Source organism: Amycolatopsis albidoflavus (genome assembly GCF_039525725.1).
Lineage (GTDB): Bacteria > Actinomycetota > Actinomycetes > Mycobacteriales > Pseudonocardiaceae > Amycolatopsis > Amycolatopsis albidoflava.
On record NZ_BAAAHV010000033.1, the window covers coordinates 1 to 57,671 of the forward strand.

At 69.0% G+C, this 57,671-nt stretch carries 44 protein-coding genes, 1 rRNA gene and 1 other RNA gene (1 of these 46 running past the window's edge); 16 read left to right on the forward strand and 30 right to left on the reverse strand.

Annotated elements, in window-relative coordinates:
- The 4 genes from ABD156_RS46370 to ABD156_RS46385 form a co-directional block, all read right to left on the reverse strand.
- Window positions 1-60, reverse strand: a 16S ribosomal RNA gene (locus ABD156_RS46370); the annotation flags it as partial.
- Between the two features lie 683 nt (window positions 61-743).
- Complete coding sequence (locus tag ABD156_RS46375) at window positions 744-2,330, reverse strand: amidase (RefSeq protein WP_344288386.1); 1,587 nt, start codon at window positions 2,328-2,330, stop codon at window positions 744-746.
- A gap of 43 nt (window positions 2,331-2,373) precedes the next feature.
- The gene (glnA, locus tag ABD156_RS46380; protein ID WP_344288388.1) at window positions 2,374-3,717 is read right to left on the reverse strand and encodes a type I glutamate--ammonia ligase; all 1,344 of its coding nucleotides are present in this window, start codon (window positions 3,715-3,717) and stop codon (window positions 2,374-2,376) included.
- 64 nt (window positions 3,718-3,781) lie between these two features.
- Window positions 3,782-5,071 (reverse strand): MFS transporter, encoded by a 1,290-nt coding sequence (locus ABD156_RS46385; RefSeq protein ID WP_344288391.1) that lies wholly within the window; start codon window positions 5,069-5,071, stop codon window positions 3,782-3,784.
- A 92-nt stretch (window positions 5,072-5,163) separates the two neighbouring features.
- On the opposite strand from ABD156_RS46385, the gene ABD156_RS46390 reads away from it, so the two are divergent.
- Complete coding sequence (locus ABD156_RS46390; protein WP_344288393.1) at window positions 5,164-5,799, forward strand: LppX_LprAFG lipoprotein; 636 nt, start codon at window positions 5,164-5,166, stop codon at window positions 5,797-5,799.
- 51 nt (window positions 5,800-5,850) lie between these two features.
- Here ABD156_RS46390 and ABD156_RS46395 read toward each other — a convergent pair whose 3' ends face one another.
- Window positions 5,851-7,473, reverse strand: a complete 1,623-nt coding sequence (locus ABD156_RS46395; protein WP_344288395.1) for an alpha/beta hydrolase — start codon at window positions 7,471-7,473, stop codon at window positions 5,851-5,853.
- A 100-nt stretch (window positions 7,474-7,573) separates the two neighbouring features.
- On the opposite strand from ABD156_RS46395, the gene secA2 reads away from it, so the two are divergent.
- From secA2 to ABD156_RS46410, 3 genes are all read left to right on the forward strand, one after another.
- On the forward strand, window positions 7,574-9,913 hold the full coding sequence (gene secA2, locus ABD156_RS46400; protein ID WP_344288397.1) for an accessory Sec system translocase SecA2: 2,340 nt from the start codon (window positions 7,574-7,576) through the stop codon (window positions 9,911-9,913).
- Between the two features lie 103 nt (window positions 9,914-10,016).
- Complete coding sequence (locus tag ABD156_RS46405; protein ID WP_344288399.1) at window positions 10,017-11,738, forward strand: NAD+ synthase; 1,722 nt, start codon at window positions 10,017-10,019, stop codon at window positions 11,736-11,738.
- 705 nt (window positions 11,739-12,443) lie between these two features.
- Window positions 12,444-12,977: a methylated-DNA--[protein]-cysteine S-methyltransferase gene (locus ABD156_RS46410; RefSeq protein WP_344288401.1), complete on the forward strand. Its 534-nt coding sequence runs from the start codon at window positions 12,444-12,446 to the stop codon at window positions 12,975-12,977.
- A gap of 853 nt (window positions 12,978-13,830) precedes the next feature.
- Here ABD156_RS46410 and ABD156_RS46415 read toward each other — a convergent pair.
- The 3 genes from ABD156_RS46415 to lysX all read right to left on the reverse strand — a co-directional run bounded on the left by ABD156_RS46415 (window position 13,831) and on the right by lysX (window position 18,995).
- Window positions 13,831-14,412, reverse strand: a complete 582-nt coding sequence (locus ABD156_RS46415) for a DinB family protein (protein ID WP_344288403.1) — start codon at window positions 14,410-14,412, stop codon at window positions 13,831-13,833.
- A 7-nt stretch (window positions 14,413-14,419) separates the two neighbouring features.
- Window positions 14,420-15,028, reverse strand: a complete 609-nt coding sequence (locus ABD156_RS46420) for a hypothetical protein (protein WP_344288405.1) — start codon at window positions 15,026-15,028, stop codon at window positions 14,420-14,422.
- 643 nt (window positions 15,029-15,671) lie between these two features.
- Window positions 15,672-18,995 carry a bifunctional lysylphosphatidylglycerol synthetase/lysine--tRNA ligase LysX gene (lysX, locus tag ABD156_RS46425; protein ID WP_344288407.1) on the reverse strand — a complete coding sequence of 1,108 codons (3,324 nt, stop codon included), beginning with the start codon at window positions 18,993-18,995 and terminating at the stop codon, window positions 15,672-15,674.
- Window positions 18,996-19,290: 295 nt separating this feature from the next.
- Here lysX and panB point away from each other — a divergent pair, with 295 nt between their 5' ends.
- The gene (gene panB / locus ABD156_RS46430; RefSeq protein ID WP_344288409.1) at window positions 19,291-20,181 is read left to right on the forward strand and encodes a 3-methyl-2-oxobutanoate hydroxymethyltransferase; all 891 of its coding nucleotides are present in this window, start codon (window positions 19,291-19,293) and stop codon (window positions 20,179-20,181) included.
- Window positions 20,182-20,213: 32 nt separating this feature from the next.
- Here the strand turns inward: panB and ABD156_RS46435 are convergent, their stop codons facing one another.
- Together ABD156_RS46435 and ABD156_RS46440 are read right to left on the reverse strand one after the other, a co-directional pair.
- Entirely contained in the window at window positions 20,214-21,152 is a 939-nt protein-coding gene (locus ABD156_RS46435) for a cytochrome c oxidase assembly protein (RefSeq protein WP_344288411.1), read from the reverse strand.
- Between the two features lie 16 nt (window positions 21,153-21,168).
- Window positions 21,169-22,116 (reverse strand): undecaprenyl-diphosphate phosphatase, encoded by a 948-nt coding sequence (locus ABD156_RS46440; RefSeq protein ID WP_344288413.1) that lies wholly within the window; start codon window positions 22,114-22,116, stop codon window positions 21,169-21,171.
- A 233-nt stretch (window positions 22,117-22,349) separates the two neighbouring features.
- On the opposite strand from ABD156_RS46440, the gene ABD156_RS46445 reads away from it, so the two are divergent.
- Window positions 22,350-23,324 (forward strand): right-handed parallel beta-helix repeat-containing protein, encoded by a 975-nt coding sequence (locus ABD156_RS46445; protein WP_344288415.1) that lies wholly within the window; start codon window positions 22,350-22,352, stop codon window positions 23,322-23,324.
- A 96-nt stretch (window positions 23,325-23,420) separates the two neighbouring features.
- Window positions 23,421-24,359 carry a prolyl aminopeptidase gene (pip, locus tag ABD156_RS46450; protein ID WP_344288417.1) on the forward strand — a complete coding sequence of 313 codons (939 nt, stop codon included), beginning with the start codon at window positions 23,421-23,423 and terminating at the stop codon, window positions 24,357-24,359.
- On the opposite strand, the gene ABD156_RS46455 is transcribed toward pip, so the two are convergent.
- From ABD156_RS46455 to ABD156_RS46480, 6 genes are all read right to left on the reverse strand, one after another.
- Window positions 24,304-25,008: an alpha/beta fold hydrolase gene (locus tag ABD156_RS46455; protein ID WP_344288419.1), complete on the reverse strand. Its 705-nt coding sequence runs from the start codon at window positions 25,006-25,008 to the stop codon at window positions 24,304-24,306. The two genes, pip and ABD156_RS46455, sit on opposite strands and share 56 nt — an antisense overlap.
- A gap of 108 nt (window positions 25,009-25,116) precedes the next feature.
- On the reverse strand, window positions 25,117-25,920 hold the full coding sequence (locus ABD156_RS46460) for an ABC transporter permease (RefSeq protein WP_370940174.1): 804 nt from the start codon (window positions 25,918-25,920) through the stop codon (window positions 25,117-25,119).
- 15 nt (window positions 25,921-25,935) lie between these two features.
- Entirely contained in the window at window positions 25,936-26,817 is an 882-nt protein-coding gene (locus tag ABD156_RS46465; RefSeq protein WP_037815731.1) for an ABC transporter permease, read from the reverse strand.
- Window positions 26,818-26,943: 126 nt separating this feature from the next.
- Window positions 26,944-28,152 carry an ABC transporter substrate-binding protein gene (locus ABD156_RS46470; RefSeq protein ID WP_344288425.1) on the reverse strand — a complete coding sequence of 403 codons (1,209 nt, stop codon included), beginning with the start codon at window positions 28,150-28,152 and terminating at the stop codon, window positions 26,944-26,946.
- Window positions 28,153-28,178: 26 nt separating this feature from the next.
- On the reverse strand, window positions 28,179-29,255 hold the full coding sequence (locus ABD156_RS46475; protein WP_344288427.1) for an ABC transporter ATP-binding protein: 1,077 nt from the start codon (window positions 29,253-29,255) through the stop codon (window positions 28,179-28,181).
- 32 nt (window positions 29,256-29,287) lie between these two features.
- Window positions 29,288-30,703: a gamma-aminobutyraldehyde dehydrogenase gene (locus ABD156_RS46480; protein ID WP_344288429.1), complete on the reverse strand. Its 1,416-nt coding sequence runs from the start codon at window positions 30,701-30,703 to the stop codon at window positions 29,288-29,290.
- 113 nt (window positions 30,704-30,816) lie between these two features.
- Here ABD156_RS46480 and ABD156_RS46485 point away from each other — a divergent pair, with 113 nt between their 5' ends.
- Window positions 30,817-31,560 carry a FadR/GntR family transcriptional regulator gene (locus ABD156_RS46485; RefSeq protein ID WP_344288431.1) on the forward strand — a complete coding sequence of 248 codons (744 nt, stop codon included), beginning with the start codon at window positions 30,817-30,819 and terminating at the stop codon, window positions 31,558-31,560.
- Between the two features lie 32 nt (window positions 31,561-31,592).
- Window positions 31,593-32,333, forward strand: coding sequence for a cache domain-containing protein (locus ABD156_RS46490; RefSeq protein ID WP_344288433.1), 741 nt, complete (start codon window positions 31,593-31,595; stop codon window positions 32,331-32,333).
- On the opposite strand, the gene ABD156_RS46495 is transcribed toward ABD156_RS46490, so the two are convergent.
- Window positions 32,323-33,741, reverse strand: a complete 1,419-nt coding sequence (locus ABD156_RS46495; protein WP_344288435.1) for a PucR family transcriptional regulator — start codon at window positions 33,739-33,741, stop codon at window positions 32,323-32,325. The genes ABD156_RS46490 and ABD156_RS46495 overlap by 11 nt on opposite strands.
- A gap of 153 nt (window positions 33,742-33,894) precedes the next feature.
- Between ABD156_RS46495 and gabT the strand changes: the two genes are divergently transcribed.
- Window positions 33,895-35,250, forward strand: coding sequence for a 4-aminobutyrate--2-oxoglutarate transaminase (gabT, locus tag ABD156_RS46500; RefSeq protein WP_344288437.1), 1,356 nt, complete (start codon window positions 33,895-33,897; stop codon window positions 35,248-35,250).
- Window positions 35,247-36,674: an aldehyde dehydrogenase family protein gene (locus ABD156_RS46505; protein ID WP_344288439.1), complete on the forward strand. Its 1,428-nt coding sequence runs from the start codon at window positions 35,247-35,249 to the stop codon at window positions 36,672-36,674. The genes gabT and ABD156_RS46505 overlap by 4 nt, the downstream gene beginning before the upstream one ends.
- Here the strand turns inward: ABD156_RS46505 and ABD156_RS46510 are convergent.
- A complete protein-coding gene (locus ABD156_RS46510; RefSeq protein ID WP_344288441.1) occupies window positions 36,655-37,419 on the reverse strand; it encodes a helical backbone metal receptor in 765 nt (254 codons plus the stop codon). The genes ABD156_RS46505 and ABD156_RS46510 overlap by 20 nt on opposite strands.
- The gene (locus ABD156_RS46515; RefSeq protein WP_377926003.1) at window positions 37,416-38,834 is read right to left on the reverse strand and encodes an RNB domain-containing ribonuclease; all 1,419 of its coding nucleotides are present in this window, start codon (window positions 38,832-38,834) and stop codon (window positions 37,416-37,418) included. The genes ABD156_RS46510 and ABD156_RS46515 overlap by 4 nt, the downstream gene beginning before the upstream one ends.
- Before the next feature lie 113 nt (window positions 38,835-38,947).
- Here ABD156_RS46515 and ABD156_RS46520 point away from each other — a divergent pair, with 113 nt between their 5' ends.
- From ABD156_RS46520 to ABD156_RS46530, 3 genes are read left to right on the forward strand one after another with little or no spacing between them, the layout of a single operon-like run.
- Entirely contained in the window at window positions 38,948-39,907 is a 960-nt protein-coding gene (locus ABD156_RS46520; protein ID WP_344288443.1) for an ATP-binding protein, read from the forward strand.
- Window positions 39,908-39,965: 58 nt separating this feature from the next.
- Window positions 39,966-41,129 carry an SMI1/KNR4 family protein gene (locus ABD156_RS46525; protein ID WP_344288445.1) on the forward strand — a complete coding sequence of 388 codons (1,164 nt, stop codon included), beginning with the start codon at window positions 39,966-39,968 and terminating at the stop codon, window positions 41,127-41,129.
- 29 nt (window positions 41,130-41,158) lie between these two features.
- Window positions 41,159-41,929 carry a hypothetical protein gene (locus tag ABD156_RS46530; protein WP_344288447.1) on the forward strand — a complete coding sequence of 257 codons (771 nt, stop codon included), beginning with the start codon at window positions 41,159-41,161 and terminating at the stop codon, window positions 41,927-41,929.
- Window positions 41,930-41,939: 10 nt separating this feature from the next.
- Here ABD156_RS46530 and ABD156_RS46535 read toward each other — a convergent pair whose 3' ends face one another.
- The 10 genes from ABD156_RS46535 to rnpB form a co-directional block, all read right to left on the reverse strand.
- Entirely contained in the window at window positions 41,940-42,137 is a 198-nt protein-coding gene (locus ABD156_RS46535) for a hypothetical protein (protein WP_037815747.1), read from the reverse strand.
- A gap of 24 nt (window positions 42,138-42,161) precedes the next feature.
- Complete coding sequence (locus ABD156_RS46540; protein WP_344288448.1) at window positions 42,162-44,099, reverse strand: hypothetical protein; 1,938 nt, start codon at window positions 44,097-44,099, stop codon at window positions 42,162-42,164.
- 121 nt (window positions 44,100-44,220) lie between these two features.
- Complete coding sequence (locus tag ABD156_RS46545; RefSeq protein WP_344288885.1) at window positions 44,221-45,219, reverse strand: C40 family peptidase; 999 nt, start codon at window positions 45,217-45,219, stop codon at window positions 44,221-44,223.
- Between the two features lie 2 nt (window positions 45,220-45,221).
- Entirely contained in the window at window positions 45,222-45,821 is a 600-nt protein-coding gene (locus ABD156_RS46550; protein WP_344288450.1) for a hypothetical protein, read from the reverse strand.
- Window positions 45,822-45,824: 3 nt separating this feature from the next.
- Window positions 45,825-47,903, reverse strand: a complete 2,079-nt coding sequence (locus tag ABD156_RS46555; RefSeq protein WP_344288452.1) for a magnesium transporter — start codon at window positions 47,901-47,903, stop codon at window positions 45,825-45,827.
- Between the two features lie 46 nt (window positions 47,904-47,949).
- Window positions 47,950-50,907 carry an ATP-binding protein gene (locus ABD156_RS46560; protein ID WP_344288454.1) on the reverse strand — a complete coding sequence of 986 codons (2,958 nt, stop codon included), beginning with the start codon at window positions 50,905-50,907 and terminating at the stop codon, window positions 47,950-47,952.
- A gap of 3 nt (window positions 50,908-50,910) precedes the next feature.
- Complete coding sequence (locus ABD156_RS46565; RefSeq protein ID WP_344288456.1) at window positions 50,911-51,399, reverse strand: hypothetical protein; 489 nt, start codon at window positions 51,397-51,399, stop codon at window positions 50,911-50,913.
- Between the two features lie 12 nt (window positions 51,400-51,411).
- Window positions 51,412-51,678, reverse strand: coding sequence for a hypothetical protein (locus tag ABD156_RS46570; RefSeq protein WP_344288458.1), 267 nt, complete (start codon window positions 51,676-51,678; stop codon window positions 51,412-51,414).
- A 470-nt stretch (window positions 51,679-52,148) separates the two neighbouring features.
- The gene (locus ABD156_RS46575; protein ID WP_344288460.1) at window positions 52,149-53,006 is read right to left on the reverse strand and encodes an SCO6745 family protein; all 858 of its coding nucleotides are present in this window, start codon (window positions 53,004-53,006) and stop codon (window positions 52,149-52,151) included.
- A 22-nt stretch (window positions 53,007-53,028) separates the two neighbouring features.
- Window positions 53,029-53,422, reverse strand: an RNA gene (rnpB, locus tag ABD156_RS46580) — RNase P RNA component class A.
- A 109-nt stretch (window positions 53,423-53,531) separates the two neighbouring features.
- Here rnpB and sfnG point away from each other — a divergent pair.
- Together sfnG and ABD156_RS46590 are read left to right on the forward strand one after the other, a co-directional pair.
- Window positions 53,532-54,662 (forward strand): dimethylsulfone monooxygenase SfnG, encoded by a 1,131-nt coding sequence (gene sfnG / locus ABD156_RS46585; protein ID WP_344288462.1) that lies wholly within the window; start codon window positions 53,532-53,534, stop codon window positions 54,660-54,662.
- Between the two features lie 77 nt (window positions 54,663-54,739).
- Window positions 54,740-55,918, forward strand: a complete 1,179-nt coding sequence (locus ABD156_RS46590; RefSeq protein WP_344288887.1) for an SLC13 family permease — start codon at window positions 54,740-54,742, stop codon at window positions 55,916-55,918.
- A gap of 227 nt (window positions 55,919-56,145) precedes the next feature.
- Here the strand turns inward: ABD156_RS46590 and ABD156_RS46595 are convergent, their stop codons facing one another.
- Window positions 56,146-57,671, reverse strand: partial view of a hypothetical protein gene (locus ABD156_RS46595; RefSeq protein WP_344288464.1) — the 3' portion only. It continues 220 nt past the right edge of the window; 1,526 of the gene's 1,746 nt are visible here — the last part of the coding sequence; its start codon lies off the right edge, out of view; its stop codon occupies window positions 56,146-56,148.

Below are 57,671 nucleotides of genomic sequence, written 5' to 3' on the forward strand. Positions count from 1 at the left end.
TTGCATGTGTTAAGCACGCCGCCAGCGTTCGTCCTGAGCCAGGATCAAACTCTCCAACAATGCTGTACGAGTTCGATCGAGACTACTCTCAATCAATCATTCTCAAAGGAAACCCCGACGAGGGGGTTTCATATAAGCTCTACTGGCTTAGTTCACTAGCACACTGTTGAGTTCTCAAGCAACACACCCCGAACCAAACCCGGAATCAACCAGGCCAAGCTCGATGCGTTATTTCAAGCTTTTGGTCGAGCATGCCGGTACCTACAAGCTAGTCGTAGGGAGTCGGCGGCCGCTCGTGGGCCGACGCTGAACATTACCTGGTCCGTTTCGCGGTGTCAACCCGCTCGGCCCTGGCTCCTGGTCGGTGAGGCTTTCGGCCCCGCCGGCCCGGTGTTCCTGGCGACGAAGAGAAGATTACATGCCTTCCAACCACCCGAAAACAGGGGGGTCACTTAACGGCATCGACGCTGGTCAGAGCCTTGACAGCGGGTCGATTCGACCGGTTCGCGGGTGCCCGGGAGCGCTCGGACGGGCTCCGGAGAGCCCTTGAGTGACCCAGGTCTCCGCCCAGACGCCCTCGAACCAGCCCAAGTCCACCCCTTCGCGGACACCCGCGCAACCCGATTACGCAGGTCAGCCAGCTGCGCAGGCCCACCGATCCGCAGCGGCACCTGCCGAAAACGAAAGCGGCCGGCCAGTGCAGTGCACTGACCGGCGGCCGACAAGCCATCACCCCGAAAGGCTTACCCAGGCAACCGGGGCAGGTACCGAGGCGGAACCCGAGCCGGTGCGACCCGCGTGTAGTCCGCGGCCAGCGCGAGCATCTTCCCGTCGCTCCACTGTCCGCCCATGAACGAAATCCCCACCGGCAGCGGTCCGACCGAACCGGCCGGGACGGTGACGGCCGGGTACCCCGCCACCGCGGCCGGGGTCGAGGACGGGATCACGTCGTTGTCGCCGACCTTGCAGTCCGTCTTCCAGGCCGGCGGGTTGGTCGGCGACGCGATGGCGTCCAGGTCGTACTTCGCGAGGGTCTCGTCCACCGACCGGCGCGACAGGTCCTGCAGCTCGGCCCGGTTCTTCAGGTAGGTCGGATCCTGCGGGCCGGGCGCGGCGAGCGCCTGCTCGAACAGTTCCTGACCAGCGAAGCAAGTGCGTTCCAGCGGGTCAGCGCGGTTGTACGCGATGAGGTCCGCCAGGTTCCGCGGGCCGGTGGGGCGCGTGGCGAGATAGGCGTCGATGTCGCGGTGGAACTCGGTCAGCAGCGCCGGGAACTCCAGCGCCGAGAGCCGGTCCTGGTACGGCAGGGTCACCTCGACGACTGTCGCACCGGCGCGTTCCAGCGAGGCTTTCGTCTTGCTGACCACGGCGTCCGTGTCCGGGCCGAGCACCGGCAGCCGCCACAGGCCGATCCGGGCGCCCCGCAGGACGCCGGGGCGGAGAAGTTTCGCGTAGTCGGTCGGCTGGGTCGACGGGTAGCGCAGGGTGGCCGGGTCGGACGGGTCGCGACCCTGCAGCACCGAGAGCGTCAGCGCGGTGTCGACGACGTTGCGCGCGATGGGTCCCGCCGTGTCCTGTTCCGCGGAGATCGGCACGACGCCGGTGCGGCTGACGAGCCCCAGACTCGGTTTGTGGCCGACGGTCGCGGTCATCCCGGCCGGGCACACGATCGACCCGTCGGTCTCGCTGCCGATCGCCACCTGCGCGAGCGACGCGGCGACGCCCGCCGCGGAGCCGGCGGAGGACCCGCACGGGTTGTGGTCCAGGACGTACGGGTTGTTGGTCTGCCCGCCAACGCCGGACCAGCCGGAAGTCGGCTTCGCGGCGCGGAAGTTGGCCCATTCGGACAGGTTCGCCTTGCCGAGGATCACCGCTCCCGCATCGCGCAGCCGGGTGATCAGCGTGGCGTCCTTCGCCGGGCGGCTCCGCAGCGCGCGCGAACCGGCGGTGGTCTGCTGGTCGTGGGTGTCGACGTTGTCCTTGACCAGCACCGGGATCCCGTCGAGCGGACCGCGGGTGCGACCGGTCCGGTGCCGGACGTCGCTGGCCGCGGCCTGCGCGAGCGCGGCCGGGTTGAGCGCGAGGACGGCGTTGACCTTCGGGTCCAGCACCCGGATCCGGGCGAGGTACGCGCTGGTCAGCCGGGTCGGAGTGAGCTGACCGGTCGCCATCCGGTGCTGCAGGAACGGGATGTCGGCGCGATCGAGGTCGAAGTGCAGGCCCGCCGCGTCGACCGCGGGTTCATCCTGCATCGCGACCGCCGGCGGCGCGGTGGCCAAGCCCGCCGCCGCGACCAGTGCGGCGAGTACGGCGGGCAGTCTTTTTCCCATGTTCCGATGCCTCCCCAACGTCGGAGCACGGCCCGGGGGCCCGTCAGAGCATCGGCAACAGGGTCCGGAGCTCGTACGGAGTGACCGCGCTCCGGTAGTTGTCCCACTCGACCCGCTTGTTGCGCAAGAAGAAGTCGTAAACGTGCTCGCCGAGCGCTTCCGGCAGCAGTTCCGACTTCTCCATCTCGGCAAGCGCCTCGCCGAGGTTCTGCGGCAACTGCGAGTAACCGGCGGCACGGCGTTCGGAGTCCGACAGCTGCCAGATGTTGTCCTCGGCGGGCGGCGGCAGCTCGTAGCCCTTTTCGATGCCCTTCAGCCCCGCGGCCAGTATGACCGAGTAGGCCAAGTACGGGTTGCACGCCGAATCGAGCGTCCGGATCTCCACGCGCCGCGACGAGGCCTTGCCCGGCGAGTACATCGGCACGCGCACGAGCGCCGAGCGGTTCGCCCTGCCCCACGACACCGTCGTCGGAGCCTCGCTGCCGCTGATCAGCCGTTTGTAGGAATTGACCCACTGATTGGTGACGGCGGAGATTTCCTTGGCGTAGTGCAGGACGCCGGCGACGAACGCCTTGCCGGTCTCGGAAAGCTCGTGCGGGTCCTCCGCGTCGTAGAACGCGTTGCGGTCGCCTTCGAACAGGCTGACGTGGGTGTGCATGCCGGAGCCGGGCTGGTCGGTGAACGGCTTCGGCATGAAGGTCGCGCGCACGCCCTGGGTCAGCGCGACCTCCTTGACGACGTAACGGAACGTCATCACGTTGTCGGCCATGGTCAGCGCGTCGGCGTAGCGAAGGTCAATTTCCTGCTGACCCGGCGCGCCCTCGTGGTGGCTGAACTCGACCGAGATGCCCATCGCCTCGAGGGTCTCGATCGCGTGCCGGCGGAAGTGCGTCGCGGTGGCGTGGCTGGCCTGGTCGAAGTAGCCGCCGTTGTCGGCGGGCTCGGGCTCGCTGCCGTCGTCGGGGAGGTTGGCGAGCAGGAAGAACTCGATCTCCGGGTGCACATAGCAGGTGAACCCGGCCTCGCTGGCCTTCGACAGCTGGCGGCGCAGCACGTGCCGCGGGTCGGCCCAGGACGGCGAACCGTCGGGCATCGCGATGTCGCAGAACATCCGCGCGGAGTACGGGCCGCCCTCCGGGGTCTCCCACGGCAGCACCTGGAACGTAGATGGGTCGGGCTTGGCGACCATGTCCGACTCGTAGACGCGCGCGAAGCCTTCGATGGCCGAGCCGTCGAACCCGATGCCCTCGCTGAACGCGCCCTCCAGTTCGGCGGGCGCGACCGCGACGGACTTCAGAAATCCCAGCACGTCGGTGAACCACAGGCGAACGAAACGGATGTCGCGCTCTTCCAAAGTGCGGAGCACGAATTCCTGCTGGCGATCCATGGCCGAACCCTAACCAGCACGTGTTAACGCCATGTTTCACGGGTCACCCACATCGGAGACGGGTTCACGCGAGGTGGGCGAGCTGGGGTTTCTGAGTTTTGCTTGACCGGGTGATCGACAGCGACGCGACCGAGGCGATGACCGCGAGCCCGGCGGCGACGTACCAGGCGACCGCGTAATCGCCGAGCTGGTCGCGCACCGCGCCGGCGGCGGAAGCGGCGAACGCCGCGCCCAGCTGGTGGCAGGCGAAAACCCAGCCGAACACGATCGGCCCGGCTTCGCCGAAGGAGCGGATGCAGAGCGCGACCGTCGGCGGAACGGTCGCCACCCAGTCGAGGCCGTAGAAGAGGATGAACGCCCACATGCTCGGCTGGACCGAATTCGTGAACAGCTGCGGCAACAGGGCGAGCGAAACTCCCCGCAACGCGTAGTAGACGCCGAGCAGGATCCGTGGGTCGACACGGTCGGTGAGCCATCCCGACGCGATCGTTCCCACCACGTCGAAGACGCCGACCAGCGCGAGCAGGCTCGCCGCGGTCGTCTGCGGCATGCCGTGGTCGTGCGCGGCCGGGACGAAGTGTGTGCTGACCAACCCGTTCGTGGTCGCCCCGCAGATGGCGAACCCGATAGCGAGCAGCCAGAACGTACGGGTGCGCGCGGCCTGGAACAGCACCGTCAACCCTCGGCGGACAGTGCCGACCTTCGGGGCCGGGCGCTCCACTTCGGTGCCTTCGGGCGCTCCGTACGCGACAGTGCCGACGTCGGCAGGATGATCGCGTACGGCCAACAGCACGACCGGGACCACCGCGAGAGCCGCGATGGCAATGACCATGGACGCAGTCCGCCAGCCGTCGTCCACCGCGAGCGACGCGATCAACGGCAGGAAGATCAGCTGACCGGTCGCTCCGGCGGCGGTCAGTACGCCAGTTACGACACCGCGGTGGCGGACGAACCAACGCGTCGCGACCATCGCGGCGAAGCTCATCGCCATCGAGCCGGTACCGAGGCCGACGAGCACGCCCCAGCAGAGGATCAGCTGCCAGCTGGCGCTCATGAAGACCGTGCCGCCCGCGCCGAGCGCGACGACGCACAGCGCGGTAGCCGCGACCCGGCGGATACCGAACCGTTCCATCAGCGCCGCGGCGAAGGGCGCGAAGAGGCCGTATAGGACGAGGTTGACCGAGACGGCGGAGCCGATCGTGGCGCGGGACCAACCGAACTCTTCGTGCAGCGGATCGATCAGGACACCCGGCGCGGCGCGGAAGCCGGCGGCGGCGAGGAGGGCGACGAACGCGGCCGCCGCGACGAACCAGGCGCGGTGCAGGCGGCGGGCAGGACGAGTCTCAACGGTCACGAGCAGTCAGTCTGGTGCGCTCGGACCTCTGTCGACAGTGGCCGGAAGGACACCATCCGAAAGGATCGGGCCAACCAAGTAGGCTCTCGGCCATGCTCAGCCGACGTGTCCTGCCGGCGCTGCTGCTCCTCGGGCTGGTCGGCGGTTGCACCGCGGCACCCCCCTTGCCCGCGGCGGACGGATTGCTCTCCGCCGCCAAGGAGAACTTCTCCAAGGTCCGCAGCCTGCACTTCTCGGTCGGCGTCAATGGCGTACTGCCCGGCCTGCCGATGACGAAGCTCGTCGGCAACGCGACGCTCAAGAACGGCGGGCAGGCGAGCGGCAGCGCGGAATTCACCGATCGGTCGTTCTCGTTCACCGTCTCCGGGCACACCGCGACCGCCAAGGACACGAAGGGTGGCGAAACGAGCGGTCCCACGACTTTCCCGGTCAGCCGGTTCCTCGGTCCGCACGGCGGTCTGATCCGTCTGCTCGGCTCGCTCCAGCAGCCGAAAACCGAAATCCGCGAGACGATCCAGCACGTCGACGGCTACCGCGTCGGCGGAACTGTGCCCCAGGCTGTCGCGGCGGCGCTGGTACCGCAGATCCACGCGGACGTGAACGTGAAGATCTGGGTGACGGCGGCGGAACCGCGCCGCTTCGCGCGGATGTGGCTGCAGGTGCCACCGGCGACAATGCGCGACAGCCCGGTGATGTACGAGGTGCTGCTGACGGATCAGCAGCCCTAGCGGTCTCCGGCTCGGGCGTCGCCGCCACAACCGTCGCGAGCCAGCGCGACCTCAGCTGGACTTACAGCGAGTGCCGTCCGGCGGCGTCGTGCCGTCGATCAGGTACGCCGACCCCGCCTTGTCGACGCACGCGTTGCCCTGCAGGAACACCGTGTGCTGCGTCCCCTCGAAGGTCAACAGCGAACCCTTCAACGCTTTCGCGAGATTCACGCCCGCCTGGTACGGCGTCGCCGGGTCATTCGTGGTCGAGATCGTCAGAGTCTTCGGCAGGCCCTCGACGTTCGGCTCATGCGGCTTCGACGTGTTCGGCACCGGCCAGAACGCGCACGCGTCGCGAGCGGAGCTGGCTTTGCGGCCGTCGTCGAGGAACGGCGCGGCCTTTACGTATTTCTCCTGGCCTTCGAGGATCTGCTTCGGATCGGTGACTCGAGGATCATCGACGCAGCGGATCGCGATGAAGGCGTCCTGCGTGGTGCCGTAGGTGCCGTCCGGGTTGCGCTCGTTGTAGATGTCGGCCAGTTTCTCCAGCGTCGTGCCGCGCTGCAGCCTCAGCTCGTTCAGCCCCGTGTTCAGGTACTCCCAGAGATTCTGCTGGTAGAGGGCCTGTATGGCGCCAGTGGTCGCATCGTCGTACGACAGCTTGCGGCCGTCGCCCACCGGAACGGGGAAGTCGATCAACCGGCGCGCGAGGTCCTGAAACTGCTTCGTCGCGTCGGCGGGGTCGTGGCCGAGCGCGCAGTCCTGACGCGCCGCGCACCACTTCGCGAATTCGTTGAACGCTCCGCCGAAGCCCTGGCCCTGCGCGACGAGCGAGTCTTCCGGGCTCTGCGTCGGGTCGACAGCGCCGTCGAGAACGAGCGCACGCACGTTCTTCGGGAAGGTCTCCGCGTACGTGGACCCGATGCGCGTGCCGTACGAGTAACCGAGGTACGTGAGCTTCTCGTCGCCTAGGACGCTTCGCAGCACGTCCATGTCCTTAACGACGTCGCGCGTGCCGACGTGCGCGAGCATGTCGTCGCCGTACTTCGTCCGCTGTGTGCACTTCGCGGCGAAGTCCTTCTGTTCCGTCTCCTGCTTCGCGACGCCGGCAGGCGAACCGTCGGTCTCGCTGTCGTCGGCGCGGTCCGCGTCGCGCTCGGGTCCGGTCAGGCATTTGATCTGCGGTTCGCTGGCCCCGATCCCGCGCGGGTCGAAGCCGACAAGATCGAACCGGTCGCCCAGATCGGACTTCGACACCTGGTCCATCAGGCCCGCCGCGGCGACCATGCCCGAAGCGCCCGGTCCGCCCGGGTTCACCACGAGCGAACCGATTTTCTCGCCCGGATCGCTCGCGCGGTGCCGCAGCACGCCGATGGTGATCGCCTGCCCGTCCGGTTTGTCGTAGTTCAACGGAACCGTGAGCCGTCCGCACTCGATTCCCTGGGTCTTGAAGGCGGATCGCGCGTCGTCCGAGGTCGCGTAGGGTGCACACGCGGACCAGGACACGCTCTGCCCGTAGAACCGCTCCAGTCCGGCGGGCACCGGGCCCACCGGCGCGTGCGATTCGACCGTCGGCGCGAGCGCGGCCTGGTCGGGCTTCGACGAGCACGCCGCGAGCGTGGTCGCAAGCAGGCCGGCAGCCGCTAACGCGACGAACGGATGGACTTTCGGGCTGGCGCTGGGATGACGTGGCACGGTTTGATCGTGCCATCCGGGCGCGGAACTCGAACGCACCGTCGGCGCGTTGGGCAGTGCGGGGTGCGACCGGAGACACATCGACACGAGGAGACCAGGGGTGGCACTGATCAGCCGGGTGGGCAAGCGGCTCCGCCGGATCATCCAGCGGCCGGGCAGCGTCGAGCTGACCCGTTACGAAGCGCTGCTGCCCGCCGTCGAGAAGCTCGAACCGGAGCTGGAGAAGCTCGAGGACGCCGAGCTCACCGAGCGCGCGGGCAAGCTGCGGGACGCCATCGGCGGGGCCGCCTCGTTCACCGACAGCCAGCTGATCGAGATCTGCGCGCTCGGCCGCGAGGCCGCCCGGCGCAAGCTCGGCGAGCGGGCCTTCGACGTGCAGCTGCTCGGCACCATGGGCCTGCTCACCGGGCATGTCGTGCAGATGGAGACCGGTGAAGGCAAGACGCTCGCCGGCGCGCTCGCCGGAGCCGGGTACGCGCTGCGCGGCCGCCGGGTGCACGTGGTCACGGTCAACGACTACCTCGCCCGCCGCGACGCGGAGTGGATGGGCCCGGTGTACGACCTGCTCGGCGTCACCGTCGGCTGGGTCGAACCGGCACATTCGAAGGAGGAGCGCAAGGAGGCCTACGGCAAGGAGGTCACCTACGGCGCGGTCGCCGAAATCGGCTTCGACGTGCTGCGCGACCGCCTGGTGACCAGCGCCGACGACCTGGTGCAGAAGGCCCCCGAGGTGGCGATCGTCGACGAGGCCGACTCGGTGCTGGTCGACGAGGCGCGCGTGCCGCTGGTCATGGCCGGCTCGATCGACCACAACGACGCCGACGAGGAGGTCGCCAAGATCGTCCGGCGGCTGCGGCTCGGCCTGCATTACGAGACCGACTCCGAAGGCCGCAACGCGTGGCTGACCAGCGCCGGCGCGTCGGTCGTGGAGAAGTCGCTAGGCGGCGTCGACCTGTACGACGAGTCCGGTTCGGACCGGCTCGCCGCGGTGAACGTCGCCCTGCACGCGCACGCCCTGCTCACCCGCGACGTCGACTACCTGGTCCGCGACGGCAAGGTGCAGCTGATCAACGCCGCCCGCGGCCGCGTCGCCGAGCTGCAGCGCTGGCCGGACGGCCTGCAGGCCGCGGTCGAGGCGAAGGAGCAGGTCACCGCGACTGACCGGGGCGAGATTCTCGACTCGATCACCGTGCAGGCGCTGCTCGCGCGCTACCCCGAGGTCGCGGGCATGACCGGTACCGCCGTCGCGGTCGCCGAGCAGCTGCGCGAGTTCTACAAGCTCGAGGTCGCGGTGATCCCGCCGAACACCCCGAACGTGCGCGAGGACCAGCAGGATCGCGTTTTCGCCTCGCCGTCGCAGAAGCTGCGCGCGATCGAGGAGGAGATCCGCACGGTGCACGAGACCGGGCGGCCGATTCTCGTCGGCACCCAGGACGTCGCCGAGTCCGAGGAGCTGGCGGAAAAGCTGGCGAAGGCCGAACTGCCGTGCGTCGTGCTGAACGCGCGCAACGACGCCGAAGAGGCCGCGATCATCGCCGAGGCGGGCAAGAAGGGCGCGGTCACCGTGTCCACGCAGATGGCCGGTCGCGGTACCGACATCCGGCTGGGCGGCAGCGACGGCACGACCCGCGAGGAGGTCGCCGAGCTGGGCGGCCTGCACGTGATCGGCACCGCGCGGTATCCGTCGAGCCGTCTCGACGGGCAGCTGCGCGGCCGGTCCGGACGGCAGGGCGACCCGGGCAGCGCGATCTTCTTCGCGAGCCTCAACGACGACCTCGTGCTGTCGAACGCGCCGGATCTGCCGGACGGCATCGACGCGGACACCGAGACCGGCGAGATCACCGACCCGGCCGCGCACCGGCAGCTCAACCACGCCCAGCGCGTGGCCGAGGGCGTCGACCTGGAAATCCACCGCAACACCTGGCGCTACACCCGGCTGATCGAGCGGCAGCGCGCCGAGCTGCTGGAGCACCGCGACAAGGTGCTGCACACCGGGCTCGCGGCCGAGGAGCTGGAGAAGGCGCAGCCGGAGAAGTTCGCCGAGCTGAAGGAAAAGCTGGACGACTCCGACCGGCTCGAGCAGGTGTGCCGCGAGGTCCGGCTGTTCCACCTCGACCAGCTGTGGTCGGACCACCTGGCGTACCTCACCGACGTGCGCGAGAGCATCCACCTGCGCGCGCTGGCCCGCGAGACGCCGCTGGACGAGTTCCACCGCGCGGCGATCCCGGAATTCCACAAGATCATCGCCGAATCCGCCTCGCGGTCGGCGAAGACGCTCGAGGAAGCCGAGATCACCGACAACGGCCTCGACCTCGAGGACGTCGGCGTGCGGCGGGCGAACACGACGTGGACGTACCTGGTGCACGACAACCCGTTCGACTCGGACTTCGAGCAGACGGTCAAGAAGGTGCGCAGCATGATGCGGATGAAGAAGTCCTGATTCCTTCTTTCGAAGGGCCCCTCGCCGCGGGTGAGGGGCCCTTCGCCGTTCTCTGGCTCACCTCTGCGTAGTTTCTGTCGGTGCGGTGGGACAGAATGGCGGTATGCCGCAACTGCGCATCGCACTGGCCCAGGTCAACACCACCGTCGGCGACATCGACGGGAACACCGCGCTCACCGTCGAGTGGACCCGCAAGGCCGCCGAGGCGGGCGCGCATGTCGTCGTGTTCCCGGAGATGTCCCAAACCGGTTACCCGGTCGAGGACCTCACGCTCCGGCGCACGTTCGCCGACGCGTCCCGGCGCTCGGTGACCGAACTGGCGCGCCGGCTCGACGAGGCAGGCTGCGGCGAGGTGCTCGCGTACGTCGGCTACCTGGATCACGACGAAATCGGCCCGCGCGACGCCGCGGCGGCGCTGTACCGCGGCGAGGTCGTCGCCCGGCAGTTCAAGCACCATCTGCCGAACTACGGCGTGTTCGACGAGCACCGGTACTTCAAACCGGGCACCGAACTCGAGGTGCTGCGGCTGCACGGCGTCGACATCGGCATGGTGATCTGCGAGGACATCTGGCAGGACGGCGGCCCGATCTCCGCGCTGGGCAAGGCCGGGGTCGACCTGGTGGTCGCGCCGAACGCGTCGCCGTACGAGCGCTCGAAGGACGAACAACGGCTGCCGCTGATCGCCCGGCGAGCGGCCGAGGCGGGCGCGCCGCTGGTGTACACGAACCAGGTCGGCGGCCAGGACGATCTGGTCTTCGACGGCGACTCGCTGGTGGTCGGCGCGGACGGGACTCTGCTCGCGCGGGCGCCGCAGTTCGTGGAGCACCTGCTGGTGCTGGACTTGGACCTGCCTGCCGCGAGTGCTGCCGCCACGGGCTCTTTCGACGGGCTGGAAGTGCACCGGCGGGTGTTGAATGACTCGCCGCTGGTTGAGTACTCGCCGCTGGTCGCTCCGACGATCAGCGAACCGCTGTCGGACGAGGCCGAGGTGTGGTCGGCGCTGGTCGTCGGTTTGCGCGATTACGTGCACAAGAACGGATTTTCTTCGGTCACCTTCGGCTTCTCCGGCGGAATCGACTCGGCGGTCTGCGCGGCCCTGGCGGCGGACGCCCTCGGCGGGGACAACGTGTACGGCGTTTCGATGCCGTCGAAGTACTCGTCCTCGCACTCGCGGGATGACGCTTCCGACTTGGCGGAGCGGATCGGCGCGCACTACCGGGTCGAGCCGATCGGCGACATGGTTGACGTGTATGTGAACCAGCTGCAGCTGACCGGGCTCGCGGAGGAGAACATCCAGGCGCGGGTGCGCGGGATGCTGCTGATGGCACTGTCGAATTTGGACGGACACCTGGTGCTGGCGACCGGCAATAAGACCGAGCTGGCCGTCGGCTACTCGACCATTTACGGCGATGCGGTCGGTGCGTTCGCGCCGATCAAGGATTTGTTCAAGACGCACGTGTGGCAGCTGGCCCGGTGGCGGAACGAGGAAGCGGCCAAGCGCGGGGAAACGCCGCCGATCCCGGAAAACTCGATCACGAAGCCGCCGTCCGCGGAGCTGCGGCCGGACCAGAAGGACTCGGATTCGCTGCCGGACTACGAGCTGCTGGACGACGTCCTGGACGACTACGTCGAGAACGACCGCGGGTACGCGGACCTGATCGAGGCCGGGTTCGACCCGGAAACGATCGACCGGGTCGTGCGGCTGGTCGACCGAGCCGAGTACAAGCGGCGGCAGTACCCGCCGGGCACGAAGATCACGTTCAAGGCGTTCGGCCGGGATCGACGGCTTCCGATGACGAACGGGTGGCGGGAACGGAAGTCCTGACCGGGGGGGTTCCTGGGGGTTCTGGGTTCTGGGTTCTGGGAGGTTCCCGGGGATTCTCGGGGTTCCGGCCTTGTCAGGTTTCGGGAGCCGGGTGAGGGAACGGACGTCCTGATCGGGGTTCCAGTTTTCGCCCAGCGTCGGCGCTCGGCGGCGGGCGGAGTCCTCACCCGGTTGCGGCTTCGCCAGGCATCGGCCCTCGGCGGCCGAACGCAACCCTCACCGGGGTTCCGGCTTCGCCAGGCTTCGGAGCTCGACGGAGAACCGAGTCCTCAACGGGGGTTCCGGCTTCGCCGAGCCTCGGAGGCCAGTGGCGGGAACGGAAGTCCCGACCGGAACTTCCACGTTCGCCAGGCCTCAGGGCCGGGCGACGGAGCAGAGTCGTGACCGGAGCTTCCAGCTTCACCAGGCTCCGAGGCGAGTCGCGGAAATGGAGTCCTGACCGCGGTTTCCAGCCTCGCCGGGGGCGCGGAGGCCGTTGGCCGGGAAGGGAAAGTCCCGAGCGGGTTTCCGGGCTTGGCCGGGTTTCGGAGGCGGGCGGCCGGGCTTCCGGTGCGACTGGCTGAGGCTTGTCTTCAGCCAGGATCGCGATCGGCTTGCCCGGGTCGCGGCCGCCGTTGCGGAGGGCGCGATCGGGTTCGCCGCGGCTCTAGGGTCGTGTCGTTTTCTCGCCAGTTTCTGTCGGTGCCGGGTCGTACGCTGGGCGGTATGACGGTTGGGTACACGGTGTTCGACACCCCGATCGGGGCGTGCGGCCTCGCTTGGCGGGACGGTACGGTGATCGGAACCGCGCTACCGGGAAGTACAGCTGAGCGGACGCGCGCGCACCTCGCGACCCGCTTCCCGGACGCGGTGGAATCGCCGGTGCCGGAGGAACTTCGCGCGGTGGTGGAGGATGTCGTCGCGCTGCTGTCGGGAGAGGCTCGCGATTTGCGTGCGGCGCCGTTGGATTACCAGGACGTGCCGGACTTCAACCGGCGCGCGTACGACGTCGCGCGGGCTATTCCGCCGGGGAAAGTTCTGACGTACGGGGATATCGCGCATCAGCTGGGTGCGCCGGGCGGAGCTCAGGCTGTCGGGCAGGCGATGGGGAACAATCCGTTTCCGATCATCGTGCCGTGCCATCGGGTTTTGGGAGCGGGCAAGAACACCGGAGGCTTTTCTGCACCGGGCGGGGTCGAGACTAAGCGGCGGATGCTGGTGATCGAAGGGGCATTTCCGGAGGAACCGACGTTGTTCTGACGGATCAGGTGCGGAAACTGGTCTGCCTTCACCGCTGATCGGCGGGGTCTCTCGAGTGTTGCCTGGCTGCTCGGGCAGAAGCCGCTTGATCAGGCTGGAGCCTTGGTGCACTCGGCCGGAATCCAGCCGCACCCCCAGTGCCGCAGGGTTTCCAACCGAGTGCACTCACCTGCCCGGCGCAGGGCGAAGGCAGTCAAAGCCGCATGGTCGGCAGCTCGTTGGCCCCAGCTAGCCGACCGGCCGGACCGTGGCAGCGAGCGGCATCCCTCCCCACGACCAGCTGGGGACGAAGCCGTCTGGTCCAGCTCGGCCGTTGCGGCTAATCGGGCGGCCCGACCTTGAGGCCAGTCAAGTCCGCCTTGCCCCCTCGTCGCGGCTACCGGCCAACGCGACCTTCAGCGAGCCCAACGCCCTGGCTCACCAGTAACGGCCAACCAGCCGGCTCAACCTCCAGCCAGTCCAGCTCGCCAGCCCAACCCGGACGGCCAATCAGCCGACCCAAACCTTCAGCGAACCCAAGGCTCCTGGCTCACCCGTCACGGCCAACCAGCCAACCCGACCTCAAGCCAGACCAACTCACCCAGCCCAACCGCCACGGCTAACAAGCCAACCCGACTTCCAGCCAGACCGACCCACCTGGCCCAACTGCCACGGCCAAGCAGCCAACCCAACCTCCAGCCAAACCGACCCACCTAACCCAACCGCCACGGCTAACCAACCAGCCCAACCTCAAGCCAGACCAACTCACCCAACCCATCCGATACGGCTAATCAGCCAACCTCGCCCAGCCAACCCACCTCGGCTGGGCTCAACCACGGCGGCTAACCGGGCACCTAACCAGCGAAAACTCGGCTCATTCCGCCGGTTTCCACGGTTTCAGCCAGTCCGTCTCCGGCCAGCCCTCCGCGGCGGCTTGCAGGGGCATGGCCGTGGCACCGTCCAGGGATTCGCGGACGATGTCGGCGTGGCCGGCGTGGCGGGCGGTTTCCTCGATCAGGTGCAGCAGCACCCAGCGGACCGACCAGGCCGACACGTCGTCCGGGAACCACGGCACGTCTTTCGGGACCGGGACTTCCTGGTTCAGGTCCTCGATGCCGGCGATGACCTCTTCGGTGCGGGCGGCGACTTCGTCGTAGGCCGCGATCGCCGACTCCAGCGTCTCGTCCGGGCCGAGGCGGTAGTTTTCCTGGTAGGTCGCCATGCTTTCGGCGAAGGGCTTCGGCGGGATGCGCAGCACGTGGTCGATCCAGCCGCTTTCGGTGGACGACACGTGTTTCAGCAGCCCGCCCACGCTCAGGGCGCTCGCGCTGGGCACGGCGCGCGCCTGATCGTCGGTCAGGCCGTACGCGGCGGTCTTCATCGCTTGCCGCTGCTGGGCCAGGAAACCGAGCAAACCGCCGCGTTCGTCGGGGGTTGGGGAGACTTTGCCAGCCATGGGGGCCTCACTTCCGGTGTCTGTTGCTCCGCAGCATCGCACCCGCCACCGACAATTTTCGGCCGCGGACCGGAACCGGGGTCTGCACGACGTACGCGCCGCCGATCACGACCTGCGCCGCGTGCACCACCAGTTGCACCCGGGTGAACACGCCCTCCAAGTGCCCGGCCAGCGTCGACGCCACCACCAGCGCCCACGCGACCAGCACCACCACCAGGCAGCCCACGGCACAGGCTCGCCACCCCGACGGCCACCAAAAGACCAGGCTGAACGCCCCGACGGCGACGGCCGCGCTCAGCAGGTTCGGCGTCACCACAGTCTCCGGGACCCCGGCGCACACCATCAGCACGATCCCGAACACCGACACCGAAACTGACGTCAGCCTGCCGCTCCAGTGCGCGGGCGCGAGCCGCATCAGGGCGGGGCCGGTGAAGAAAAAGGCCAGGCCGCCGATCCCCGTCGCGATCTGGAAGACCGGTTGCGCGCGGAACAGATCCCAGACCGGCTGCTCGGTCGGCGACACCCCGGTCTGCAGGAAGAACTCCAGCAGCCACGCGGAATATCCCGCCAAACCCAGTCCGAGCAGGACTATCAAAGCCACCCGCGCAGCACGCACTTGCCCACCCTAAGCGAATCTCTGCGACGAAGTGCCGGATGGTGTCACACCCGTGACTTACCGGAGGTTCCGGACACCATCCGCTACCACGAACTCACGCACCGAATCCCTGGGGGAGGCTACCGGATCATGGTTGGCGGGTTGCCAATACCTGCCTCGAACGTGAGGGATGCTCGGGATTCGGCCGGGGACACTGGGGCAAGCGGCATTCGGCCAGGGACAACGAGGGCAAGCAGCGTCCGGCCGGATGCGGTGAGGGGATGACCCGAAACCGGCCAGGCTGCGGGTTTTTGGCGGCTGGCCACAGGGTGCCCACGAGGCTGGGCGCAGGGCACTCACGAGGCTGGTCGCTGGGACGACCGGGCGGCTGGCCGCGGGCGATGACTAGGCGTCCGGTAATCCGCAGACGGGATGCGCCTGCGGTCGGGCGCAGGCGGCGCCGTGTCCGCGATTGCCGACATCCGCCGAGTCGATGGCAGCAGCGAGGCACCTGCGACCACGAATCGCAGCGGGTGGCCAGCTGGGCACTATGTCGCAGACACCGAGAGCGGACAGCCGAGGGCGCGTCCCCAAGCACCGAAAGCAAGTCAGCGGAAGCAATAGGCCCAGCGGTCACCGCAGCCAAGGTCAAGGCCCGAAAACCTCACCCCTGCGGACGAACGAACGGGAATAGCACCGTCTGCCGAATCGACGTTCCGCTCAGCATCATCAGCAGCCGGTCCACTCCGAGGCCCAAGCCGCCGGTCGGCGGCATTCCGTGTTCCAGCGCCAGCAGGAAGTCCTCGTCCAGCTCCATCGCCTCGACATCCCCGCTCGCCGCGCGCAACGACTGCGCCTCCAGCCGGCGGCGCTGTTCGAGCGGGTCGGTGAGCTCGGTATACGCGGTCCCGACTTCCGAACCGAACGCGATCAGGTCCCAGCGTTCGGCCAGGAGCGGGTCCGTGCGGTGCTGGCGGGTCAGCGGGGACACCTCGGTCGGGTAGTCCGTGTAGAAGGTCGGCAGGACCGTCGAGCCCTCCACCAGGTGTTCGTGTGCCTTCAACACCAGGTCGCCTGCGCTGGCTTCCTCGGGCACGGGAACTCCGGCGGCGGCGCACAGCTTCCGCAAAGTGGCGATGGGGGTGTGCGAGTCGATTTCCTCGCCAAGGGCGTCCGACACGGCCTTGTGCACAGGGATCACGGGCCAGTCGCCGGAGATGTCGTGTTCAACGACGCGGCCGTTGGCGTCGGGGCGTCGCACGATCTGTGCGCCGTACGCGGCTTCGGCGGCGTACTGGATCAGGTCGCGCATCAGGTGGCGCATGGCGTTGTAGTCCGCGTACGCCTGATACGCCTCCAGCATCGTGAATTCCGGGTTGTGGGTCGCGTCCACGCCCTCGTTGCGGAAGTTCCGGTTCAGCTCGAAAACCCGCTCGACGCCGGCCACGCACAGGCGCTTCAGGTACAGCTCCGGGGCGATCCGCAGGTACATCCGCATGTCGTAGGCGTTGATGTGCGTGACGAACGGCCGCGCGTTGGCGCCGCCGTGAATGGTCTGCAGCATCGGGGTTTCGACCTCGAGGAAGTCGCCCTGGTGCAGGCGTTCGCGGACGGCGCGGACGACCGTCGAGCGCAGGCGCAGCATGTTCGCGGAGTCTGGGTTGACCGCCAGGTCCAGGTAGCGCTGACGGACTCGCGTCTCCGGGTCGGTGAGGCCCTTTCGCTTGTCCGGCAACGGATGCAGGCACTTCGCGGTGACGGTCCATTCGTCCACCAGCACCGACAGCTCGCCTCGGCGGGACGTGATCACCTCGCCGCTCACGCCGACGTGGTCGCCAAGGTCTACGCCGGTGCGCCAGCCGGTGAGATCGAGGACCTTCGCGTCGAGCATCAGCTGCAGTTCGCCGGAGAAGTCCTTGATCCGGGCGAAACACAGGCCGCCGAGGGTGCGCAGGGCCAGCACTCGCCCGGCTACCCGGACGCGTTTTCCGGTGTGGGAATCCGGTTCCAGCCCGGAAAACGTGTGCACGATGTCGCCGAGCTGGTCTTCGCGGGAGAAGCCAACGGGGTACGGGTCCACCCCGAGTTCCCGCAGTTTGTCCACTTTGGCCACTCGCACGCGCACCTGTTCCGGACGCCGCTTGGGCCGCGGCACGACCTGCGCCGCTTCCTCGTCGATGCGCCGGACCTGTGCGACGAAGTCCTCCCCCACGTTCTCCAGCCGCAGCGAACGCGCGCGTCCGGTGGGCACGAAGCCCTCCAGCGCGCCCGCGACGATGCCGACTCGCGGAAGCCGCCGCGCCGAGGAGTAGCAGAGGAAGCGCGGTTCCCACTCCGGGCCGTACTTGGCGTTGGACCGGTACAGCGATTCCAGCTGGAAGAACCGCGACGCGACACCGAGCACCGCACGCCACGCGCGCAGCACCGGGCCGGCGCCGATGCGCTCGCCTTCGGAGAACACCGCACGGAACATCGCGAAGTTCAGCGAGATCCGCTGCGCGCCGACATGCTGCGCGGCCGCGACGACCTCGGCGACCATGAACTCGTTGAGCCCGTTTTCAGCGTCCCGGTCACGGCGCATCAAGTCGAGCGAGAGGCCCCGACGGCCCCATGGCACGAACGACAGCAGGCCGCGCAGTTCGCCGCGAGCGTCGTACGCCTCGACCATCACGCTGCGGCCGTCGCTCGGGTCGCCGAGACGGCCGAGCGCCATCGAGAAGCCACGCTCGGTCTCGTCGACGCGCCACTGCTGCGCGCGGGCGAGCAGCTGCACCATTTCGTCTTCGGGGATTTCGCTGTGCCGACGGACCTGCGCGGTGTACCCGGCGCGCTGGATCCGTTTCACCGCCTGTCGCACGGACTTCCGCTCAGGACCGGTAAGAGAGAACTCTCGGACGTCGAGGACCGCTTCGTCGCCGATCTGCAGCGCGCGCAGCCCCGCCGCGGCGTACGCCTTCGCGCCCTTCTCGCTCGCGCCGAGCACGCCAGGCGTCCAGCCGTACGTACGCGCCTCGTGGAGCCACGCCTGCACCGCGTCCGGCCACGCGTCAGGGTCGCCGATCGGGTCCGCGCTCGCCACTGTGGTGCCGGCGAGCACGCGGTACGTCACCGCGGCGCGGCCGTTGGGCGCGAACATGACGCTCTTGTCGCGACGCGTGGCGAAGTAGCCGAGAGAGTCGTCCTCGCCGTACTCGCCCAGCAGACGACGCAGCTGCAGCTCTTCGTCGTCTGTCCGAATGCGACGGCTGCGTACGCCGCGGAAGAGCGTGTACAGCGCGGCAGTGGACACGAAGGTCGCGCCGAGGTCGAGGACGACGTCGATCCACGCCGGTCCCTCGCCGACGCCGATGCGGCGCAGCTGCAGGTTCTCGCCGGTGGCGTGGTTGACCACCCAGGCGAACCGCTCCCACGCGTCGCCAAGGCTGCCCGGGAATACCTCGGTGAGTGCCCAGCCGCACACGATCACCGCGAGGAACCCGACGAACAGCACGGAAAGGCCGTTCCACCAGGCGCCGGGTGCGAGCCGAGCGGGGAACGCGGGGCGCAGCGACAGCAGGAACACGATGAGCAGGATCGAGATGACGTCGGCGACCGCGAGCGCGCCCACCTGCGTCGGGATGTGCCGCATTTGGCGGGCAGTGAGAGTCAGCAGGTCGGGAGCCCACAGCAGCAGCGCCTGCAGGACCAGTGTGGTCACCAGGCCGGCGACCTGGAACAGCACCAGCACGTACAGCGCGGCCTTCTTGCGCCTGCGCAGCGCCGCCCCGAGCACCACGAGCAGCAGCACGATCACCAGGCTCGAACTGGTCGGCACGCTCACCGCGCCGAAGGCCATGTCGATGCCGTTCAGCAGGTGCCCGTGCCGTCCGCCGGCGAGCAGCAGCACGATCGAAAAGATCGCCGCGAGCTGCACGACAGTGGCCACGAGACCGCCGGCGCGGGCCTTCCAGCCGAGGCTGCGCGGGCGGGCGCTCACTGGGGTTCCCATTGGATCCTTTCCGTGCGGCTCCGCCGCTCCGTTGAGGGAGGTGGTGGGGCGGCAGCCGGGCTTTCTTGCGGCGCTGCCGTGTCTAGGGAGGCGCCGGACTTTCTCACCACCGGACGCATATCGGTCCGATGCCTATCAAGACGTCACAGGAGGCAAAACGGTTGTCGCTACCCGGCCGTGTGAAGCTGGTCGCACGACCTTGGGGCCCTCCCGCGCGCGTGTCACGCTGTGTCCGGTACTGACTCCACGACCCGGGGACCTCAGCGAGGCCTCGAGGGAAGGACGGTCGACGACGATGTCTGCCCAGTCTGCCCAACCCGACGGCGCCTCCGGCGAGGTGGCCGCCCCTTACGGAACCGGCCCGGCGACGGGCGCCGGCCCGGCCAAGCCTCGGAAAGTCCGGATTCATCATCTGCGCGAGCTGAAGGACCGCGGCGAACCGTGGCCCATGCTCACCGCTTACGACATGTATACCGCCGAGCTTTTCGACGAAGCAGGCATCCCCGTGCTGCTGGTCGGCGACTCCGCGGCGAACAACGTGTTCGGTTACGACACGTCGCTGCCGGTCACCGTCGACGAACTGCTCCCGCTGGTCCGCTCGGTCACCCGGGCGGCCAAACGCGCGCTCGTGGTGGCCGATCTGCCGTTCGGTTCCTACCAGCTGTCCCCGGAGCAGGCGCTGGCCACGTCCGTCCGGTTCATGAAGGAGGGCCGCGCGCACGCGGTCAAGCTCGAAGGCGGGCACCGGTTCGCGGCGCACGTCGAGGCGCTCACCTCGGCCGGGATCCCGGTCATGGGCCACATCGGCTTCACCCCGCAGAGCGAGCACAACCTCGGCGGCTACCGGGTGCAGGGGCGCGGCGAAGCGGCGGAGAAGCTGCTCGCCGACGCGCTGGCCCTGCAGGAAGCCGGCGCGTTCGCGGTCGTGATGGAGATGGTGCCCGCCGAGGCGGCCAAGCGCGTCACGCACGAGCTGAAGATCCCGACGGTCGGCATCGGAGCCGGCCCGGACTGCGACGCCCAGGTGCTGGTCTGGCAGGACATGGCCGGGCTGCGCCGCGGCAAGGCGCCGCGGTTCGTGAAGCGGTACGCCGACGTCGCCGGGGTGCTGCAGAGTGCCGCGACGGCGTTCGCCGAGGACGTCCGGCGCGGCGAGTTCCCCGCGCCTGAGCACGCGTTCCACTGAGTCGCCTCGTGAGTGCCGGTGCGAGCCGGCACTCACGAGCGGCGGAACCGTTCGGCGAGTTCCGGATCGTTCTCCCACCACAATCCCTTCGCCGGTGCTTCGCCTGCCGCTGCCTCCTCGTCCAGTTTCCGGTCGAGCCGTTTCGCCCGTTTTTCGTCGTCGCGGGCCCACCTGATGAAGAGCGCGCCGACGAACGGCAGCCCGGCGACGTCTCCGCCGATCCACAGCACGCCGGCCCCGATGATCTGGTCGGTGCGCCGGTCCGGTCCCCAGTCGCGGTGCACCGCGTCGTAGTGCGCGGGCGCGAGCAGCGGGCCGAGCCACAGCACGAGGCCGAGCGCGCCGTCGAAGACCACTTCGGTGAACGAGATCCACACCGACACCAGGTGCGAACCGTTGCGCGGCGTCGGATCGAGCTGCACACGGCTGTAGAAGTACAAGAAGCCGGCCAGCACGAGCGCCACGCGCACGAAGCCGCCGACGACCGCTGAGTCGAGCGAGAGCTCGTACAGCGGAGTGAGGTAGATAAGCAGGAACGGCGCGATCAGCACGACAGTGACGCACAGCGGGAACGTGATGAACTGCGCGAAGCTGCCACGGCCGTGCGTACGCAGCCATGTAGCGAGTTTAGGCGGCGCGGTGCGCATCAGCAGCGTCACCGGTGCGCCGAGCGCGAGCAGTAACGGCGTGACCATCAGCAGGACGGTGTTCTGCGTCGCGCGCACCCAGAACAGCGTCGTGTCGTACACGCCGAGGAACGAGCACGTGACGAGGATGAGCGTGGCCAGCCCGGAGAGGAACGCCGTGGTCCGCCCCGCTGACCACTCCTGACGGCGCGCCGCCGCGACGTAGCCGGCGCCGAGCGCGAGCGCGACGAGCACGGCCGGGACGTCCAAGGTCCAGGCCGTGAACAGCGTCGATCCGCTCAGCGGCGGCAGGTCAGGCACGATTTCGATGCGTTCAGTGTGCACCCGGCGAAATTGCGCTCTACGCCGCCCCCGACACCCCGAAGAAGATCAGACTGCCGATTCCGGCGACCGCGCAGTAGATGGCGAAGGGGGTCAAGGTACGCGTTTCAAAGTATTTCGTCAGAAAACGGACAGAAATGTAGGAGGCGATGAACGCCACCACGCTGCCGACCAGCGCCGGGCCGAGCGACGGCTTGTTCTCCGGCGTGAACAGCGACGGCATCTTCAACGCGCCCGCGGCGAGGATCACCGGCGTCGCCAGCAACCAGGCGAAGCGGGCGGCGTCCTCGTGGTCGAGACCGCGGCGCAGACCGGCCACCATGGTGATGCCGGAGCGGCTGATCCCGGGCAGCAGAGCCAAAATCTGCGCCGAACCGATGAGCACGGCTTCCTTCACGCTCAGCTTCGACAGCCGGACGTCGGTCGCCTCGTCGACGGTCACCGCGCGCATCACCATCGTCTCCTCGGCGCTGAAGTCGATGGTCTCCTCCTCGCGCGCGACCGCCGTCCTGGGCTTCCGGGAGAACTTCTCCGCGGCGAAGAGCACGCCGCCGTTGAGCGCCAGGAAGATCGCCGACGGCACCGGCTTGCCGAGCACGTCGCGCAGCAGGCTTTCCAGCAGCAGCCCGGCGATCCCGACCGGGATCGTGGCGAGGATGAGCAGCCACGCGAGCCGCTGATCCGCCGTGCGGACCTCGCGCCGGCGGATCGACGTCCACAGGCCGGTGACGATGCGCACCCAGTCGCGCCGGAAGAAGAGGATCAACGCGATCGCGGTGGCGACGTGCATCGCCACCAGCACCGCGAGGTACGGCGAATCCTTGCCGATGCTCAGGTCGCGGCCCCAGCTTCCGCCGACGAGCGCCGGCAACAGGACGCTGTGCCCGAGACTGGACACCGGAAACAATTCCGACACGCCTTGCAGAGCGCCGACGACAATGGACTCGAGGTAGCTGACCGCGGACATTCACGGGCCTTTCTCGCCGCAGTTCGGGCATTCCGCGGAAAAGCTACCGAGGACCGGGTTAACTCCGAGCAAGCCGGGCGGGAACAGTCGCAGGCGACACTTTCCGGCCATCCTTTGTTCATTCTGTTCACATCCATGAACATCAATCATGTACTTGACCTGTGTTCTCTCGATGTCTTAGCGTGAGCGCACGCCGCATCCGAAGTCATCGAGCCTCGACGAGGAGGGTTGGAATGCGCGTCCGCGATCGGGTTCTGGCAGCCACTGCCGGAGCCGCAGCACTGCTCGCACTCGCCACACCCGCGGCGTCCGCCGGGACTGTCCCGGTCAAGACTTCCGCCGAGCTGAAGACGGCATTGGCCTCGGCCAAGCCGGGCACCACGATCCAGCTGGCCGCGAACACCACCTACACCGGCAATTTCAAGGCCGCCGCCAACGGCACCGACTCCGGCCGGATCACCCTCACCGGCCCGCGCAGCGCGGTCGTGCAGGCCTCCGGCGGCCGCACCATCGAACTGACCGGCAGCTACTGGACGCTGTCCGGCTTCACCGTCACCGGCGGCCAGAAGGGCGTGATGGCGCTGGGCGTCAACCACACGCTGGTCGACGGGCTGAAGGTGACCGGCATCGGCAACGAGGGCATCCACTTCCAGCACGGCAGCAGCGACAACGTCGTGCAGAACTCCGAAATCTCCGACACCGGCAAGGAGAACGGCGGTTTCGGCGAAGGCATCTACTTCGGCTCGGCCAACAGCAACTGGCCGAACGGGCAGCCCGATCACAGCGACCGCAACAAGGCGATCGGCAACAAGATCGGGCCGAACGTGCGCGCGGAGTCGATCGACGTCAAGGAAGGCACCACCGGCGGCGAACTGCGCGGCAACACCTTCGACGGCACCGGCCAGAGCGGCGAGAACTACGCCGACAGCTGGGTCGACGTGAAGGGCAACGGATACCTGGTCACCGGCAACAAGGGCAGCAAGGTCTTCGTGCACGACGCGACCTACGGGTCGTTCGAGGTCCACGTGCAGGTCGACGGCTGGGGCCAGAACAACACCTTCTCGGACAACACCGCGGACGTGCAGGCGCCCTCGGCCTACGGTTTCTACGTGGTCAAGGCGGCCACCGGGAACAAGGTCTGCGCCAGCAACAAGGTGGGAGGCGCCGGGAAGGGCTTCGCGAACGTAGCCGCGACACCAGGCTGCTGACCGCGATCACAGACGGGGGCCCGCTCAGCCCGGCGGCGGGGGCGGGCCCCCACCCTCCCTTCCTGACGTGGAGACCCTTCGGGAAGAGTGTCCGGTATGGACGAGCTTTACCCGCCGATCCCGGTGCGCGCCGACGGAATGCTGGACGTCGGCGACGGGCACCGGATCTACTGCCAGGAAGCCGGTAACCCGCAGGGGAAACCGGTGGTGGTGCTGCACGGCGGGCCGGGAAGCGGCTCCTCCCCGATGACCCGGCGGCATTTCGACCCCGAGGCGTACCGGATCATCCTGTTCGACCAGCGTGGAGCCGGGCGCAGCACGCCCAACGCCGGCGACGACTTGTCGGCGAACACGTTGTGGCACTTGGTGTCCGACATGGAGCTACTGCGCGAACGGCTGAATATCGAGCGGTGGCAGCTGTTCGGCGGGTCGTGGGGTTCGACGCTCGCGCTGGCTTATGCGGAGACCCATCCGTCGCGGGTGTCCGAGATGGTGCTGCGCGGGATTTTCACCGTGCGGCAGCGGGAGCTGGACTGGCTTTATCGTGGTGGTGCGGCGAATCTGTTCCCTGCCGAGTGGGATGCTTTTCTGGAGCCGCTGGACAACCCGGACGACCCGCTCGCCGGGTACGCCGAACTGCTCCACTCCCCCGACCCCGCGGTACGCGAGCGGGCCGCGATTGCTTGGAGCATTTGGGAAGGCGCGACGGTGGCCTTGCTGCCGCAACAGTCCTTTGTGAACCAGTACGCGAATCCGCAGTTCGCGTTGACGTTCGCTCGTCTTGCGGTGCACTACTTCCAGCATGGGGCGTGGTTGGAAGAAGGCCAGCTGATCCGGGACGCGGGTCGGCTCGCCGGGATTCCGGGAGTGTTGGTGCAGGGGCGTTATGACGCGGTGTGCCCGCCGATCACGGCGTATCAGCTGCATCGGGCTTGGCCCGGGTCGACGTTGAAGCTCACCGAGTCCGCGGGGCACGCGGTTACTGATCCCGGCATTCTCTCGGCGCTCCGCGAGGCGACGGACGGGTTCCGGTAGCCCGGCGGATCAGGTCGGCGACTTCCTCCGCCGCTTCGAAATGCACGTCGTGGCCGGTGTCGGTCTCGTGCAGGGAAAGCAGCGGAGTATCGGCGGCAGCGGCGGCGAGCTGATCGCCGAATTCCTTGCGGTACCGGGCGAACGCGACGCCGACCTCCTCGGGAAGCATCATCCCTGCTTCCGGCCGCAGCGAGGAGACGACCAGCAGCGGGCACCGCGTGGCCCGGTAAGTCCCGATCAGGTCGAGTTCGTCGAAAGCCGCGATCAGCGCGCCCAGATCGGGGTCGCCGGAGAGCCGGACTTGCTCGTCGACGAAGCCGCGCAGCACCGGGCCGGTGGGATTCGTGTGCCCGTCCAGGTTGACCGCGAGCGGGCATTCGGGATGTTCGGCGGCCCACAGCGCCGCCAGCATGCCGCCGAGCGAATGTCCGACGACGGCGGGTCGGTCGAGGTCGAAGTGCCGGATGACGTCAGCGAGGTCGGCTAGCGCCTGCCGCCAGTTCCACGGCCCCGGCCGGAAGGTGTAGGTGACGACCCGGAACTCGGGCAAGAGCGGGACGAGGTGATCCCAGTCGTGCCTCGTGCGGCCACCGCCGCCGTGCAGCAAGACGACCGGGGTGCCGTCGCCGCCGTGATCACGCAGGTCCACTGACCGCACTGTGCCCGCTGTCCTCGGGCGCGGCAACCGGTTTAAAGCCGTGAAGGGCTCCCTGAAGGAATCTGATTCCCTCAAGGAGCCCTTCACGGACCTTCGAAGCTAGATCCGGCCGCCGCTGGAGCTGTCGCCGCCGGAAAGCCGCTGTGCCAGGTAGACCGGCACCGTCGACACGATGATCAGCACCGCCGCGACCACGTTGACCACCGGGGCCTGGTTCGGGCGGAACAGGTTGTTGTAGATCCAGATCGGCAGCGTTTCCATGCCCGTGCCGAGGGTGAACGTCGTCACGATGATCTCGTCGAACGACAGCGCGAACGCCAGCAAACCGCCTGCCAGCAAAGCGGATCGCAGCATCGGGAACGTCACCAGGCGGAACGTCGTCATGCCGTCCGCGCCGAGGTCCATCGACGCTTCTTCCAGGTTCCCGCCCATCCGGCGCAACCGGGCGACCACGTTGTTGAACACCACCACGATGCAGAACGTGGCGTGCGCGACGATCGCCGTCATCAGGCCGAGGTCGAGGCCGAAGATCGTCCGGAACGCGTTGTTCAGCGCGATGCCGGTGACGATGCCGGGCAGCGCGATCGGCAGGATCACCAGCAGCGACAACGAGTTGCGCCCGAAGAACCGGTACTTCTGCAACGCGAACGCGGCCATCGTGCCGAGCACCAACGCGATCGCGGTCGCCGAAAGCCCGGCGATGACGCTGGTCCACAAGGCGTGCAGGGCGCCCTCGTTGGTGATCGCCCGGCCCCACCATTCGAGGGTGAAGCTCTTGGGCGGCCAGCCGAACGTGGTGTCGGCGTTGACCGAGTTCAGCAGGACCACCAGCAGCGGGAAATAGATCACCGCGAATCCGGCGCCGAGTGCGGTCCACAGCAGCACCCGGGCGGGTTTCGACATCCGCACGGCGGTCTCCTAGAGGTTGTCCAGCGCACCGGTGCGACGCACCGCGGCCAGGTAGACGAGCATGATCACGACCGGAACCGTCGCGACGGTCGCGGCGAACGGCAGGTTGTTGGCCGCGCCGATGTTGTCGTACACGACGTTTCCGAGCATCTGCGACGTGCCGCCGACGATCTTCACCGCGATGTAGTCGCCGAGCGACAGCGAGAAGGTGAAGATCGAACCCGCGACGATCGCCGGGAACGTCAGCGGCAGGATCACCGAACGGAACGTGCGGAACGATTTCGCGCCGAGGTCGCCGGAAGCGTCCACCAGGGACGTCGGAAGCTTCTCGAGGCCCGCGTAGATCGGCAGGATCATGTACGGCAGCCAGAGATAGGACAGCGTGATCACGGTCGCGGTGACGCCGTAACCCGGGCCGGACAGGCCGAGCGGGTCCAGCAGCCAGTTCAGCACTCCGTTGCCGGACAACAGGGTCCGCCACGCGTAGGCCTTCACCAGGTAGCTCGCCCACAGCGGCGTCATCACCATGATCACCAGCAGGCGCTGCGCCCGCGGCGACGCGAGTTTGGCCATGGCGAAGGCCATCGGGAAGGCGATCACCGCGTCGATCACGGTCACCAGCAGCGCGATGCCGACGGTGCGGAACGTGATCGTGCGATAAACCGAATCACTGAACAGGGTGACGAAGTTGTCGAAGGACCAGTCGGTGACCACCTTGCCGGTGAAGACGTCGGTGGACCAGAAGGCCGTGATGAAGAGGGCGGCGAGCGCGCCGAGGTAGGCCAGGCCGAGCCAGAGCATCGGCGCGGTGAGGAGAAGTCCGAGGCGCAGCTGGGGTTTGCGGTGGAAGAAAGCCGAGATGCGGTGACTCGGCGGGCTCACGGCGGTCATGTCTTAGCGCTTTCGGGTGCGGAAGGGAGAAAAGCCGGGGGCTGCGGGAACATTGGGGAGGGCCCGCAACCCCCGGCGGACTCACGGATGCCGGCGCGGTGGGAACCGGCATCCGCGAGAGCCGGCTCAGCCCTTGATCTCGGTCCAGGCCCGGGTCCAGTCGCCGTAGTCCTTGCACTTGACGTCCGTGCGGCCGTCGAGGCACTGCGGGATCGGCGTGGTCCAGTACTGGATCTTGGCGGCGTACGCGGCGTCGTTGGCGTGGTAGGTGTCGCACAGCGACTTGTCCTTGAACTCCGCACAGGCCTTGGAGTTCGCCGGGGCCTCACCGAAGTACTCGGCGACCTGGGCGTTCACCTTGGGGCTCGTGATGTAGTCCATCCACTTGTACGCACACGTCTTGTGCTGCGACTTCGCGGACACCATCCAGGTGTCCGACCAGCCGGTCGCACCTTCGCTCGGCACCGTGGCCGCGATCGGCGCGCCCTCGCTCTTCGCGAGGTTCACCGTCACCTGCCAGGCCGTGCCGATCACGCCGTCGCCGCTCTTGAGCGACTGCGTTTCCTTGAGGTAGTCCGACCAGTACTCCTCGACCAGCGGGCGCTGCTTCTTGAGCAGGTCCGTGGCCGCCTTGAACTGCTTGTCGTCCAAGGCGTACGGGTTCTTGATGCCGAGGTCGGGCTGGTGCGCCATCAGGTACAGCGCGGCGTCGGCGATGTAGATCGGCGAGTCGTAGGCGATGACCTTGCCCTTGAACTGCGACTTCTCGTCGAACATCGGCGACCACGACTTCGGCTCCGGCTGCACCTTGTCGGTGCGGTAGGCCAGCACGTTCGCGCCCCAGCCGTGCGGGATGCCGTAGGCGACGTTGTTGACGCTGTTCCACGACTTGTTCTTGAGGAACGGGTAAATGTCGTTGTAGTTCGGCACGAGCGCGGTGTTGACCGGCTCGACGTCGCCCGAGGCGACCAGCCGCAGCGAGGCGTCGCCGGAGGCCGAAACCACGTCGTACTGCCCGGTCTTCATCAGCGTCACGGCCTCGTCCGAGGTGCCGAACGGCTTGACGTTGACCTTGCATCCGGTCTGCTGCTCGAACGGCGTGACCCAGTTGACCTTCGCGTCGTTCGAGCCGTTTTCCGCGTAGCCGGGCCACGCGAGCACGTTCAGCTGGCCTTCCGGCTGGCCGAGCTGCGTCAGCGCGTTCAGCTTCGGCGGCGTGAAGCCCTGTGCGCCTGGCGCCGACCCCGCTTTGGAGTCGGAGCCCGAGGTGCCGCAGGCAGCGAGCAGGAGGCTCACGCCGCACAGCCCTGCGAGCAGCGTCTTCCTGTTCTTCATAGCGAGAGAAACCTTCCCGTGAGGAACTAGCCGGCTTCGGGGACCCGGAAACTGTGTTCGCGGCGCCAGCGCAGGCGGACGCGACCGTCGGCGAACTCGGTCGGCTCGCTGGTGTTCTGGCGGACAACGGACAATTGGCCCCCGGCATCGAGCGCGACAGCGTAGCGCACCGTCGAACCGGCATAAACGACATCCGTGACCGAACCGGTCGCAGAAGTCTCTCCGGGACCGGCCGGAGACGCAAGGTCTCCGTCGATGCGGATCTTCTCCGGCCGGATGCTGTAGACCCCCGGCCTGCCGATCACCGCCTCGGCGCTGCGCCCGCTGAGCAGGTTCGATGTGCCGACAAACCCTGCTACGAAAGCACTTGCCGGGCGTTCGTAAACCTCGACCGGAGTACCGACCTGTTCGATGCGGCCCGCGTTGAACACGGCGATCCGGTCGCTCATGGTGAGCGCCTCGTCCTGATCGTGGGTGACGAAGACGAAGGTGATGCCGACCTCGCGCTGGATCTGCTTGAGCTCGACCTGCATGGTTTGGCGCAGCTTCAGGTCAAGCGCGCCAAGGGGTTCGTCCAAAAGCAACACTTTCGGGTGATTTACGAGAGCGCGGGCGAGCGCGACGCGCTGTCGCTGTCCACCGGACATCTGCGACGGCTTCCGGTCGCCGAAGTCCTCCAGCCGCACCGTGCGCAGCGCTTCCTTCGCGCGGTCCCGGCGTTCGGCCTTCGCGACCCGCTTGACTTTCAGGCCGTACTCCACGTTCTGCTGCACCGTCATGTGCGGGAAGAGCGCGTAGTCCTGGAAAACCGTGTTGACGTCGCGGTCGAACGGAGCCAACTGGCTCACGTCCTTGCCTTCGAGTTCGATCGTGCCCGCGGTGGGCAGTTCGAATCCGGCGATCATCCGCAGCACAGTGGTCTTGCCGGAACCGGACGGGCCGAGCATCGAGAAGAACTCGCCGGGCGGGATGTCGAGGTCGACCCCGTCCACGGCGCGCACCTTGTCGAAGTGCTTTTCCAGTCCGGTGAGCCGGATCGCCGGCTGCGCCGACTGCGGACGCCTTCCCGGCGGCCGGGTCTCGGCGGGGGCTTGATGGGGCATGACAGGCCTTCCCATGGATCTGGTCACGACGGCTACAGCGCACTCATCACGTGCTTGACGCGGGTGTAGTCCTCGAGGCCGTACAGCGAGAGGTCCTTGCCGTAGCCGGACCGCTTGAACCCGCCGTGCGGCATCTCGGCCACGAGCGGAATGTGCGTGTTGATCCACACGCACCCGAAATCGAGTTTCGCCGAGAACTTCATGGCGCGCTGGTGGTCCTTGGTCCACACCGAGGAGGCGAGGCCATAGGGAACCCCGTTGGCGTGCTTGAGCGCTTCGTCGTCCTCGGTGAACCGCTGCACCGTGATGACCGGGCCGAAGACCTCGTTCTGGATGATCTCGTCGTCCTGCTGGACGCCGGAAACCACGGTGGCCTCGTAGAAATAGCCCTCGTCGCCGGAGCGCCGTCCTCCACAGTGGACAGTCGCGTGCCCGGGGAGCCGGTCGATGAAGCCGGAGACCTTTTCCAGCTGTGCCTCGTTGTTGAGCGGACCGAAGGCGACGTCGTCGTCCGTGCCGGTCTTGTTCGCCTCGGCCTGGCGGGTGAGCGCGTTGACGAACGTGTCGTGCACGTCGTCGTGCACCAGCACGCGAGTGGCGGCCGTGCAGTCCTGGCCCGCGTTGAAATACCCAGCCGCGGCAATGGCTTCGGCGGCGGCTTCGAGATCCGCGTCCGGGAACACGATCACCGGGGCCTTGCCGCCCAGTTCGAGGTGCACGCGCTTGACGTCGTGCGCCGCCGAACCGGCGACCTCGATGCCCGCCCGCACCGAGCCGGTGATCGACACCATCGCCGGAATGTCGTGCTCTACCAACGCACGTCCGGAGTCGCGGTCACCGCAGATCACGTTGAATACGCCCGCGGGCAGGTGCTCGCCGCAGATCTCGGCGAGCAGCAGCGTGGAGGCAGGCGTGGTGTCCGACGGCTTGAGCACGATGGTGTTGCCCGCGGCGAGCGCCGGCGCGATCTTCCAGATCGCCATCATCAGCGGGTAGTTCCAGGGCGTCACCTGCGCGCAGACGCCGACCGGCTCGCGGCGGATGAACGACGTGTGGCCTTCCATGTACTCGCCGGCCGAGCGGCCTTCGAGCACGCGCGCGGCACCGGCGAAGAAGCGCACCTGGTCGATGACCGCGGGCAGCTCCTCTTCCATGGTCAGCGCGAATGGCTTGCCGGTGTCCCGCGCTTCGACGCGGATGATCTCCTCGCCGCGCGCCTCGAGCGCGTCGGCGATCTTCAGCAGTGCGAGCTGCCGCTGCGCCGGGGTGGTCTCGCGCCAGCTTTCGAACGCTTCCGCGGCGACCTTCAGCGCGCGGTCCACGTCCTCGGCTCCGGCCACCGGCGCGGTGCAGTACGCACGGCCGGTAACCGGGTCGACGATTTCCGCGACCTTTCCGGACAGCGAGTCGACGTAAGTCCCGCCGATGTAGTGCTTCAACTCCTGCACGCGTGCGCCTCCTGACTCTCCGTGGCAGGATGAAACATATAACTCCATATTTCAAATGACAAGGCCCTGGGGCAGGATTGGCACCAACGGATGCCGAGACGGGTGGACCAACGATGCGCAAGGAGATGTCGAACAGCGCACGACTGGCGATGTTCGCTCCGCTGGAACAGGTGGGGCGCGCGGAAGCGGTCGCGGCGCGGCTGTTCGACGCCATCACCCTCGGTCTCCTCGACGACGCCGAGCAGTTGCCGAGCGAGGCCGAACTCGCCGCGCAGTTCCGGGTCTCCACGGTCACCGTGCGCGAGGCGCTCGCGGTGCTGCGGCAGCAGGGTCTCGTCGAAACGCGGCGCGGACGCGGCGGCGGCAGCTTCGTGCGCACCCCGGACTGGCCCGCGCAGAGTTCGTGGGCCGAACGCCTGCGATTGGTCTCAATGGCTGAACTTCGCGACTTCGGCGACCACTACCTCGCCGTCGCGGGCTCGGCCGCGAAACTCGCCGCCGAACGCAGCACTCCCGAAGATCTCGAACGGCTGCGGCTCACCGCGGAAGACCTCCTCGGCGCGAGCGGCCCGGACGCGACCCGCGCGGAGCGGCACTTCCACCTCGAAGTCGCCGCCGCCGCACAGTCCCCGCGGCTCACCAACCAGGAAGTTCAGCTGCAGAGCGAACACGGCGTATTGCTCTGGGCGCCCCTCGGCGACAAGGAAACCTGCCGTGGGTCTTACGCTGAGCACCAGGCGATCGTCACCGCGATCGCCTCGGCCGACGGCGATCGGGCGCGCGCCTTGACCGAAGAACACCTTCTCGGCGCGCTTGATCGGCTCGCAGATCTGCACCTGACCCTCGAAACGCCGTAAGCTCCGATGACCCGCATCACGAGGTGAGCATCGTGACCGACACCCACACGCTGACCGGCGAAGAGGTAGTGACCCAGGTTTCCGCCCTCGTCGAGGAGATTTTCGCGCGCCTGAAACCAGTTCTGGCCGCCGCGGAAACGCTGCTCGGCGAAACCGCCGACCTGTCCGCCGAAGCGCTGCACACGATCCGGCCGCAGGTCATCGAGGCGCTCGGCGGCCTCGTGGTCGGCGCGGGCTTCGTCAGCGCGCCGAATGTCCTTGCTGATCAGGAACTCGGCTTCGAGTGGTGGACTTCGTGCCGCACCGACGACGGCGCGCCGGAACAGCTGTTCATCAGCCTTGATCCGGAGAGCCCCAATTTCCTTGACTACACGCGGCAATCGTGGTTTACCGTGCCGCGCGACAGCGGACGGCGGCACGTCAACGGGCCGTACGTGGACTATCTCTGCACGGACGAATACACGCTCACCTTCACCGTGCCTGTCACGCGCGGTGAGGAATTCGCCGGAGTCGTTGGTGCGGACGTGTATGTGCGCGAGTTCGAGCGCACGGTGAGTCGCCGGCTTCGCGCGCTCGGCCGGACCGCCGCGCTGCTCAACGCGCAGGGTCGCGTGATCGTGTCGAACAGCGTGCGGAAGGCGACCGGGTCGCTGGTGCGCGAGATCGACGTGCCTGCCTGGTGGGCCTCCGGCGCGGAACCGTACACGGCGCCGGGCGGGATGACGTTGCGGCGGTGCGGGGATTCGCCGATCACGTTGCTGGTCACGACCTGACCTGGAGAGCGAACCACAATTCCGCGCGGACGCCTGGTGCGTCGAGGTCCCGGCCGAGCAGTTCGGCTGCCTTGGTGACCCGGTTGCGCAGGGTGTGCCGGTGCACGCCGAGCTTCGTCGCGGCGAGGTCCCAGTGGCCGTGGTGTTCGAGCCAGCAGCGCAGGGACAGCTCCAGGTCGCCGCGGCCGGTGCGGTCGAACTCTCGCACCGGCGCGAGGAGCTGGTCGGAAAACGCTTGCGCGGCTTGGTGATCGACCAGGCCGAGCAGCCCGGCCCCGGCGTGGTCGGCGTACCGCAGCATCGGCACCCGCTGCGTCCGCGCCGCCTCGGCCGCTTCTTCCGCCTGCCTTAGCGCGGTCGGGAACTCCCCGGTCGACAGTCCACTGTGGAACTCGCCGGTCTCGGCGACGATCGCGCTCACCTCGTCGTTCTCGGCCAGCACGATCAGCTTGTCCCCGCGATGTGCGGCGAACACTTGCCCGGCAAGGGTTTCCAGCCGTTCGTACAGCGTGTTCCGCGCGGCCTTGCTGCCTGCCACCGCGAGCACCGTCCACGGTTCCGGCGGAAGATCCGGCACGACCTCGCGGGCCAGCTCGTGGTGTCCGGCGGCGAGCAGCTCAAGCACGCCGGTGTGCAGTTGGGAGAGCGAAAGCCGCTGTGCGCGGTCCTGTTCCAGGGCAAGAGAAAGCAGCGAGACAGCTGTGTTGACGATGTGCTGCCCGGTGCTGTCCAACGGTTCCGCGGTACCGACCGCCAGCGCACCCCGCGTGTGCAGGGTCTGGATGACGACCTCGTCGTCGCCATGGGACACCACGCGCGTGCCCGCGCGAAGACCGGTGATGTCCAGGTCGACACTGCGCGCTTTGGCCGACGACGCCTCGCGCACTCGCCCGGCGGAGTCGTAAAGCACAGCCCAGCCGTCGATGAGCCGCGCGAGTCGGCGCACCACTCCCCCGGCACCGCCGCGCCCGACGGCCGTGCGGGTCAGCTCCTGTTGAGCTCGACCGATTCGCACTGTCGCGGCGTACTCGTCGGCGGCGACCGACCGGGACACCGCGCGCGTGATCGCGATGAACGGCGTCTTCCGCGGCACCTCCAGCACCGGCAACCCGACCTCGTCCGCGACCGCTACCAACGCGTCCGGCACCTTCGCGTGGCTCAGCCCGACGCCGAACCCAAGCCCGGCGACACCCGCGTCGACCAGGCGCCGGATGTACGCCGCGTAGGTCGCGCTGTAGAGCGTCAGACCGGTCGTGAGCAGCAGTTCGCCGCCTTCGAGGAAGCTCTGCGGGTCGGTCAGCTCGGTGGGGTGCACCCAGCCGATCGGGCGGTCCAGCCCGGCCTCGCCCGCGACCACGCGCAGGCCGAGCGCGGGTTCGGCGGCGAGGGCGCGCAGGGTTAGTGCCATAACGGCCAAGTCTAGCTGCCGAATTGGACAGAACGGCCAGCTGACGGCGGGGCGTAAAGGGCCCATTCTGAGGGCGACCCACCTGAAAGCTCGTGAGTGCGCAGGCCGGTTCTAACCGGCATCAGCACTCACGACCCGCGACGTAGGAGCGCCGTGACCACCAGCACCGCCGCCGAGCCGCAGGCTCCGGCACCCCGGCAGCGCAGGCTGCAGACCGAGATCCCCGGGCCCGTCTCCCGCGCGCTGCAAGAACGCCGCGCGAACGCGGTCGCGGCCGGGGTCGCGTCCACGCTGCCCGCCTATATCACCTCCGCCAGCGGCGGCCTGCTCACCGACGCCGACGGCAACGTGCTGATCGACTTCGGTTCCGGGATCGCGGTGACGAGCGTCGGGCATTCCGCGCCCGAGGTGGTCGACCGGGTGCGCGAGCAGGCGGCGCTGTTCACCCACACCTGTTTCATGGTGACCCCGTACGAGGGTTACGTGGAGGTCTGCGAGGCGCTGGCCGAGCTGACGCCGGGCGACCACGCGAAGAAGTCGGTGCTGTTCAACTCCGGCGCCGAAGCGGTCGAGAACGCGGTGAAGATCGCGCGCACCGCCACCGGTCGCCAGGCCGTCGTGGTGTTCGACCACGCCTACCACGGCCGTACCAACCTGACCATGGGCATGACCGCGAAATCGGTGCCCTACAAGCACGGCTTCGGCCCGTTCGCGCCCGAGGTGTACCGCGTGCCGGGCTCGTACCCGTACCGCGACGGGCTGGCCGGCCCGGAGGCCGCGCGGCAGGCGATCGACCGGATCGAGAAGCAGATCGGCGGCGACCAGGTCGCGGCCGTCGTGCTCGAACCGATCCAGGGCGAGGGCGGATTCATCGAACCGGCTCCCGGCTTCCTGCCCGCGATTTCCGCGTGGTGCAAGGCGAACGGCGTCGTGTTCGTCGCCGACGAGGTGCAGACCGGCTTCTGCCGCACCGGCAACTGGTTCGCCTCACAGCACGAGGACGTCATCCCGGACCTGGTCTGCACGGCCAAGGGCATCGCGGGCGGCCTTCCGCTCGCCGCGGTGACCGGGCGCGCGGAGCTGCTCGACGCGGTCGGCCCGGGCGGGCTCGGCGGCACCTACGGCGGCAACCCGATCGCGTGCGCCGCGGCGCTGGGCGCGATCGAGACCATGCGCAACGACGGCCTGACCGGTTCCGCGAAGCGCATCGAAGAACTGGTGCTGCCGCGACTTCGCGCGCTGGCCGAGGAAACCGGCGTGATCGGCGACGTCCGCGGACGCGGCGCGATGCTGGCGGCCGAGTTCGTCAAGCCCGGCACGAACGAGCCGGACGCTGACCTCACCAAACGCATTGCCGCCGCCTGCCATGCGCAGGGTGTCGTGGTGCTGACCTGCGGCACCTACGGCAACATCGTCCGGCTGCTTCCCCCGCTGTCCCTGTCCAACGAGTTGCTCGACGAAGGCCTCGCCGTTCTCGAGTACGCGATCGCCACGGAGGCCCGCAAGTGACTTTCCCGTTCTGGGTGGCCGGAAAGCCGGTAACCAGCAGCGAAACGACCGTCGTCCGGCATTCGTTCGACGGCTCCGAAGCCGGTTCGCACTACCTGCCCGGACCGTCCGATGTGGAGGTCGCCGTCCAGGCCGCGGCGGACGTCGCCGACGAGTACGCGACGCTGCCCGCGCACGTCCGTGCGGGCGCGTTGGACCACATCTCGCGGCGGCTTTCCGAGCGGGCGGAAGAGATCGCGCAGCTGATCACCGCCGAATCGGGCAAGCCGCTGAAGTGGTCGCGCGGCGAGATCGGCCGTGCGGTGTCGACGTTCCGCTGGGCCTCCGAGGAAGCCCGCCGGTTCTCCGGCGACCTGCAGCGCCTCGACACCGACCCGGGCGGCACCGGACGGCTCGCGCTGGTCCGGCGTGTGCCGCGCGGCCCGGTGCTGGGCATCACGCCGTTCAACTTCCCGCTGAACCTGGTGGCGCACAAGGTCGCCCCGGCGATCGCGGTCGGCGCGCCGATCGTGCTCAAGCCCGCCCCGGCGACGCCGCTGACCGCGCTGCTGCTCGGCGAAATCCTCGCCGAGACCGATCTTCCGGCGGGCAGCTGGTCGATTCTGCCGCTGGGCAACGAAGCGACCGCCGAACTGGTCAAGGACCCGCGGCTGCCGGTCGTGTCGTTCACCGGTTCGGTGCCGGTCGGCTGGGCGATCCGCGACAGCGTGCCGCGCAAGCACGTCGCGCTGGAGCTCGGCGGCAACGGCGCGGTGCTCGTCTGTCCGGATTGGACTGACCTGGACTTCGCCGCGCAGCGGATCGCGACGTTCGCCATGTACCAGGCCGGACAGTCGTGTATCTCGGTGCAGCGGGTTTACGCGCACACCGACGTCTACGACGAGTTGCAGGCGAAGGTTCTCGAGCAGGTTGCCGCGCTGCGCACCGGAAACCCGCGCGAGGACGGCGTCGACGTGGGCCCGCTGGTCAACGAGGCGGCCGCTACGCGAGTCGAATCCTGGGTCACCGACGCGGTTGTCGCCGGTGCCAAGCTGCTGGCCGGTGGCGGCCGCAAGGGTGCGACGGTGGAGCCGACCGTGCTCGCCGAAGCTCCCGAGGACGCTTCGGTGATGGCGGACGAGGTGTTCGGCCCGGTGGTCTCGCTGGTCCGGGTGTCCTCTGTGGACGACGGCGTCGAGCGGATCAACGCGTCCCGCTTCGGTTTGCAGACCGGCGTGTTCACTCGCGACCTGCCGACTGCGTTCGATGTGTCGGCGAGGCTCAAGGTGGGCGGCGTGCTGGTCGGCGACGTGCCGAGCTTCCGCGCCGACCAGATGCCTTACGGCGGGGTGAAGGACTCCGGCGTCGGCCGCGAAGGCCCGGCGGCGGCCATGGCGGACTTCACCGAGGAGCGCGTGACTGTCCTTACCGGACTGACTCTCTGAGCACCGCGTAGGCGTCCACGAGGGACGGTCCGTACCACGTGAGGTAGCGCCCGGAAATCAGCACCGGGCGCATCTCCGGGAAGAAGCCGGGGCCGTCGTCCTGGGTGAATTCGTACGGCTCGTCGGGCAGTACGACCAGGTCGGCCTCGGTCTTCTGGAGTTCTTCCAGCGACGGCCGGGGATACCGCTCGGAGTGTCCTGAGTAGACATTCTCGATCCCGACGCGGCGCAGCACATCACCGGCGAAGGTGTCGCGCCCCAGCACGATCCACGGCTTGCGCCACACCGGAATCACCGCCCGGTGCCGCACCGGTTCCACTTCGCGCCACAGCTCGTCCGCGGTGTCGAGCCATTCCGGTTCGTCGATGCCGTACACCTGGCCGAAAATCCGCCGCAATGATCCCAACGCGGCAGGCACGGATTCCGCCGCCGCCATGACGAACACCGGAATCCCGTTGGCGCGCAGGGTTTCGACGTCCTCCGGCCGGTTCTCCTCGGAATTCGCCAGCACCAGATCCGGTTCGAGCGCGAGCACCCGGTCGAGCTTCGGGTACTTCGACCCGCCGACCCGTTCCACGTCCAGATCGGCCGGATGCGTACAGTAATCCGTCGCCCCGATCAGCCGCCCGGGCGCGCTGACCTCGACCGCCTCGGTCAGCGACGGCACCAGCGACACCACCCGCCGCGGCGGCCCCTCGATCGGCACCGGCTCGCCGAGATCATCGACCAGTTCCGCGTTCCTCATACCCGTTCGAACGACACCTTCCGCTGCTCGACGTCCACTTCGGTCAGCCGCACCGCAATCCGCTCGCCCTCCGGGAACTTCTCGCCGGAGCACTTCGCCATCACCGGCGGATTCTCGACCAGGATCTCCGCGCGCGTCTCTTCCGCACGCAGCACCACCGCGGTGAACTCGTGACCCACATGTTCAGCGAGTACCCACGCCTCGACCTGATCTATGCACGCGCGCTCCACCCGCGCGGCCAGACTGTCCGAAGCGGACATCTGCGCCGGCACTTCAGACAACGCTTCGCGGACCCAATCCGGCACTTCGCGCCCCGCCGTCACCGCCAGGCACACCTCGGTGCCGAACCGGTCAACCAGCCGCCGAATCGGCGCCGTGACGTGCGCGTACGCCCCGCCGATCCCGGCATGCGTCGTCACCGCGGGCAATTCCCCGGCGAAGGCCGTGTACCCCGCGCCCCGCAAAAGCCTGGTGGTGTCGGCATACAACGCCATCGACGCGGGCTGCCCCGGGTCCAAAGTAGACAGAAACTCGGACACCGTCAGCTCGACCGGCCAGGCCAGCCCGGTCGCCGCCGCGGACCGGCGCAGCCATTCCACCGCGTCCGGCTCCGGCGAAGGCAGCGTCCGCAGCACCCCGATCCCGGCGTCGATCATGATCCGCGCCGCGGCCATCCCGGTGAGCAAAGAGATTTCGGCGTTCCACGCGTCGACGACCGTCCGCGGCCGGCGCGCGAGAATCCAGCCGCCGTCGATGTCGCCGCTGATCTCCTGCTCCGGCAACTGCAACTCGACCGCGCCGCGCTGCACCGCCAGAGCGCGCCGCAACCGTCCCAGCTCCGGCAACGCGGCCACCGACGGATGCGGCCGCCCGGCGTCGAGCGACGACTGCACCCCTTCGTAGTCGAGCTGCTCGGTCGAACGCACCAACGCCCGCCGGACCCGGGTGGCGAGGATTTCCCCGCCCTCGTCGACGTCGATCGTCCACAACACCGCGGGCCGGGTCTCCCCCGGCAGCAGGCTGGCCGCGCCCTCGGACAGCACCGGCGGATGCAGCGGGACGTTGCCGTCCGGGAGATACAGCGTCTGCCCGCGCCGCCGCGCCTCGTGATCGAGCGCCCCGCCCGGCGGCACGAACGCCGCCAGGTCCGCGATCGCGTATTGCACCCGGAACCCGCTGCCGAGCCGCTCGATCACCATCGCCTGGTCGAGGTCCTTGGACCCGGGCGGATCGATCGTGACGAACGGCAGGTCAGTGGCGTCCTCGCGGCCGCCGGCCGACGCGAGCGGATCGAGCACCGCCGTTTCGGCCTCCGCGAGCACCGCGGGCCCGAACGACTCCGGCAGCGCGAACTCCGCCCGGAGACGACCGAAGTCCCCTCCCGACGCTGGCGTCCTCAGCACGAGTGGCGGCACGGTCCAACACTATCCCGCCGAACCGCCGATGATCGCCCGTTCGGGCGCGGGCCGGTCGGGTGTAGCCTGCCTGGCATTGATAACCGTCTTCATTTTCAGAAGGGGTCGAATCGGTGAAGATCGCGTTCGTCGGCAAGGGCGGCAGCGGGAAAACCACGCTCTCGTCGCTGTTCGTCTCGTACTTGGCGGGTGCGGGCAAACCGGTGCTGGCCATCGACGCCGACATCAACCAGCACCTGGCGGTAGCCCTGGGCGCGACCGAGGAACAGGCGCTGGCTTGGCCGACGCTGGGCGAGAACATGCCGCTGATCAAGGACTACCTGCGCGGCGACAACCCGCGGATCCCGTCCGCCGACGCGATGATCAAAACCACCCCGCCCGGCCGCGGCTCACGGCTCGTGCGCCCCTTCGAGGACAACCCCGTCTTCGACGCCTGCTTCCGCCCGCTGGGCGACGTCCGCCTGGGCGTCACCGGCAAATTCGACGAGGACGACCTCGGCGTCGCCTGCTACCACTCGAAGGTCGGCGCGGCTGAACTGCTGCTGAACCACCTGGTGGACGGCACGGACGAGTACGTCGTGATGGACATGACTGCCGGTGCGGACGCGTTCGCCTCGGGCCTGTTCACGCGCTTCGACGTGACCTTCCTGGTGTGCGAACCGACCCTGCGCAGCGTCGGCGTTTACCGTCAGTACGCGGATCACGCGCGGGACTTCGGGGTTCACCTGGTAGCCGTCGGAAACAAGGTCACCGACAGCGACGACGTCGATTTCCTGACCACGCAACTGGGTTCGGTGCTGCTGGGCTGGATGACGACGTCCGGACATGTCCGAGCCGCCGAACGCGGGACCACCCGGCCGATCGGCGAACTGGAGCCGCGCAACCTGGCGACGCTGGCCGCGATGCAAGACCTGGTGGACACGACACCACGCGATTGGGCGCGATACCAGCGGCAGGGCGTGGAGTTCCACCTGCGCAACGCGCGGGCCTGGGGCAACGGGCGCGCGGGAGCGGACCTGGAGGAGCAGGTGGACCCGGAGTTCGTCCTGGATCCGGCGTTGGTGGCGGGATAACCGGAGACCTCGCCGAATTGGCCGCCTGAGGCGGAGCCGCGCCGACATAATGGCGGCTATGGACTGGAGACCATGGCTGTCTCGGTGGAGCGCGGAGTGGGTCCAGAGCGCGAAGCCCGCCGACCTCGACCCGCAAGTCCTGCGCGATCGGTGGCTCGGCTTCGCCCCGGCGAGCGTGGAGGCGGTCGCCGGGGCGGAGGCGCGCCTCGGCCGGAAACTGCCGCCGTCGTATCGGGAGTTCCTGCTGACCACAGACGGCTGGCGAGACGCCGGACCGTCCGTCCGGCGCATGCGGGACACCGCCAATCTCGGATGGCTGCGCGACCTCGAGCCGCACTGGGAGGAGTGGGAAGAGCTCTCCGAAGGCGAGCCGAATCCGAGCGAGGGCAACAAATTCAGCCGAGGGCTGCTGATCTCGCTCGAGGCCGACGTCGGGATCTTGTTCCTCGACCCTGGCGACGTCGACGAGGCCGGTGAATGGGCGGCCTACAGCCTGTTCTCCTGGCTGGCCGCGCCGCCTGCCAAGTTCGCGTCCTTCGCCGCGTTGATGGAGGACCTGTACGCCGATTTCCACCGGCTGCACCGGCCGGAAGGCGAGACCCGCGACGCATGGGACGCCAAGGTGGAACAAGCCCGGCTCGACGCTCTCGCCGGCGAGGTCGACAGTGCCGCGGCGGTGCTCAAGCAAGCCGAGAAGTTCGGCCGTGACCGGGCGACGGTGCTGATGGTCCAGCTCGATCTTTTTCTCGGCCGCGACTACCCGGCCGGACTTTCGCTGAGCAGGCTGCTGCACTCGGAGTTCGCGCGCGACGGTTTTTTCGCCGATCCGCTGTTCACCGAGGAGTTCATGCCGTGGCTGCTGGCCGAGCACGCCCGCGCCACCACGCCCTACCACCACTCGACGCTGCGGACGGCGATGATGGGCGAGAGTCCGGAGATCCAGCTCGCCGTCGGCGAGGGCCAGGCCCGGCTTCGACGGGACGGGCCGCGCCCGAGGTTCGGCAACCCGGAGTTCGACCTACGGGTCAGGGAAGCACTGGACCAGCACCCGGACGACCCCGAAGCCTTGTGGCGCGCCGTGCGGGCGGCACTGGTGCACTGGCGGCCTCGCAGCGCCGACCACGTTGCCCCGATCGCGCTGCTCGCCGACCCGGTATTGGCGGCCAGCTTCACCGGAGAACGCGGCCGCGAACTGCTGGCTCAGCCGAGAGGCGACCAGTGAACCCCGTCCCGACCCGAGAAGACGTCGCGATGGACCAGATCCTGCGCGCCTGCGGTCGTCCGCACGATTTCCCCGAGTTCGCCTTCGAGCCGACCGAAACGCGGGCCGACGCGTCCGGCGGGACCGTCAACATCAGACGGGTCGCCTGCCGAAACTGCGGGACGGTCTCGGTGAGCCAATGGCCCGGGCCCTTGCCCGAGGGCCCGGGTCAGGTGGTGGTCGTCAGCAGGTACGAACGACCGGAGCCGGGAGACGTCCCCGGCCTCGCCGACCGCGCCCGGCAGGTCACCGACGCGGAGCTAGCCGAATACCTCGCCGGGCACGGCTTCCCCGACGGCCTCCCCGAGGAAGTGGCCCCCGACCGGCGCGCGACCGCGCGAACCGAACGACTCGGCTTCGTCCTGCGTGTCCGGACCGGCCAGTTCGTGCTCCTCGACCGAGGCCGTCGGCTCGGCGACATCCTGCCGATCCCGGCGTCGGCCGAGACCGCGGACCTGATCGACGCCGTCCCCGGCGCGGCCTTGTTCTGGTCTCCCGTCCACGACGGCGACCTTCCCCTGACCGTGACGCTGTCTCCCGGCGACCCCGGCCCCGACCGGTCCTATCGCCGGATCGCGGAGCTGAGCTGCCGTTTTCCTTCCGGCCACGCCGTCCTGCGCGAGGTGGCCGGGCGGGAGCTGGAACTCCCGCCCCTGCCCGCCGGACACGGCGACTACCGGATCCGGTTCCACACCGCGGATTCCGGTTGTCTGCTGCAGCTGTGGAGCCAGCCGCGCACGAAGCCGCGGATCCACGGTTGACCGGCCCAGGTCAGTCGCCGTCCCAGGAGCGGTCGGCCGCGTCGGCCTGGCGGGTGCGTTCGCGGGCGATGTCGAGCGCGCGGCGGGCCGTGGCCTCGTCCGGGTACGGGCCGAGGAGGTCGACTCCGCGGCTGCGCTCCAGGTGCTCGACTTCGTGGGTGCGGGTGTTGTAGTACCAGCCCTGGTCCGGGTTCGGGTCGTCAGACATGGGTTCAGCCTGACACCTGCCCGCTCACTTGCGCCAGCGGAACGGGACCTCCGTGGGCTGCCCGGTGGGCCCGAAGTCGGCCGGGCCGTCGTCCTTGTGGTCGGGGTGCTCGTCGAACCAGTCTCGGTTGTCCGGAACGGGGATGCCGCGGGGCGGGGTCGCCGCGTCGTCCGCCGGGGAGGAAGCGCCGTAATCCGGCACCGGCGGTACGGCTGACTCCTTGCCCGGAAAGACCGGCGGCTCGTCCCGATAGGTCCGCGACGGCGGCGGCGGTGCGGACGGGCCGGTCTCCTGCCCGGGGAAAACCGGCAGCGGTCGCCCGTCCGGCCCGGTCTCGGTGGGTCGGCGGCGGCCGCTGGGCTGTGGCAGCTGGAACGGAGCGCCCGTGGCGGGAGGCGCTGGCTGCGATGGGTTTGCCTGCGGCTGCGCCGGGGATTGCTGCGCGGGCGGAGCCGACGGGGCGCCGGGTGCGGGCGGAAGCGGTTGCTGTGCCGGGGGGTTCGCTGGCGGAATTGGTTGCTGTGCCGGAGGGTTCGCCTGCGGAAGTGGTGGCGAGGCAGGCTGCGCCGGAGGTTGTTGCGCCGGCGCGGTCTGTTGCGGGCCAGGTGCGGGCGGAGCCGGTTGCTGCGCGGCAGGTGCAGTCGGCGGAAGCGGCTGAGCCGGAGGTTGCTGCTGGGCGCTGGGTACGAACGGCTGCTGCGCGGCAGGGTTCGTAGGCTGCTCCGTGACCGGCGCTGCGGGAGGCACCGCCGGAACCTGGTGCGGCGTCCCGGAAAACGGCGGCTGCGCTGGGGGTTGGGGCGCGGGCGGAGTCTGCTGCGCCGGGGACGGAGCGACGTACTGCGGCTGATGCCCTCCCGGCTGCGGAGCCTGGCCGTGCGCTGGATTTCCTTGCGGCGGCAACGGTTCCGCCGGACGTGCGGGCTGCCTCGGCTCGTGGACGTACGGCTTCGGCTGCCACGACTGCCTCGCCCGCAATTGCTGATCGGCCGGCTGTGCGGGAGCTTCGTGCGGTGCCGGGGCAGATGCGGGTGCCGCGGAGGTCGGGCTCGCCGGTGCGGGAACCGCGGGCGGTGCTTCCTCCACTGCGGACGGAGCGGAATCCGAGTTGTGCGGACGAACCGGTTCTTCGACAGTCGTGCCCGAGTCGGTTGCGGGCGCTGGGTCGGACTGGGGTGGTTCTGCCGCAGGGGCCGGGCTGACGGTCTCCGGAACCTGGTCAGCCGTCGCGGCGGGTGGCGCGGGCGCAGCCGGTTCCGGAGCCTTGGTCTGGCCGTTCGCCACCGGCTCAGCACCGGCGGACGGGCGCGGCTCCTCCGGCGGACGCGGCGCGGGAGGAGGTGCCTGACCGGTGTTCACCGGACCAGCCAGCCCCTCAGCAGGACCGTTAGGCACCGATCGCCAAACCGGCGCGGGTCCGATGTTCATCGGCACCGGCGCGGGCAACGGCCCCACCGGTCGCTCCGTTCCCGAAGGCGCCGGACCAGCCGCGGCCGGGCGCGGGATCGGGTCCAGACAGGACACGAGCACAGTCGTCCGGTCCGGGTCCTGGACCTTCCGGCCGCTCCGTTCCCGGTAGACCATCTCCCCCTCGGCGTCCATCTCCACGAGATAGCCCGCCTCGGCCAGCTGCTCCTCGTCGAGATCGACCAACCGCTCGTAACGGGACGGGACCACCCGGTACACCGGCCACGACAACCGGGCGTGCTCCGCGTGGAACTGGGCCAGCAAAGCCGCCATCTGCTGCTGCCACGGCAGCGACATGCCCTCCGCCAGCGATCGCGGCAGGACGACGTACCCGCCGTCGACACCGGGCATTCCCTGGTTCAGCAGGTCCGCCAACGGGGTGCTGGACGCGGGGTGCGCGGACTGGCGCGGCGGCTGCGGTGTGCCGAACAGCGCCGCCGGGTCCTGGGGCTCGCTCTGGCCTGTCTTGCCTCGCTTGCCGAATTTCCGTGCCACGTGTGCCATCCTCTGCCAGCGCGCGGCCACGTGCTCGTGGACAGGCCGCGACTTCGGGGTGAATCCGGACCCGCGGTACTGGGCACCCGCGGGTCAAGAGCCGGTGCCTCCCGCACCCATGCTAGACGCCGGGGCGCACCGCCTGCGGCACCACTTGACGCTCGTCGAACGAGAACGGGCGGATGTGCACCGGGACACCGGTCTGCTGGGCCTCGACGATCTTGCCGTCTCCCAGGTACATCGCGACGTGGTGGATGGTCGTCGGGTCGGCCGGGTCGGTGGCGAGGAAAATCAGGTCGCCGGGCTGTGCTTCGCGCACCGGCAGCATCGCGCCCGCCTTGTACTGGTCCTTCGACACGCGCGGCAGGATCACGCCCGCCGACTCGTAGGCGCGCAGCATCAGGCCGGAACAGTCGTAGGAATCCGGGCCGGTCGCGCCCCAGATGTAGGGCTTGCCCTGCTCGCCGAGAGCGAACTTGATCGCCTGCGCGGCGGCCTGGCTCGGCGGCAGCGCGGCTCCCATGCCCTGCCCGCAGCCGACCACGTCCGTGATCTGGCCCAGGTTCTGCACCAGCGAGGCGGCCATGGCCTCCCAGCGGTGATAACGGTCCGGGAAGCCGGACCGCTCGACGCGCTGCGCGGCGTCGCCGGGGCGCAGGTTTTCCCAGTCCGGGACGCCGAGCAGGACGTCGAAGAATTTGTTGATCGCGTAGTTCGGGTCGGTGACCTGGGCCGCGCTGCCCCAGTTCATCGACGGGCGCATCTGGAAGATGCCGAGCGAGTCGCGGTCGCCGAAGTTCACGTTGTGCAGCCGCGATTCGGTCATCCCGGCCTGGATCGCGACCTGCCACGCGCGCGGCGCGAGGCTGCGCTGCTTGCCGATCGCGATGATGAGCGAAACCGTGCCGCGCGACTCCTGGTCGAGTTCGGCGGCGTCCGACCCGCCCTGCTCCGGCTGGCCGGGCTGGGTCGGGCCGATCGCGGCGTCGCACGAGGTCAGCGCGATCCCGCCGGCCGCCGCCTGCTGCTGGTCGTTCACGACCTTCGTCACGACGTTGGTGGTGAGCACCGTGGCGAAAACGGCGGCGATCAGCACCGAGACGAGAATGGCCAGCTTCACGGTCAGCTCGCCTGGTCGTAATCCGACACTCGCCATCCCGCGCTGGTTTGGACCACGGTGATGCTGAGTTTCGGACCGTCGGTGGGGACCACGACCTTGACCGAACTGGAGTAGGACTGCGTGACCGTCGGATCGCCGGTGACCTTGGTGGCGGGGATGTTCGCGGGGTCCACTGTGGACATGACGGGGAGGTACTCGTCGGTGGTGAGCCCGCGCATCCCGTTGAGCCAGTCGGCGTTCGAGATGCCCGCCGGATGGCGGACCCAGGCGTTCGCCCACTGCCTCGCGACGTTCACCGCCTCCGGGCTCGGCGGTGCCGACGTCGGGGTGACCAGCGGCTGCGACAGCCGGGTCGGCAGGGTTTCAGTGCTCGGCACCGGGGCCGCGACGCCGGTGCGCGGCCCGGCCGACGAGTTCGGCGGAGCCGCTCCCGGCTGCGCGGACGCCGGTTTGCCCAGCACCTTCGGCAGGCCGATGCCCAGCGCGGTGATCACCAGCGCGAGGAACACCAGCGTGCCCACGAGATGCCGGGGCGAGCGGAGCGGGAAGCCCCACAGGCGGCGGTACACCGCGGTGCGGCCGCGGTTGGTGCGGATCGGCATCGGTCACCGCCCCATGACCTGGTCGGTGTCGCGGACCTCGATGCCGCGCGACGGGCGGTACAGCACGAACACCGGTTTCCCGGCCACGACCTCGGGATCCACCCGGCGCGGCTGGGCCCGGATGCCTTGCGTCGGCACGGTGAACCCTGGCTGGTCCGGGGCCGGGGCGGAGTACCCGCGGTCCGGCGCGCTCATCCGGGACGGGACGACCACCGGTTCCGGCTCGTCGCTCCACCGCCGGTCCGCGATCGGAGACGTGTCGACCTGGCGGCTTTCCTTGACCGGCCACCGCGCGCCCGCCATGACGTAGTCGCCAGGAGCACCGGCCACCGGGTGGTACTGGCCGAACACCGGCGCACCCCCACCGCCGCCCGCGGGCAGCGCGCCCGCGGCGGACTGCGCGGGACCGACCGCGCCCGGCCACGGAGCACCGGACCAGGCCGCGGCGGGCCGGGCTGCGCGAGAGCCGTTGTCGAGCCGCTGCGAGCTGGCGAACACCGCCGCCTCGGGCCGGTACCGGCCGCCGCCGACCGTCGCGCCGATCGGGCCGCGCTGGTCGCCGTCGACGACGTCGTCGGTGTCGCGGACGTTCTGCCAGAACTCGTCCTGCGGCGTCGGCCCGTTCTTCCGGCGGAAGCGGGAGAACAGCCCGCCGCCCGGAGACGGCACCGCCGCGCCGACCATGCTGACCGACATCTCGACCATCTGCCACAGCCGCCGCACCGGCCGTCCGACCAGGAACAGCAGCACCGTGATGAGCCCGGCGAGGACCATCTTGGTGAGCAGGTTGAGCCCGTCGCCCGCGGCGAAGATCGCCTGCAGCAGCAGCGCGTGCACACCGGCCAGCACCGACAGCACGACCAGGTTGAACGCGATGCCGCCGGCGACCTTGAGCACGCGGCGCAGGATCTCCGGGTTCAGCAGCGCGATCAGGCCGATCAGCGGCGCGGTGAGCGCGAACAGCCGGATCAGCACCTGCGCGAGCAGCACGGACGCCTTGGCCAGCAGCTGGAAGAGCGAGTAGACGAGGCTCTGGCCCAGCGCGAGGAACCCGGCTCCGGTGCGCCCGCCCGCCTCGCCGGTGAAGTAGCCGGTGGCGGGGCCGAGTTTGGTGGAGATGTCTTTGAAGGCCGCCTTTTTGGCGTCGACGACGTTCTGCTTCGCGTCGTCGCCGTTGCGCAACTGGTCCCAGGTGAAGGCCTGGGCGTCGAGCAGCGGGCGGCCGTATTGGGTCGCCTGCGGCGCGTCCGGCGACCCGAACTCCCCGCGCATCCAGTTCTTGTAGACCACTTCGGTGTGCAGGTCGGTCGGCAGGATGTGCCGCACGACCCGGTTCTCGGACTCGTCCACGAACCCGGCCTGGATGTTCGTGGTGGTCTGCACGATCGCTTTGTCGATCGGATCGAAATATCTCAGCATCGCCAGCGACGAGGCCGCGAGCCACACGCCGGCCATCGCGTAGAGCGCGCGTTTGCTGACCCCGGCCAGATCGCCGCGCCAGATGTTGCGGAACAACATGATCGACAGGATCAGCGCGACCAGCCCGAACAGCTGCGCGTAGATGTTGTTGTAGACCTTCTCCGCGCCTGCCTTCACCGCGTTGTAGATCGGGTTGAGCAGACCGCCCTCGAGCACCGTGTAGTGCAGCGAGTTGGTGGCGCCGACGATGTTCTTGCCGACGTTGAAGAGCTGGTTGCCCGCCCACGTGTCGATCGTCGAGCTGGGCGAAGCGATGGCGGACAACGCCGTGCAGTTCGTCTGGTAGGTGTTCCAGACGAACCCGGCGTAGCTGTAATCGATGTACGGGCTGCCCGCCTCGCCGTGGCCCTCGGCGGGGTCGAGCGCGCCGACCATGCCCGCGCCCGGCCGCTCCGGGTTCGGCGATTCCCCGCAGGCCGCCGCATTGGCGGCAGGCGCGAACAGCACCGTCTGCAGCCCGATCACCGCGACCACAGCGAGCAGCGACGCGCGCCGGCTCGGCCGACGGCCACCGGCCTTCGGACCTTCCTTGACGCGTTTGCGCAGCGCGTGCCAGCCGGCGGCGAAAGCGAGGACGAACGCCAGCGTGAAGACGGTGTTCACGCAGGCCTCCTCACGGCCGGCGCCGGCCGACCCGGATCACCGGGGTTCACGCGGCATCCCTGCCGGTGCCGCCGCCTTTGCCGCCGGCGCGGGCGTGCCGGTCCTCCTGCCGTCCGTTGCGCACTGCACCCTCCACCTCGCCGGTCTCGGACGCGAGCGGGTCCGGCGAGCCCAGCAGCTGCTCGTCGGCAAGACCGACCTCGAGTTCCGCTTGGAGTTCGAAGTCGTGTTCCAGCTCGTCGTCCTCCGGTGGGGCGGGGACATACGGCTTGGCCTCGTCCTCGTGGGGTACCACGAGTTCGCTGCCGGGTTTCGTGCGCGCGTCGGGCGAACCCGGGGTGGTGTCCATGACCGCGCGCAGCGGGTCGAGATGCGGGCCGGAGAAGTCGACGCGGATGCGCTCCACGCCGCCGGCGCCGTCGCCGAAGATGAACTGCCGGGGCTCCATGTCGCGTTCCAGCCCGCGCTGGGCTCCCGGCCGGCGGCCGAGTGCGGCGACGACCTGCTCGTAGCCCACGCCGACCGGCACCTTCAGCAGCCGCAGCGCGTCGGCCTGGGCGTCGTCGTCGTCCAGCCTGCCGACGAACACCGAGTCCAGCAGCGCCACGAAACCCTGGATCTTCAGGAAGTCCGCCGGGATCTGCGACGACAGCAGCACCCGGACGTTCCACTTCCGCGAGTCACGGGCGAACCGGTTCATCAGCACGCGCCCGGTCGGCACCTCGGACAGGAAGAACGCCTCGTCGATCCAGACGCCCTTGCGCAGTTCCTTCGGCTTCTCGTACACCGACCGCTGGGTCAGCCACGCCGCGAGGTTCAGCATTTCCACGCCGAGCGATTCGGCGTCGGTCCAGTACTCGCGCGGCACGCCGTCCTTCGGCAGGGTCAGGCCCGCCATGGTCAGCACGGTCATCCGGTCGTCGCGGGTCTCGGCGTACGGGTCCGCGTCGGTCTCCGGGATCAGCAGCGCCATCCGCTCGCGCATCTCGTCCAGGAAGTCCGCGACCACGACCGCGTGCTCGTGGTGCTCGCTCGAATCCCGCCGCAGCGCGTCGATGACCTGGCCGGGGTCCGCGTCGAACCGGCCGCCGACCGCGCGCACCGCGCGCAGCAGCACGATCCGGGTCTGCGCCATCCGCGACACCTCGTACGGCAGCACGCCGGTGAGCACGTCGAGCACCAGCCGCCGCCGGGTCGCTCCGGCCAGCGCCTTCTCGCGCCGCCACGAGCGTTCCGGGTCCTCCTCGTCCATGAAGTGCTCGATCAGCGGATCGGCGACCACGCGGTACGGGTTGAGGATGCCCGGCTGGGCGTTGAGCAGGTTGATCGGCCGCGCGTACGGCCGGATCTCCGGCAGGTCGCACAGCCGCGACAGCGGGCCGGAGGGGTCGAGGATCGTCCAGTGCGCCCCGGCCCGCAGCGTCTTGTAGACGATGCCGCCGCCGAGGAACGACTTGCCGCCACCGAGTCCGGCGACCATCGCGGTGAGGCCCGATCCGTCGCGGATCTCCTGCGCCATCCACGGGTCCCAGGCCACCGGACGCCGCGTCGCGGTGACCGTTTCGCCGAGCAGGATGCCGCGCCGGTCGCCGACCTCCGCGGTCGCGGTGGGCACCGCGGACGCCGTCCACACCACCGAACCGCGGCGCATGTACGCGCCCGAGGCCAGCGGCTCGCCCGGGATGAATTCCCGGGCCATCGCGTACTGCGCTTCCGGGTGCTCGATGGCGATCTTCGGCTTGTACAGGTCCAGCAATTGCTGGGCCAGCCGCAGCGCGTCGCGTTCGGTCGGGCCGGACACCGCGAGGCGCCACCACGACCGCACGCGGGTGGCCAGCGCGGTGAAGCCCGACGTCATCTCGTCGTCGATCTCCAGCACCCGGCCCGCTTGGCGGGCCAGCGACTGCGGCGGTTCCAGCTCGTGCTCGTCGGTGTAGTGCTTGACCTGCGAGCGGACTTTGTTCATCTGCCGCTGCAGCTCGCCGGACACCTCTTCCGGACGCCGCACGTAGATCCGCGCGGACACCTCGACCGACGCCGGCAGCCGGTCCGCGTGCTGGATCCACGGATCGTCGACCTCGGGGATCTGCAGCCCGTGCATCTGGCCGACGGTGAGCACCGCGAGATGCCGCGACACGCCGGCGTTGGACCCGGTGCGACCGCGCACGGTGACCGTGGGCGCGTACGGGTCGGCGTGGAAATCAGCCGCGTCGGTGAAACTGGCGAGGTCCTCGGGCTCCCAGGCCGCGCCCGGCACCGCGGGCATGTTCCGCGGCGCGGGAAGGCCCAGCGAGCACGAGCGGTGCATCAGCCAGGACATCTCCTCGGCGTGCACCGGACGGCCTTCCAGCCCGGCGCTGCCGATGACCTGGTCGAGGTGCTCGATCTCGGAGTCGAGCGCGGCCAGTTCGGCGTCGACCGCCTCGGGCAGGATCCGGCGCAGCACCGGCGCGGCGCGTTCGACCGCGCGGTCCACCATCCGCCGGGTCTGCACCTGGACGCCGAGGTAGACCTCTTTCTCCGCCATCGAGCGGCCCATCAGCTGCTGCTGCTCGCCGATCAGGTAGTCGTCGAACGACAGCGCGCCGGGCACGTCGTTCGGCCTGCCGACCGCGTTGTACACGTGCGCCTCGGCCCACATCCGGATCGGGTACGGCCGGTTCGTGACGCGCAGGTGCAGCCAGCGGCCCTGCAGTTCGGCGTACTGGCCCGCGATGGCCGCGATCAGGTCGCGGCGCTGCGAATCGGAACGGAACGACCAGCGCTGCGGCGCGAGCCGGTACCAGGCGTACACCTCGTAGCCGGTCCGCAGCAGATGCCCGTCGATGCTGCGCGCGGCGATCGACGGCGTGTACGCCGGTATCGCCTGCTCACCGGGCAGCCGGCGGCCCTTGCCGCCGGAGTTCTTGCCGCCGGACGGCGGACGGCCCTGCGGCGGCGCGTTCCACGCGCCGGCAGGGACGTCTTGTTCCCGCTTCCCTCGGCTTCCGCCGCGACCGAACAACGACTACCTCCCGGCCCGAGCCGCGGGGCGGCTCCGGCGCGCTCGTGGTGCTCCCTGTTTCCCGGCACTCGCGCCAGCACCGCGACGAAGGTCGCGGTGCTGGTACTGCCGCCTTCTCTTGTGCTTCGGCAGCGGGCGCTCCGCCCGCACCCGGACCCGGCTGGCGCTCACCGCGCCGCCCGTGCCCGAGGACCGTTCCCGCGGCGCGCGCAGTTCCTGGCCCATCATCGCGATCACCGCGCCCAGCGGGCGCTCGTGGCTGATCTTGGCGGTGATCAGCCTGGTGATCACGATCGTGGCCACGAACGCCCACGCCGTGGAAAAGAACCCGAAACTCCAGCCGACCCACCGCTCCACGGTAAGCACGACCAGGAAGACCGGAATGCCGACGAGCCATGCCACGTAACGGGCTCGCCAGGGAAAAGTCGCTTTCGGCGGGCCGAGCCAGACGGCATCGACCCGGTACACCTCGTCATCGGTCCTGATCCGCACGCCTGCTCCGCCTCAGCCGGTGAAGAGGCCGGCGATCCACTGGCCCACGTTGACGCCTGCGCCGCTGACCGCGAGTCCGATGATCGCGAGCGCGATGACCACGCCGGCGAGCCGTCGCATGACCCCCGCGTTGTCGCCCTTGCCGCCGCCGAGCCACAGCAGCAGCAGCGCCACCGCGAGCAGCACGAGCGGGATGACGTTGTCGAGCAGCCAGGTGCGGACGTTGCTGGTGCCGAGCCCTTCGGCCACGAACGTCTCGAGGGCGGTCATGCTGGTCATCGCGATACTCCCGGTGCACGGTTGGCGCCGCGCTGTTCTGGCTTCGGCGAAGCTACGAACACCATCATGGCGTTACAAGGGGTAATGGTCAAAGCGCGCTGCGTAGATGTCGACTTGTGGTTAGCGGGCGGGTGCTGCGGTCCGGTGGTCAGGATTCCTCGCCCTCCATCATCGTGGCAAGGGTGCTCCGGAATAACCCAAGCCACCCGGATTGCGCAGTGTTCCGGCGGTGCGGCTCCGCAAATCGTGCGGCGCTCACTCTCAGTGCGCCCCGGACCGGCGTGTCGGGCAGGCACCAGTGTGGCATGCCCCGATCGGCGTTCCGCCGCGAGTCCGGTGAGTGACAACCGGTGTGGAAAACAATCCGGAATTGATCACTCTCTGATGCGATAACGGTCACCATCACGTCCGATGTGCGCATTTGTTCACTACAAAGCGTGATCCTGGGCAGTTCCAGACCGTCTCGCGGATCAGACCCGGAACGCGCTGCTCGGGATCGCGCCCGCTTCGATCACCCGGCGGCTGAGCGGAGCGCACAGGGCCTCCAGCCGAGCCGTCTTCTCCTCGCCGAGGTGCCGCCACGGACCCTCCGCAGCCGCGTTCGTCGCCGTCTCGACGCGTTCGCGGAACGCCAGCCCGCGTTCGGTGAGCGCGCCGTCCGCGCCGAGGATTCCGTCGGCGGCCAGCCTGGACGCGGCCGCGTCCCACTCGTCGTCGCTCCAGCCGCGGGTGCGTTTGGCGGTGTCCGGCGGTGTTCCGTTCGCCGTCGCGCTGTGCGTGACCAGTGCCTCCAGACCGGGCAGGCCATTCGTGGTCAACGCCGCGACGTGCCCGTCTCCGCGGTGCTCGCGCAGCAGCGTGGTCGCGTGCCAGAGCGCGAGGTGCGGTTGCTCGGGCCACGCCAGGTCCGCGTGGGCGGCGTAGAGCGGACGCCCCTCCGGACGACAGCCTTCGGTCGCTTCGCGCGCGAGCGCCGCCGCCTCGGCGACTTCCGCGGACGCGAGCGTCTCGTCGCCGAACAGCCTGCGGTAGACCTCGTCGACGGCAGCGAGCCGGGCTTCCAGGACGGTCTCCGGGGTGGCGAGCGTCCAGACACGCGGGACGAAGTGCGCGATCAGGCTGGGGCTGAAGCTGTAGAAGGTCGCGGCAACCGTGCCCGGTCCCACCGCGCCCATCGCCGCGGAGCGGCTGGCGAAGTAGGTCATCGACCCCGGTTTGAGCCCGACGGCGGCGAGCCGCTGCTGGGTCTCTGGCGCGAAGTAGACGGGGGCGTGCAGAGCGTCGAAGGTGGTCCGGAAGGCGACAGCGGCGGCGACGGCTTGACCCATGCGCCCGATCGTAGCGATCGGGCGGACGAGCTGGCATGTAAGCCGGATCCTGTTCCCGGGCCGCCTCGCGGCGGACCGGGCGACGGTCATCCATCTCGGCCTGCCGTCGCCGGCAGGCTCCAGCGGCCTACCCGCAGGCATCGGGCGGGCCGCCCTCGATCGCCTGCGCAGGAGCGTTGCTCCCTCTTGGCCTTGCTCCGGGTGGGGTTTACCGAGCCATCCCGGTCACCCGGGATGCTGGTGGTCTCTTACACCACCGTTTCACCCTTACCCCCGTCGCGAGACGGGGGCGGTCTGTTTTCTGTGGCACTGTCCCGCGGGTCGCCCCGGGTTGCCGTTAGCAACCACCCTGCCCTGCGGAGTCCGGACTTTCCTCGGACCGGGAGAACCCGGGCCGCGACCGTCCTGCCAGCTCGTCCGCCGAAGCAGCGTACCCGGGGACGGCCGGAGCACCGGCACGGGTTGGCACATTCCACCGCGTGGACGCCCGTTGCCCCCGCGCCCGGCCGCTGTTTCACTCCCGCCATGTCCGCACTTGAACCCTACGAACCTCTGAAATTCGCTTACTGGGTCCCGAATGTGAGCGGCGGCCTGGTCACCAGCGACATCGAACAGCGCACCGATTGGGGCTACGAGTACAACCGCGACCTGGCCGTGCTCGCCGAGAACAACGGCTTCGAGTACGCGCTCACCCAGGTCCGCTACACCGCCAGCTACGGGGCCGCCTACCAGCACGAATCCACCGGTTTCAGCCTGGCGCTGCTGCTCGCGACGCAGCGGCTGAAGGTCATCGCGGCCGTCCATCCCGGACTGTGGCAGCCCGGCGTGCTCGCGAAGTTCATCGCGAGCGCGGACGTCATCTCCGGCGGCCGGGCCGCGGTGAACGTGGTCAGCGGCTGGTTCAAAGACGAGTTCACCGGTCTCGGGCAGCCGTGGCTCGAACACGACGAGCGCTACCGGCGTTCGGAGGAGTTCATCCGCGTGCTCAAGGAATTGTGGACCGACGACCACGCCGAGTTCGGCGGCGATTTCTACCGCATCCACGATTTCGACATCAAACCCAAACCGGTCGCCGGTCTCGGGCGGCCGCATCCGGAGGTCTTCCAGGGCGGCAACTCCACCGCGGCGCGCAAGCTGGCCGGTCGCGTTTCGGACTGGTATTTCAGCAACGGCAAGGATTTCGACGGGTTCAGCGAGCAGGTCGACGAGGTGCGCGGGTACGCCGCCGAGAACGACCACGCGGTGCGATTCGGGCTGAACGGCTTCGTGATCGCCCGCGAGACCGAAGCCGAGGCGCGCGAGGTGCTGCGGGAGATCGTGGCGAAGGCGAACGTGCCCGCGGTCGAAGGATTCCGCTCGGCGGTCGCGCAGGCCGGGAAGTCCACTTCGGACACCAAGGGCATGTGGGCGGATTCGGAGTTCGCGGACCTGGTGCAGTACAACGACGGATTCCGGACCGGGTTGATCGGCACTCCGGAACAAATCGCGGACCGGGCGATCGAGTACAAAAAGCGCGGCGCGAACCTGTTGTTGCTCGGGTTTTTGCACTATCTGGAGGACGTCGAACACTTTGGCCGGGCGGTGCTGCCGGTGATCAGGGAGAAGGAGCGGGCGCTGGAACGCGGCGCGGGAGTCCCGGAACCGGCGGGGATCTGAGATCTCGCGGCGGCTAGCGTTCGGGGGTGAACGGTGCCCTGTCCCTGCTTCTCCTGGCCGGAACGCTCTGGTTCGCCATGGCGCGTCCACGCGGCCTCCCGGAGGCAGTCTTCGCGGTCCCCGCCGCCGGTGTCGTCCTCGCGCTCGGCCTGACTTCCCCGCACGAAGCAGGCGAGCGGGTCGTCCAGATGCTGCCGACGATGGGCTTTCTCGCAGCGATCCTGCTGGTCAGCCACCTCGCCGCAGGCGAAGGCGTCTTCACCTGGCTAGGCGCCGAACTCGCCGAAATCTGCCGAGGACGTCAGCCTCGGCTGCTGCTGCTCACTTTCGCCGCAGCGGCGATCGTCACCGCGGTGTTGAGTCTCGATGCCACCGTCGTCCTGCTGACCCCGGTCGTCCTCGCCACGGCGGCGGAACTGAAGCTCACCGCGCGCCCGCACGTGTACGCGTGCGCGCACCTGGCCAACTCGGCGTCGACGCTGTTCCCCGTCTCCAACCTGACGAACCTGCTCGCCTTCACCGCGTCCGGCCTCACCTTCGCCGGTTTCACCGCGCTGATGGCGTTGCCCTGGCTGGTCACCCTCGCCGTCGAACTCGCCGCGTTCGCCTGGTTCTTCCGCAAGGACCTCCGCGAACCGGCCAGCACCCGTCAGCCGGAACACCGCGAAGCGCCGGTCTTCACCCTCGTCGTGCTGGCGGTGATGCTGGCCGGATTCGCGACCGGACAGCTGGTGCACGTCGAACCGGTCTGGATCGCCGCGCTGACCGCACTCGTCCTGGCCGCGAAAGCCTTGGCAGAGCGGAAGATCCGGCCGTGGCAGGTGATCACCGAGGCATCCCCGCTGCTGATCCTCTTCGTGCTCGCCCTCGCGGTGGTGGTGGAAGCGGTCGACGAACACGTCCTCGGCGGGCTGCTGCGCTCAATTCTGCCGACCACGGCCGGGCTGCCCGAACTGCTCCTCGCCGCAGCCATCGCGGCGGTGCTGGCGAACGTCGTCAACAACCTGCCCGCGACGCTGATCCTGCTGTCCGTCCTCGGCCCGCACCCGAATCAGGGCGTGCTGCTCGCCGTGCTGCTCGGCGTGAACATCGGCCCGAACGCGACTTATCTCGGCTCGCTGGCGACGCTCCTGTGGCGACGGGTTGTCGTCCGGCACGGGCAACATCCGCCGGTGGGCGAGTTCCTGAGGCTCGGGGCACTCACGACGCCGTTGTCGTTGGCAGCGGCAACGTGTGCGCTGTGGCTGGCGCTTTAGCCGCGCGGCGCGACCGTGCTTCCCCGCGACAACGTCGGACCACCGGCGTTGGACCGCTGCGCCTCCACGCTCATCATCGTGACCCGCGGCTCGCTCCCGACGCTCCTGTGGCGACGGGTTGTCGTCCGGCACGGGCAACATCCGCCGGTGGGCGAGTTCCTGAGGCTCGGGGCGCTCACGACGCCGCTGTCGTTGGCGGCGGCCACCTGCGCACTATGGCTGGCGCTTTAGCCGCGCGGCGCGACCGTGCTGCCGCGCGACAACGTCGGACCACAGTCATCCAGACCGTCCCCGAACCGCTGCGCCTCCACGTTCATCATCGTGACCTGCGCATAGTGCTGAACCGCCGCGAGCTTCGCCGGATCGGTCACCGCGTCCTTGCGGACGAAGTCTCCCTGGCGCTTGCCCGGGCCGGGGTACACCAGGATCGGGACATAGTCCCGGTCGATGCGGGGGTCGATGCTGATCTCGTTGCCGTCCGCCCACGGGCCCCACGAGTGGATGAAGGTCGGCTTCACCGTGTCGAACACGTAGTTGCGCAGGCCGACGAGGTCTTCCTTGTGCGTGAGGTCCGCGATCGGCGCGTTGACCAGGCCGGCCATGTCGACCAGTTCCAGCCTGCTCGTCATCGACGAGCCGCCGAGGTCCGGCAGGAGCAGCGAAGCCTGCTGCAGGCCGAGCATGTCCGCGTAGGTGTTGAAACCGCGGCCGAACCGGTCGGCGATCAGGCACGCCGGCACGGTGGGGCTCTTGATGAACTCGTCGGACTGGTTCACGAACCCGATCGCCGACGGCACCGAGGCGGCCACGAGCACGAGAGCCGCGAGCGCGCGCCAGCGCACCTGGGTCAGCGAGCGCAGCAGCTCGGCGAACGCCATGACGCCGCACAGCGTGCCGAGCACCCACACCGGCGTCGCGAAGCGGTACTGCGCCATCCAGTCCGGAACCATCACGCCGTACGCGATGACGCCGAGCACGAGCGGCGTGACCAGCCCGAGCAGCGGACGCCGCCACGGTGCCTTGACCAGCGCCCACACGACCACCGCGACCAGCACGAGCGTCAGCGCGATACCGACGTACTCCACCAGCTGGTTCGGCCGGATGATCGACGCGAAGGTGGGCAGCCCCTGCTTCTTGGCGACCGACGGGTTGGCCAGCAGCCGGTGAAACTCCGTGTAGCGCCAGACGACGTAGCCGCCGAACAGCACGGCGAAGGCCGCGATGGACACCAGCGCGGAGCGGAGGCTGGGCCAGAAACCCTCGCGCTTCACGCCGAACAGCAGGACGATCGGGTACGCGCTGGCGTAGATCAGGCCTTCCGGCCGGGTCAGCGCGGCCGCGGCGACGAGCACGCCCGCGACGATCGCGACCTTGAACGACAGCGAGTTTTCCTTGCGCAGCGCGGTGAACAGCAGCGCCGCCAACGCGGTGGTGAAGAACGCGAACAGCGAGTTCTCCAGGCCGGAGACCACCCAGATCACGAACGACGGGATCGCCGCCAGCCCGAGGCCGGTGGCCAGCGTGATCGCCCACGCGTGCCTGCGGAACACCTGCCGGGCCACCAGGTGGCACAGCACCAGGATGCCCGCGGTGAAGAACAGGCCGAGCAGCTTGGGGAACAGCACGTAGTCCGGGATGCCGAACAACAGGCCCTTGTCGAAGAGGCCGACGACCTTGCCCAGCGCGAGCAGGATCATCCACGTCGGGTCGGAGAAGCCTTCCACCGGCGGCTGGCCGGGGGCCAGCACCGGGC

Excerpts from the sequence above, each read along its gene's own strand:
- ABD156_RS46375 (WP_344288386.1), bottom strand. The coding sequence starts at position 2,330 with ATGGGAAAAAGACTGCCCGCCGTACTCGCCGCACTGGTCGCGGCGGCG.
- glnA (WP_344288388.1), bottom strand. The coding sequence starts at position 3,717 with ATGGATCGCCAGCAGGAATTCGTGCTCCGCACTTTGGAAGAGCGCGAC.
- ABD156_RS46390 (WP_344288393.1), top strand. The coding sequence starts at position 5,164 with ATGCTCAGCCGACGTGTCCTGCCGGCGCTGCTGCTCCTCGGGCTGGTC.
- ABD156_RS46405 (WP_344288399.1), top strand. The coding sequence starts at position 10,017 with ATGCCGCAACTGCGCATCGCACTGGCCCAGGTCAACACCACCGTCGGC.
- ABD156_RS46410 (WP_344288401.1), top strand. The coding sequence starts at position 12,444 with ATGACGGTTGGGTACACGGTGTTCGACACCCCGATCGGGGCGTGCGGC.
- ABD156_RS46415 (WP_344288403.1), bottom strand. The coding sequence starts at position 14,412 with ATGGCTGGCAAAGTCTCCCCAACCCCCGACGAACGCGGCGGTTTGCTC.
- lysX (WP_344288407.1), bottom strand. The coding sequence starts at position 18,995 with ATGGGAACCCCAGTGAGCGCCCGCCCGCGCAGCCTCGGCTGGAAGGCC.
- panB (WP_344288409.1), top strand. The coding sequence starts at position 19,291 with ATGTCTGCCCAGTCTGCCCAACCCGACGGCGCCTCCGGCGAGGTGGCC.
- ABD156_RS46440 (WP_344288413.1), bottom strand. The coding sequence starts at position 22,116 with ATGTCCGCGGTCAGCTACCTCGAGTCCATTGTCGTCGGCGCTCTGCAA.
- ABD156_RS46445 (WP_344288415.1), top strand. The coding sequence starts at position 22,350 with ATGCGCGTCCGCGATCGGGTTCTGGCAGCCACTGCCGGAGCCGCAGCA.
- pip (WP_344288417.1), top strand. The coding sequence starts at position 23,421 with ATGGACGAGCTTTACCCGCCGATCCCGGTGCGCGCCGACGGAATGCTG.
- ABD156_RS46460 (WP_370940174.1), bottom strand. The coding sequence starts at position 25,920 with ATGTCGAAACCCGCCCGGGTGCTGCTGTGGACCGCACTCGGCGCCGGA.
- ABD156_RS46465 (WP_037815731.1), bottom strand. The coding sequence starts at position 26,817 with ATGACCGCCGTGAGCCCGCCGAGTCACCGCATCTCGGCTTTCTTCCAC.
- ABD156_RS46470 (WP_344288425.1), bottom strand. The coding sequence starts at position 28,152 with ATGAAGAACAGGAAGACGCTGCTCGCAGGGCTGTGCGGCGTGAGCCTC.
- ABD156_RS46475 (WP_344288427.1), bottom strand. The coding sequence starts at position 29,255 with ATGCCCCATCAAGCCCCCGCCGAGACCCGGCCGCCGGGAAGGCGTCCG.
- ABD156_RS46485 (WP_344288431.1), top strand. The coding sequence starts at position 30,817 with ATGCGCAAGGAGATGTCGAACAGCGCACGACTGGCGATGTTCGCTCCG.
- ABD156_RS46495 (WP_344288435.1), bottom strand. The coding sequence starts at position 33,741 with ATGGCACTAACCCTGCGCGCCCTCGCCGCCGAACCCGCGCTCGGCCTG.
- ABD156_RS46510 (WP_344288441.1), bottom strand. The coding sequence starts at position 37,419 with ATGAGGAACGCGGAACTGGTCGATGATCTCGGCGAGCCGGTGCCGATC.
- ABD156_RS46525 (WP_344288445.1), top strand. The coding sequence starts at position 39,966 with ATGGACTGGAGACCATGGCTGTCTCGGTGGAGCGCGGAGTGGGTCCAG.
- ABD156_RS46530 (WP_344288447.1), top strand. The coding sequence starts at position 41,159 with ATGGACCAGATCCTGCGCGCCTGCGGTCGTCCGCACGATTTCCCCGAG.
- ABD156_RS46535 (WP_037815747.1), bottom strand. The coding sequence starts at position 42,137 with ATGTCTGACGACCCGAACCCGGACCAGGGCTGGTACTACAACACCCGC.
- ABD156_RS46550 (WP_344288450.1), bottom strand. The coding sequence starts at position 45,821 with ATGCCGATCCGCACCAACCGCGGCCGCACCGCGGTGTACCGCCGCCTG.
- ABD156_RS46570 (WP_344288458.1), bottom strand. The coding sequence starts at position 51,678 with ATGACCAGCATGACCGCCCTCGAGACGTTCGTGGCCGAAGGGCTCGGC.
- ABD156_RS46575 (WP_344288460.1), bottom strand. The coding sequence starts at position 53,006 with ATGGGTCAAGCCGTCGCCGCCGCTGTCGCCTTCCGGACCACCTTCGAC.
- sfnG (WP_344288462.1), top strand. The coding sequence starts at position 53,532 with ATGTCCGCACTTGAACCCTACGAACCTCTGAAATTCGCTTACTGGGTC.
- ABD156_RS46590 (WP_344288887.1), top strand. The coding sequence starts at position 54,740 with ATGGCGCGTCCACGCGGCCTCCCGGAGGCAGTCTTCGCGGTCCCCGCC.